This is a genomic window from Erwinia psidii (assembly GCF_003846135.1).
In the GTDB taxonomy this organism is placed as follows: Bacteria; Pseudomonadota; Gammaproteobacteria; order Enterobacterales; family Enterobacteriaceae; genus Erwinia; species Erwinia psidii.
This window is the reverse complement of the sequence record NZ_RHHM01000023.1, coordinates 1-45,892: the sequence shown is the minus strand read 5'-3', so window position 1 is coordinate 45,892 and position 45,892 is coordinate 1. Positions and strand designations below refer to the sequence as shown.

Sequence of the window (45,892 nt, the reverse complement as noted above, 5' to 3'; positions counted from 1 at the left end):
ATGTTACGGTTAGCATTAATACAGACCTTTCCTGTCTGCGGCGCCAGCCGGGACAGAACGTGCTGCCAGAGCGGTTTTTCCCGCCAGACGATTAACCCCTTATCTTTACCGCCCATACGGTTACCGCGTCCTCCGGCAAGAATAACGCCCGTTACTGTGGTGATTGGATAAGGAAAATGGGAAGTCATTATTCCTACACCCTCTTTTCTTGTGGTTTTAAGCCTGATAACGTAGCGAGTCAAAAATTACTACAGGGATCCCGGCATGAATTGTCATCGACTCAATGAATTACTGTCATTATTACAGCCTGTCTGGCAGCAAGACCCCGATCTGAATTTAACACAACTTTTGCAGAAACTTGCCGTTGAAGCTGGCTTTACTCAGTCACTGAATGAATTAACCGATGATGTATTAATTTATCATCTTAAAATGCGCGGTACGGAGAAACACGCAGAAATTCCTGGCCTGAAAAAGGATTATGAAGAGGATTTCAAAACGGCGCTGCTGCGGGCACGAGGTGTGATCAAAGATTAAGTTCATGCTGTGGCCCGCGTGTTTAATGATATTCTTGATCGTTCACTGATTGCGATTGCGAGTATGCCGGATGAAAGAACCTGCCTTCAATTTTCAAAATTTAAATCCTGACACTATTCTTGATGCGATCTGGGGACTCGGAATCAGGGTGGAGTCTGGTCTGACCGCGTTGAACAGCTATGAAAACAGAGTATGGCAGTTCAGCGACGAGGAAAAAAAACGCTATGTGGTAAAGTTCTACCGACCACAGCGCTGGTCAGCGCAGCAAATTCTTGAAGAACATCAATTTAGCGCTGAGCTTCAGGCCTCTGGGATACCTGTTGCTGCTCCTGAGGTTTTACACGGTGAAACGCTACATCAATATGAGGGTTATCTGTTCAGCGTGTTCCCCAGTTTGGGTGGTCGTCAGTATGAAACAGATAATTACAATCATCTGGAATGTGTAGGGCGTCACCTCGGGCGCATTCACCAGATTGGTCGGAAAAACGATTTTGCTGTGCGCCCTGCTATCAGTTTGCAGGAATACATTACTGAACCATTGCAGCTACTTGAAGTCAGTAACTTAATACCTAATCACCTCAAGGTAAATTTATTAAGCAGCGTTCACCTGGTCGGCACAACTTTACAAAATTGCTGGCATACTCAGTGGCAGTCTCTACGCCTGCACGGTGATTGCCATCCCGGCAATATTCTTTGGCGCGACGATCCGCTTTTTGTGGATTTGGATGATGCCCGAAACGGTCCGGCGGTGCAGGACCTGTGGATGCTTATCAATGGCGATATTCGGGAACAGCGTATCCAGTGGGAAATATTACTGGAAGCTTACAGTGAATTCAGTGATTTCGACTTACACGAATTGTCACTGATTGAGCCTTTACGCGCTATGAGGATGGTTTATTATCTGGCTTGGATTGTCCGTCGCTGGGAAGATCCGGCATTTCCGGTTAACTTTCCGTGGATAAAGGATGAGGATTTCTGGCGCAGGCAGATTTCTATCTTTAACGAGCAGGCCCGACTGTTGCAGGAGCCACCCTTGCAAATTATGCCCGCATTTCAGGGTTGATCGCCTTTCCGATCGACCTCTTTTTGTTGTCAGGAGAGAGTTTTTCGATGAAAAAAATTTTTTTTGCTCTAGTTGGTATGGTTCTGGCTTTCAGTGCATCAGCTGCTCAGTTCACCGATGGAAAGGAATATGTCACTTTGCAGAAGCCTGCAACCGGTGAACCTCAGGTGATGGAGTTTTTCTCTTTCTATTGCCCACACTGCTATGAATTTGAACATGTCTGGCATGTGAGTGATGCTGTGAAAAAGAACTTGCCGGCAAATACTAAAGTAACCAAATATCACGTTGAGTTCCTTGGTGGTGATATGGGTAAAACCGTTACTCAGGCATGGGCTGTGGCCATGGCGCTGGGAGTGGAAGATAAAGTTACCGCGCCTATTTTTGAAGGTATCCAGAAAACACAGATCATCACCGATCCTGCCAGCCTGAAAGATGTTTTCGTTAAATCTGCCGGTATTAGCCCTGAACAATATGATGCTGCCTGGAACAGCTTTGTCGTCAAGTCTCTGGTTGCCCAACAGGAAAAAGCGGCTGAAGACGTTAATTTACGTGGCGTTCCCGCAATGTTTATTAACGGCAAATATATGGTGAACAACGGCGGCCTGGACACCAGCTCAATGGATAACTATGTCCAACAATATGCTAACGTGGTTAAATTTCTGGTGACTCAGAAATAATCTCATTCATTGATGACGCCAGCTTCTGGCTGGCGTTGTTGCCTGTTATTGATAATAAGCAACCACTCCCGGCAGGACAATTGTGGGCGGCTCCTGACACCTAACTAATTAATATCCACATAAAATAAGTTCGGTAATATTTGCAGTAACGCTTTGTGGGAAAATATAACCTTATGATTATACTTGTTTTTTAATTTATCTCCGCATGCCTTTTCCACGTGTGAAAATACGTTATAAATTTTACACACAAAGTTATCCACAGTTTATTATTGCGATCCTTGCTGTAAATCTGCGTCATCAAACAACTTAATGTTCGTAGTTATTTCATTTTTCAGCCTTAGCTGTGGCATCCTTAACGCCATTGAGAAAATCAAAGAAGAACGTGACGACTTATGGCCCAAATTGCAGAAAACCCGCTCATTCTGGTAGATGGATCTTCTTATCTTTATCGTGCTTATCATGCTTTCCCTCCGCTGACCAATAGCTCAGGAGAACCCACCGGGGCAATGTATGGCGTGCTGAATATGCTGCGTAGCCTGTTATTACAGTACAAGCCAAGCCATGTGGCAGTGGTTTTTGATACCAAAGGAAAAACGTTTCGTGATGAGCTTTTCGAAGAGTACAAATCTCATCGTCCGCCAATGCCTGATGACCTGCGTGCCCAGATCGAACCTTTGCATAAAATGGTCAGGGCAATGGGGTTGCCTTTACTGGCGGTGTCCGGCGTCGAGGCGGATGACGTCATCGGTACACTGGCACTCGAAGCGGCAAAACGCGGTAAGTCGGTTCTCATCAGTACCGGCGATAAAGACATGGCGCAGTTAGTCACGCCTGATATTACGCTTATTAATACCATGAATAATGCCATTCTTGGCCCGGATGAAGTGGTGGAGAAATATGGTATTCCTCCGGCATTGATTATCGATTTTCTTGCTCTGATGGGGGACGCTTCGGATAACATTCCTGGTGTACCTGGCGTTGGCGAAAAAACGGCTCAGGCGCTGTTGCAGGGGCTGGGGGGGATTAATGATATCTTTGCCAATCTTGATAAAGTTGCCGGGTTGACTTTTCGCGGTGCGAAAACCATGGCAGCGAAGCTGGAGCAGAACAAAGAGGTCGCGTTGCTTTCTTACCAGCTGGCGACCATTAAGACCGATGTTGAGCTGGAACTTAGCAGTGAACAACTGACGGTGAGTGAACCGGCAGTTGAAGAGCTACTGAACCTGTTTCGCCACTATGAGTTCAAACGCTGGATCACCGATCTCGAAGAAGGTAAATGGTTACAGGGTAAAAAGAATAATTTGCAGGCGCAACACGCGCTGGCTGAAGACGTGCGGCCAACTGAGGTTGCCAGTGTGCTATCAGCAGAGGGTTATGTCACCATTCTTGACGAAGAATCCTTTACCGAGTGGCTGGAAAAACTTAAAACCAGCGATCTTTTTTCTTTCGATCTGGAAACAGACTCACTGGATACGCTCAGTGCCAATATCGTCGGTATTTCTTTTGCTGTTGCGCCGGGAGAAGCGGCCTACCTGCCTGTTGCTCACGATTATCTTGATGCCCCCGTTCAGCTGGATCGTGGGCAAGTTCTTGAACGGCTGAAACCGTTGCTTGAAGATGAGACCTTGCAGAAAGTAGGGCAAAATCTGAAGTACGATCGCGGCGTATTGAAAAATTACGATATTGAGTTGCAGGGTATAAAATTCGACACCATGCTGGAATCTTATGCGCTAAACAGCGTTGCCATACGGCATGATATGGACACGCTGGCTTCGCGCTGGCTGAACCACAAAACGGTTACCTTTGAAGAGATTGCCGGTAAGGGTAAGAAGCAGCTGACTTTCAACCAGATAGCTATTGAGCAGGCGGCGCATTACGCAGCAGAAGACGCTGATGTCACGTTACAGTTGCATTTCAAAATGTGGCCAGAGCTGGAAAAAGAAGCAGGCCCAAAGGCCGTTTTCAGTGAAATTGAAATGCCGCTGGTAACGGTCATTTCGCGTATTGAACGTAATGGCGTACTGATCGATCAAAATATCCTGGCGAAGCACTCGCAGGAACTGACAACGCGGCTTGGTGAACTGGAGTTAAAAGCGCATGAACTGGCTGGTGAGCCGTTCAATCTGTCATCAACGAAGCAGCTACAAACTATTCTTTTTGAAAAGCAGGGTATTAAACCGACGAAAAAAACGCCGGGTGGTGCACCTTCAACCAGTGAGGAAGTGCTGGCTGAACTGGCGCTGGATTATCCACTGCCAAAAGTGATCCTGGAACATCGCAGCCTGTCCAAACTAAAGTCTACCTATACAGATAAGCTTCCTCAGATGATCAATCCCCATACCGGACGGGTGCATACGTCTTATCATCAGGCAGTGACCGCAACGGGAAGGCTTTCTTCGAGCGATCCTAATCTGCAAAATATTCCGGTGCGCAATGAAGAAGGGCGGCGTATACGTCAGGCTTTTATTGCTTCACCTGGCCATAAGATTATCGCGGCAGACTATTCGCAGATCGAACTACGCATAATGGCGCATTTGTCACAGGACAGAGGATTGCTCAACGCCTTTTCCGCAGGGCAGGATATTCACCGTGCCACCGCGGCTGAAGTATTTAATATGTCGCTGGATAAAGTGACCACAGAACAGAGGCGCAGTGCCAAAGCCATTAACTTTGGTCTGATCTATGGCATGAGCGCATTTGGATTGTCCCGCCAGTTAAATATTGGTGCGGGTGAAGCGAAGAAATATATGGATTTGTATTTCGAACGTTACCCCGGCGTATTGGAATATATGGAAAGCACCCGTCAGCAGGCGGCGGAAAAAGGATATGTTGCCACCCTCGACGGCCGTCGACTCTACCTGCCGGATATAAAGGCCAGTAATGTTATGCGTCGTAAAGCCGCTGAGCGCGCGGCTATCAATGCCCCGATGCAGGGCACCGCAGCGGATATCATTAAAAAAGCGATGATTGATGTTGATGACTGGCTGAAGTCACAGGCTCATTCTGATGTGAAAATGATTATGCAGGTTCACGATGAACTGGTGTTTGAAGTGAAAACGTCAGAAGTGGAAGCCGCAAGTGCCAGGATCCGCCAACTGATGGAAAACAGCATGAAACTGGATGTCCCGTTGCAGGTTGATGTGGGCGTTGGTGATAACTGGGATCAGGCACATTAATCATATGAACCCAGCCAAACCCCGGCTGATTTTAATAAGATATCGGCCTGGTTTTTATCCATAAGAAAATGCTCTGGTTAACGGATTCAACCCGCCTGTGTTTTTTTGTCAGCGGAATTTCTGCTAACCGGTTATCGCAGAAGCATTTTTTTTGTAATTAAGCTACAAGCAATGCCGATTTTTGTGAGTTATGTTGGAAAAAATGTGGTTTTTTGTGAAATTTAACTACAAAAAAACTTTTGAGTACCGATAAAATCATGTAGAGTTCAGGACGTAGGGTACAGAGGTAAGATGTTCTATCTTTCAGACCTTTTACTTCACGTAATCGGATTTGGCTGAATATTAGCCGCCCCAGTTTTTTATAACTGGGGCGTTTTTTATTGGGTGTTTTTTGCCTCCACTCAGGCAGTTTTATCCTCAGTCTGAGAGGGTAATTCGCTGAACCAGCTGTCCAGTTTCAGGCGCAGCTTATCGATACCTGTCTTTTTAAGAGATGAAAACATCTCAACCTGAACATCACCAGCAAAATCTTTCGCTGCTTCACGCACCATATTCAGTTGGGCTTTGCGCGCACCGGAAGCCAACTTATCGGATTTGGTTAACAGCACCAGTACCTGAATACCGCTAAGCACTGACCACTGGATCATTTGTTGATCCAGCTCTTTCAGCGGATGGCGGATATCCATCAATATCACCAGCCCTTTGAGACACTGGCGTTTTTGCAGATACTCTGCCAGTGAGCGTTGCCATTTCAGCTTCATCTCTTCCGGTACTTCCGCATAGCCATAGCCGGGTAAATCCACCAGCCGGTAGCCTTCAGCTACCTGAAACAGGTTGATTAACTGGGTGCGTCCCGGCGTTTTACTGGTACGTGCCAGGCTTTTCTGATTGGTCAGCGTATTCAGCGCGCTGGATTTTCCCGCATTGGATCTTCCTGCAAAGGCCACTTCGATACCGGTATCGGCAGGGAGATGACGAATGTCAGGGGCGCTGGTAACAAAATGGGTAACGTGATAATTCCAGCCAGACAAAATAAGCACTCCAGAAATAAGGTCAGTTGCGCAAAGTATACCCTTACCGACCGGAAAGGCCCAGCGGGGCAGAGTCAGGAACCATTTGTTATACATGAGTGAGAGCTATTCAATGTGTTTTGCTTTTTCCCTGTTTTTTATATTAAAAAAAAATAATTATTTTTTCAGAGAAACTATGCACAAAAAAAACGGGTACTTCCTTGTAAATTTGACCACGTAGCCTAAAGTATTTCTCAAAGTCTGGAGGGCTTCCTTCAGGAAGAAGTGCTCAGGGAATATCAGGATGATGCAGAGCAGGGATGGAGCGTGTTGGGGAAAGCGCATTCGATGGAAAGGGATATCGTTCAGGAGAAGCGGACACGGCAACGGAAAACCGGGATGTTGTGTGCTAAAGAGGACACTGGTCAACGTTAGTCCTTCTGCGGAAGGTACCAGGAAAGGCGACGGGATAACCTGTCGCCTTTTGGCTTCTGATCGTTCCAGTCAGCTGTGCCTGTACTCTGAAACAAAGCAAATCAGTAGCAAACGTCTTTTACAGCGGTAATGCATTGGTACTCCCATCACATACTGACCTGAAGGTCTGCCTTGCACTGTTGAAAAACAGCCTGCTAATGACAGCGCAACAAAGAAGCCTTCTGCGTTTAATCTGACCAAGGAGATCGCTACGTTTCTGCTGTACCCTCACAGGTTAAAGCGCAGGTATTTTCCAACACGGTAAAATTTACAGCTGAAGAACAATGATTATTGTCACCTCAGTCCCGTGGCGCGGTTGGTTAATTAATATTTCCAGAAGATAAACTAATCAACTCACAATAAATCAGCAGACTGGCGGGAAATTGCGTCACTACCCCTACACTGAGTGCGTTCAGCCTGGAGGGTATCCGCTATTTTACAGGTGATTTTCTGCTCCTGCCTCTTTTGCCATGACGAATCAGTGCTATGATCGGCACCACGCAGCCCGGTTAGCGATCAGGGTTGGTTTGGCGTTTATCAGAGCACGCCATTCGGGCTGAATTCCCCCTTTCGGTGATCAACTATCTGGAATGGCATTCCGGTTGATATCGCATTTTACAGTGAAGATAAAGAGTCTGAGAGCAGAAACAATGAATCAACCTGCACGTGTGCCCCACGGTAAGAAACCGGCAGCAAAACGCAAAACGCGCGATCAAATCAACAGCGAAGCGCGCGATCGTAAACGTGAAAAAAAACAACGCGGCAATGCTTCCGGTAGCCGTGCAAATCCTGTTACATCTGAAAAGACGGGGGGGCAGGTCACAAAAGAGAAAGATCCGCGCATCGGCAGTAAAAAACCGATCGCACTGGGTGGCGATGCTCAGTCAGTGAAAAAAGCGGCAAAGCCCACCCGGAGCCGGTCCGGCGCTGAGAAAGCCCCGCGTCTGACGCCAGAAGAAGAGCTGGCGAAATTGGAAAACGACGAGCGTCTGGATGCGTTACTGGATCGGCTGGAGAGCGGCGAAGCGTTGAAAGCGGAAGATCAGGCCTGGCTCGATCAGACGCTCGATCGCATTGACGTACTGATGGAACAGTTGGGCATTGCCCTCGATGATGATGCCGAGGCTGATGATGAAGAAGCGGAAGAAAATATGTATCGCTTGCTGAAAGGCGGAAACTGACGCTTCTGGCAATGAAATTGATCTGTGGTGCCAGCAGTGCATTACTTTTGTTAAGGGTTCTCTGCTGATGAATTGGCCTGGATCAATTTACCTGATGATTTTGCTCTGCGGCCTGGTATGGATGTTGGTTAAAATACAGCGACTGTCCAGGCTGAAGAACCGTCTTCACAGGACAGGCATTCGTCCTCCACGCAGGCCGCTGCCACACACCCGACGGTCTACATCCAACCCCTCAGGAAGGAGTAAACATCGTGACGCAGATGATTGAATGGGATCAGACACTGATTCAGAAATACAATATCTCTGGTCCCCGTTATACCTCCTATCCCACCGCACTGGAATTTCACGAGGATTACGATGAGACGGCATTTTTGCAGGCCAGTCAGCGTTATCCAGACAGGCCGCTCTCGTTATATATCCATATCCCTTTCTGTCATCGGTTATGCTATTTCTGTGGTTGCAACAAGTTGGTAACACGACAGCAGCATAAAGCGGATGACTACCTGACCGCGCTGACCGTGGAGATTGCATCCCGCAGCAGGTTATTTGGCAACCGCACCGTTACCCAAATGCACTGGGGTGGTGGCACGCCAACCTGGCTGAACAAAATACAAATTACCCAACTGATCAATTTGCTACGTCAGCATTTTAATTTCAGTGAAGAGGCTGAGCTATCGATTGAAATTGATCCCAGAGAGATAGCAACGGATATGCTTGACCACCTGCGCTCGGCTGGTTTCAACCGTCTGAGTATGGGAGTGCAGGATTTTAATAAGGACGTACAGGAAAAGGTCAACCGCGTTCAGGATGAGGCGATGATCGTCAGGCTGATTGCGTATGCCAGACGGCTGGGTTTTATCTCGGTAAATCTTGACCTGATCTATGGCCTGCCCATGCAAACGCCGGAAAGCTTTGCTTTTACGTTGGAAAAGGTGGCCGCGCTGGTTCCCGACAGGCTCAGTATATTTAATTATGCACATATGCCCGGTCTGTTCGCCGCCCAACGCAAAATCAGGGAAGCCGACCTGCCCGATGCCGGACAGAAACTGGCGATTCTGCAACAGTCTGTCACCTTCCTGGCGGAGAAGGGGTATCAGTTCATTGGCATGGATCACTTTGCCCGTCCCGATGACGAACTGGCGATAGCCCAGCGGCAAGGGCGGCTGCATCGAAATTTTCAGGGCTATACTACCCAGGGTGGCAATGATCTGCTGGGTATGGGGGTTTCCGCCATTAGCATGATTGGTGACAGCTATGCGCAAAATCAGAAAGTGTTGAAAAGCTGGTATGCGGCGCTGGAGCGTCAGAAAACCGCGTTATGGCGTGGACTCCGCCTGACTTCCGATGATTGTCTGCGCCGGGATGTGATTAAAACGCTGATGTGCAACTTCTCGCTGAATTTTGCCGACTTTCAAACGGGTACACAGCGTTTTACGGACTATTTCTCTGAGGATTTAGCACTACTCGCCCCGTTTATTGCCGACGGGCTGGTGGAGTGTAACGAGCAAGGCCTGAGGGTTACCATGAAGGGGCGGATGCTGGTCAGAAATATCTGTATGTGCTTTGATATTTACCTGCGTCAGAAAGCGCGTATGCAGCAGTTCTCACGGGTGATTTGATCCGCAGCCAAACTAATGCATTATCCCTGCCTCAGTATTGCATAGCAGATTGCCAGCACCTTCGGGAAGCCGTCTGCTGAACCCTGTCTTACGATGGCACTGACGGTCACCGATCCCAGCCCGACCTCATATCCCGGATTTGCCTTCGCTAAATCTAATCACCCGGTTACCGGCAGACAATGCTATTGATACGTTGAGCGCACCTCATGGCTCCGCCATCGCCGGACTGGCAAACCTGCTTGATGACAAAGGCTGGTAAAACGCCTTTCCCTGGCAAAATCCAGCCGGGAATTTATTGATCTTATTTCCCAGGGCAAAGCGTGACAGTCTGGATGGCCGTCGCCTCACCAACGTATAAAGTTGGTGAGGCGACGAACACCGCGCCGTCAGATGATTTTTACGCTTTTACCGGTTTATTCCATCCCCAGCTCTTTTAGTTTGCGGGTCAGCGTATTACGTCCCCATCCCAGTAAGCGTGCTGCTTCCTGTTTATGCCCCTGAGTATGACGCAATGCGGTGGTCAACAGGGTGCGCTCCATTTCCGGCTGGGCTTCTGAAAGCAGATTTTGATGACCGGAACGAAGCGCCCGATCGGCCCACTGTGCCAGCAGCGTTGCCCAACTGTCGGGTAACGCGTGTACCTGCGTTTCCTGTGTCGCGGTCTCAAACAGCTCTCCCGGCAGATCCTGGATTAACACTTCCTGTCCTGCGGCCATTACCGTCAGCCAGCGGCAGGTATTCTCCAGCTGGCGTACGTTGCCTGACCAGTGCAGACGCGTCAGTGCCGTTTCCGTCTCCGGGTGCAGGATTTTTGCTTCAACACCCAGTTCACGCGCCGCAATCTGGAGGAAATAGCGAGCCAGACGCGGAATATCTTCCCGGCGTTCACGGAGCGGGGGCAGATGCACACGGATCACATTCAGACGATGGAACAGGTCTTCACGGAACTTACCTTCCTGCACGCGAAGCTCCAGATTCTGGTGGGTTGCCGCGATAATACGCACATCCACTTTGACTGGCGCATATCCTCCAACCCGGTAGAACTGGCCATCCGCCAGCACACGCAGTAAACGGGTTTGTACATCCAGCGGCATATCCCCTATTTCATCAAGGAAGAGTGTGCCGCCATCGGCCTGTTCGAAACGCCCCTGTCGGATTTGATTTGCGCCGGTAAATGCCCCTTTTTCATGGCCAAACAGTTCAGATTCAATCAGATCCTTTGGTATGGCCGCCATGTTCAGGGCAATAAATGGCGCTTTGGCACGCGGACTGTGGCGATGCAGGGCATGAGCAACCAGCTCTTTACCGGTTCCCGATTCACCATTAATCAGTACGCTGATTGACGAGCGGGAGAGGCGACCAATAATGCGGAACACGTCCTGCATCGCCGGTGCTTCACCGATGATATCGGTGGTTGGTCCACTGACCGGTTGGTTACGTGGCTGCTGCTGTTCCTGATAATGGCTGATCGCACGTTCAACCAGCGCCACGGCCTCATCAATATCAAAAGGCTTGGGCAGATAATCAAAAGCGCCCTGCTGATAGGCACTTACCGCCGCGTCCAGATCGGAGTGAGCGGTCATTATGATGACCGGAAGCATAGGATGGCGTTGTTTAATTTGTTTAAGTAGCGCCAGTCCATCCATACCGGGCATACGAATATCTGAAAGTAAAACGTCTGGGGTTTTGGTCGTGAGGGCGTCAAGCACCTCATTACCGCTGTCAAAGGTGGCACAGCTCAAACCGGCTCCAGTGAGCGCGCGTTCAAGCACCCAGCGGATGGAGCTATCGTCATCGACGATCCAAACTATCCCTCGTTGCATAGAAACCTCACTGGCGAATAGGCAGATAAACCGAAAATTCAGTGTGACCAGGCCAACTGCTGAACTCTATTTTTCCCGCATGCTGGTCGATCAGGCTACGGGCGATGGAGAGGCCTAAGCCTGTTCCGCCTTCGCGGCCGCTGACCATTGGATAAAACAGCGTATCCTGTAACTGTGCCGGAATACCGGGGCCATCATCTTCGACATCAATCCGCGCCACCAGACGATAACGAACTCCGTGTAGCGTAAGCTGAAATGCTGTGCGGGTACGAAGTGTAATAACGCCGCCTGCGTCACCCAATGCCTGTAGCGCATTGCGAACAACGTTAAGCAGAACCTGTTCGATTTGATCAGGATCGTGTGGCAGCTCCGGCAGGCTGGGATCGTAGTCCCGCACCAGCGTCACATTATCGGGAAGCTCCATCGACACCAGATTGACGACGCGTTCAGCCACCTGATGGATACTTTGTGTTACATGCATACCCGGCTGTTGTGGGCCAAGCAGGCGGTCAACCAGATTACGCAGGCGATCGGCCTGTTCGATGATGACCCTGGTGTACTCAGTTAAAGATGGATCAGGAAGCGCTTTTGCCAGAAGCTGGGCTGCCCCCCGCAATCCCCCCAGCGGGTTTTTAATTTCGTGTGCCAGACCCCGAACCAAATCCCGTGCGGCTACCTGCTGGGCGTGTTGAATCTGTTCCTGACTGAGACGGCGCTGATTATCCATCGGAGCCATTTCAAGCAGGATTAAACCATCGGACAGACGCTGCGCGGTCAATGACATAATATGCGCACGGCTGTCGACTACCAGAGTGACTTCGCTGTCGGTAAAGCCCTGACCGGCATTCAGACTTTCACGCATGACGTCAATATTTAACGAAAAATATCCCATCAGTTCCGGTAGCGGCGTACCAAAAAGCTTACGCGAGCTTTGTGCTAGTAGCTGCTGTGCCGCAGGATTGGCGTAATGCACCACCAGTTCACTGTCGACCAGCAATATGCTGTTAATCAGAGCGTTGAGAATCTGCCCAGCATCGGGCAGCATGCCTGTTGCCATACAGCATTCCCCTGCACTTTTTTAGTGCATTATAGTCTTTAACCCAGAAATCGTTGTACTGAACGATGAATCCGTGGTGAAAAAAGCCCATCCGAAGATGGGCTGAAATTTCCACGGCAATCGGTGCTGGCGACTTTCATGTCACAGCGATGATGGCTCCCTTTTCACGCTAATCAATGAACGGGAGCGCTTCGGTTGCTGTCTTGCTACGACAGAGAGTTCGCCGGGCTTAAAACGTTAATTAAACGCTGTAGTACAGTTCGAACTCAACGGGATGCGGAGTCATACGAACGCGATCCAGTTCGGTTTTACGCAGTTCGATATAGGCATCAATGGTGTCGTCAGTGAACACGCCGCCACGGGTCAGGAACTCGCGATCTTCGTTCAGTGCGTTCAGTGCTTCTTCCAGTGAACCGGCCACTTTTGGAATCTCAGCTTCTTCTTCCGGCGGCAGGTCATACAGGTTTTTGTCCATCGCGTCGCCAGGATGGATTTTGTTAATGATGCCGTCCAGGCCAGCCATCAGTAGGGCAGAGAAGCACAGGTAAGGGTTCGCCGCTGGATCCGGGAAACGCGCTTCGATACGACGTGCTTTCGGGCTGGCAACCACTGGGATACGGATGGAAGCAGAACGGTTACGTGCAGAATAAGCCAGCATAACAGGTGCTTCATAACCTGGGACCAGACGCTTGTAAGAGTTGGTGGTTGGGTTTGACAGTGCATTGATCGCTTTAGCGTGTTTGATAACACCGCCAATATAAAACAGCGCTGTTTCAGACAGGCCGCCGTACTTGTCACCAGAGAACAGATTGTTACCGTCTTTAGACAGGGACATGTGGCAGTGCATACCGGAACCATTATCACCAAAAATGGGTTTTGGCATAAAGGTTGCGGTTTTGCCATAAGCGTGGGCAATGTTGTGCACAACGTACTTGTAGATCTGAATTTCGTCGGCTTTTTTGGTCATGGTGTTGAAGCGGGTAGCCACTTCGTTCTGACCTGCGGTAGCCACTTCGTGGTGGTGAGCTTCAACCACCAGACCCATCTGCTCCATGGTCAGACACATAGCAGAGCGAATGTCCTGTGAGGAGTCGACCGGAGGAACCGGGAAGTAACCGCCTTTCAGACCAGGACGGTGACCTTTGTTGCCGCCTTCATATTCTTTACCGGTGTTCCAGGCCGCTTCGATATCGTCAATAGCAACATGGGAACCGGAAGTGGTGGCGCCAAAGCGCACGTCATCAAACAGGAAAAACTCAGGTTCTGGTCCAAAAAGCACGGTGTCTGCGATACCGGAAGAGCGCAGGAAGTCTTCTGCACGCTTGGCAATTGAACGCGGGTCACGGTCATAGCCCTGCATGGTGCCCGGCTCAAGAATATCACAACGGATAATCAGCGTAGGATCTTCAAAGAAAGGATCGAGAACGGCGGTGCTGGCGTCAGGCATCAGGACCATGTCGGATTCGTTAATCCCTTTCCAGCCACCAATCGAGGAGCCGTCAAACATTTTGCCTTCTTCGAAGAAGTCAGCGTTAACCTGATGAGCAGGGATGGTAACGTGCTGCTCCTTTCCCTTGGTATCGGTAAAACGCAGATCAACAAATTTAACTTCATGCTCGTTCATCATCGACAGAACGTGTTCAGCGGACATACTTAACTCTCCTGGATTATGTCATTGTCGTTGTGGCCAGAGGTCTTTACGACGGCAAATATTTTGCCTTTACAGGCGCGGTCATTCGATAATAAAGCGCTCTGACAGATTACCAACCTTGAGTGTAAACTGGCATCTTTTGCTTACAGGGATTAAAGCGAAATTTATGCCAACTTTTTAAATATGCTGAAAAAGCGCTATGATGCGCCCTCCCGTGAACCGGGGTCTGCACCAAGATGGATTTATCGCACCATGGTGGTGCTGTTTAGTGTAGTACAGGCACCTAAATGGTGCATTTCTCTGGCCCGGTGCAATTGTTGCACTGTAAATGGCTAAAAAAGCAAGCTGACAGTAATCTTTAATTGATATTTGTGATCCTGTTCAGTCCTTCGATTAATCCGTGTACAATAGCGCGCTATTTCTAATGCCTGAGGCAAAGCTGTGATCGAAAATTTGCGTAACATCGCCATTATTGCCCACGTTGACCACGGTAAAACTACCCTGGTTGATAAATTGCTACAGCAGTCCGGGACCTTCGACGCCCGCGCTGAAGCAACCGAACGCGTAATGGACTCCAACGATTTGGAGAAAGAGCGTGGGATTACCATCCTCGCAAAAAACACCGCCATTAAATGGAACGACTACCGCATCAATATCGTGGATACCCCGGGACACGCCGACTTCGGTGGTGAGGTTGAGCGTGTGATGTCAATGGTTGACTCGGTGCTGCTGGTTGTGGATGCAATGGATGGCCCAATGCCGCAAACCCGTTTCGTGACCAAAAAAGCGTTTGCTAATGGTCTGAAGCCGATCGTGGTGATTAATAAAGTCGACCGCCCTGGCGCGCGCCCTGACTGGGTGGTGGATCAGGTGTTTGATCTGTTCGTGAACCTTGACGCGACTGACGAACAGCTCGACTTCCCGGTGATTTATGCCTCGGCGCTGAACGGTATCGCTGGTCTTGACCATACCGATATGGCGGAAGACATGACGCCACTGTATGAAGCTATTGTGAAACACGTTTCGCCGCCGCAGGTTGAAATGGCTGCGCCGTTCCAGATGCAGATCTCTCAGCTGGACTACAACAACTATGTTGGTGTTATCGGCATTGGCCGCATCAAACGCGGTAAAGTGAAGCCAAACCAGCAGGTTACTGTCATCGACAGCGAAGGTAAAACCCGCAACGGTAAAGTGGGTAAAGTGCTGACTCACCTGGGGCTGGAACGCATTGATGCTACGGAAGCGGAAGCGGGCGATATCATCGCTATCACTGGTCTGGGTGAACTGAATATCTCTGACACCATTTGTGATCCTCAGAATGTTCAGGCGCTGCCAGCACTGAGCGTTGATGAACCGACCGTTACTATGTTCTTTAACGTCAATACATCACCTTTCTGCGGTAAAGAAGGTAAGTTTGTCACCTCTCGTCAGATCCTGGACCGCCTGAATAAAGAGCTGGTGCACAACGTGGCGCTGCGTGTGGAAGAAACTGCCGATGCTGATGCGTTCCGCGTATCCGGTCGTGGTGAGCTGCACCTGTCGGTGTTGATTGAGAACATGCGTCGTGAAGGCTTCGAACTGGCGGTATCCCGTCCGAAAGTTATCTTCCGTGAGTTCGAAGGCCGCAAGCAGGAACCATTCGAAAACGTCACTCTGGATATTGAAGAACAGCATCAGGGTGCTGTGATGCAGGCGATGGGTGAACGTAAAGCTGACATGAAAAACATGGACCCGGATGGTAAAGGTCGTGTCCGTCTGGATTATGTTATCCCAAGCCGTGGTCTGATTGGTTTTCGTAACGAATTTATGACCATGACCTCTGGCACCGGTCTGCTGTACTCCACCTTCAGCCATTATGATGATATCCGTCCGGGTGAAGTGGGGCAGCGTCAGAATGGCGTACTGATCTCTAACGGTCAGGGTAAAGCGGTAGCGTTTGCGCTGTTTGGTTTACAGGACCGTGGCAAGCTGTTCCTGGGGCATGGTGCAGAAGTTTATGAAGGCCAGATTATCGGTATTCACAGTCGTTCTAACGACCTCACCGTGAACTGTCTGACCGGTAAAAAACTGACTAACATGCGTGCATCAGGTACCGACGAAGCCACCACGCTGGTTCCGGCGATCAAGATGACGCTTGAGCAGGCGATTGAGTTTATTGATGATGACGAACTGGTAGAAGTAACGCCGATTTCCGTCCGTATTCGTAAGCGTCACCTGACTGAAAACGATCGTAAACGCGCCATGCGCGGAAGCAAAGAAGCTTAACCTGCCTTTTAGCCGTCAACACAGGGTCAGTATCTTCTGGCCCTGTATTTTTCTCTCTCTGAATCTTCCTTCCAGTTTTTAAATTTCCGACCTGTTCAGGCTTTCGTTTTACCGCTAGAGTGAATAGCCTGGCGGAACAAAAGGAGATGGTCATGCTGTATATCTTTGATTTAGGTAACGTCATTGTTGATATTGACTTCAACCGGGTCCTGGGTGTGTGGAGCGATCTGGGACGAGTGCCATTAGCCACGCTACAAAGCAACTTCACCCTGGGTGAAAACGTGCACCGACACGAGCGCGGGGAAGTCAGCGATGAGCACTTTGCGAAACAGGTTTGTGAGGAACTGGGACTTGCCCTGAGCTTCGAACAGTTCACCGCCGGCTGGCAGGCGATTTTTGTCGGCGTGCGGCCCGACGTGTTGCAGGTGATGCAAGCGTTGCGCCAAAGGGGCGATCGCGTCGTTATTCTCTCTAATACCAACCGTCTGCACTGTCGTTTCTGGCCTGAGGAATATCCTGAAGTACAGCGTGCTGCGGATAAAATTTATCTTTCGCAGGATATGGGGATGCGCAAACCTGAAGCCCGTATTTATCAGCGGGTGCTGAATGAAGAGGGTTTCAGCGCCGACCAGACGATTTTCTTTGATGAGAACCTTGAAAACATTGAAGGTGCCCGTGCGCTTGGAATCAAAAGTGTTCATGTTACGGATGCCAGCGTCATCCCCGCTTTTTTTGCTGAAAAGCAGTGATGCTGTGCCGTCATAACGCTTACCGGTCTCGTCTGAGGATGTTCTGGTCATGGCTTAAACTGCTCTGGCAGAGAATCAATGAAGATGCCATGACCACGCTGGCGGGTAATCTGGCTTATGTGTCACTCCTTTCACTGGTCCCGCTGGTGGCGGTGGTATTTGCGCTGTTTGCCGCTTTTCCGGCATTTTCCTCGGTCAGCAGCCAGCTTAAGACCTTCATTTTCAGTAATTTTGTTCCCGCATCGGGTACGGCAATCCAGAGTTATCTTGAGCAGTTTGTGGCCAACATCAACAAGATGACCGCCGTGGGAGCCTGTGGGCTGGTGGTAACCTCGCTGTTGTTGATGTATTCCATTGATACCGCACTCAATACCATCTGGCGTAGCCAGCGCAAACGCCCATTAGTCTATTCCTTTGCCGTTTACTGGATGATCCTGACGCTGGGGCCGCTGCTGGCCGGGGCCAGTCTGGCTATCAGCTCCTATCTGCTATCGCTTCGTTGGGCCTCGGTAACTGGCGTCAGCTGGCTGATTGACTATGGACTGAGAATTTTTCCGCTACTGCTCTCATGGCTCGCTTTCTGGCTGCTCTACAGTATCGTTCCCACCCGTCAGGTTGCGTGGCGTGATGCGTTCATTGGGGCGATGATTGCCGGATTGTTGTTTGAGCTGGGGAAAAAAGCCTTTGCGCTCTATGTTACGATGTTTCCGTCATACCAGCTGATTTATGGCGTGCTGGCGGTTATTCCCATACTGTTCCTTTGGATCTACTGGACCTGGTGTATTGTTTTGCTGGGTGCAGAGATAACCGCGACGCTGCATGACCACCGTATGATGAAACAGCAGGAACAGGAAAAAGAAGGCAACAGGATATGATCGCGTTAATACAACGGGCGTTAAGCGCCAGCGTCACGGTAGCCGGAGAAACTATCGGTGAAATCGGCCCTGGATTGCTAATCTTACTCGGTGTTGAAAAAGGGGATGACCAGCAAAAAGCACGGCGGTTATGTGAGCGCGTGTTGGGCTATCGTATCTTCAGTGATGACCAGGGGAAAATGAATCTGAATGTCCGGCAGGCGGGAGGTAGCCTGTTGGTTGTGTCGCAGTTTACGTTGGCGGCTGACACGCAAAAGGGCCTGCGTCCGGGGTTTTCGCGTGGGGCTGAACCGGCTGAAGCTGAGCGGCTTTACGCGTATTTTGTCGACTGTTGCCGTGAAAAGGGTATTACCACTGATACCGGCCGTTTTGCCGCCGACATGAAAGTTGCACTGGTTAACGATGGTCCCGTGACATTCTGGCTACAGGTATAAGCTCCCTTCAGGGGAAGTAAACCAGATTTATAGAGAGAATTATTTATGTATCACCTTCGGGTTCCTGAAACAGCGGAAGAGCTGGATATGTACTATCAGTTTCGCTGGGAAATGCTGCGTAAGCCCCTGCATCAACCATTGGGTTCGGAGCGTGATGCCTGGGATGCGCTGGCACATCATCAGATGGTGGTTGATGAACGTGGAGAACTGGTCGCCATTGGCCGATTGTATATTAATGCAGATAATGAAGCGGCAATCCGTTTTCTGGCGGTTCATCCTTCTGTTCAGGGTAAGGGGTTGGGAACGCTGGTGGCGATGACGCTGGAGTCTGTGGCGCGCCAGGAAGGTGTAAAACGTGTTGTTTGCAGTGCGCGTGAGGGCGCTGAGGCCTTTTTTGCCAAGCTTGGTTATCTCAATGAGGGTGAAGTCACCGTACCGCAAACCACCCCGGTACGTCATTTTTTGATGGTTAAGCCCGTTATTACCCTGGATGACATTTTGCATCGTGCCGACTGGTGTGGTCAGTTGCAGCAGGCATGGTACGAGCATATCCCTCTCAGTGAGAAAATGGGGGTGCGCATTCAGCAATATACCGGGCAGAAGTTTATCACCACCATGCCGGAAACCGGCAATCAGAATCCGCATCACACGTTGTTTGCTGGCAGCCTTTTCTCGCTGGCCACCCTGACCGGCTGGGGGCTAATCTGGCTGCTGTTACGGGAGCAACATCTGGGCGGTACCATCATCCTGGCGGATGCGCACATTCGCTATCATCGTCCTGTTGTCGGTAAGCCGGGCGCGGTAGCTGATTTAGGTTCACTGAGTGGGGATCTCGATCGCCTGGCCAGGGGCAGAAAAGCGCGTGTGCAACTGAACGTGGAACTGTTGGGTAATGACGTGTGCGGAGCCGTGTTTGAGGGGGTGTATATTGTATTGCCGCCCGATCCCGAAGGTACATTAGAGCAGGGCGGCTCGCCGATGTGATAATGCGCTGAATCAGCGCCCCTTTTTCTTGCGCCCCGGTTGGGTAAAGCGCTTGCGGGCAGCCGGATTACCGGCGGGTTTTTCACCTGACTTAGGCCCGCTGACGGCGGGTTTCTTTGCTGTAGCAGACCTGGGTTTGGTTTTTTTCACCGTGGGTTCTTCCGATGAAGAACCTTCCAGAAGCCGAAACAGTTCAACCAGCTCATCACCGGTCAGGTCACGCCATTCGCCGAGGGGGAGTCCCTTCAGGTTGACGTTCATGATTCTGGTGCGCTCAAGCTTTGTAACTTCATAACCGAAGTGCTTACACATGCGGCGTATCTGCCGATTCAATCCCTGAACCAGGGTAATGCGAAAGACAAACGGCGCTTCTTTTTTCACCTTACACTTTTTAGTGACTGTTCCAAGCATCGGTACGCCAGCACCCATACCATGAATAAACTCATCGGTTATCAGTTTGTTGACGGTGACCAGATACTCTTTTTCATGGTTATTCCCGGCGCGGAGGATCTTATTGACCAAATCCCCGTGGTTGGTCAGGAAAATCAGCCCCTGAGAATCTTTATCCAGCCGTCCGACAGGGAAAACGCGTTTACTGTGGTTAACAAAATCACTGATGTTGTCACGTTCACCTTCTTCCATCGTGGTGATGATACCTACAGGCTTGTTCAGGGCGATAAGCACCAGATCTTCTTCGTTTCTTGGCTCAATCAGCTGACCGTTAACTTTCACCACATCACCGGCAGAAACCTGAGCACCCACCGAGGCGCGTTTACCGTTGATAAAAACGTTGCCCTGTTCGATGTAACGATCGGCATCACGGCGGGAGCATATCCCGCTTTCACTGATATATTTATTGAGGCGCGTTGAGGAGTTGGTCAGCATGATTATTCCGCAAATAAGCGGATGATACCTTTAAATGATTATTGCGCGCCAGCCACCAGGCCATCGTTCATGGTTTGCTGCAGCGTTTTGTCACCAGCGGTGATGGCTAATGTGCCGTTAGTCGCTGATTTTAATGGCACGCCAGCCGCAAGACTGCTCTGAATTTTCAACTGAAGATGACCATCGCCGGTGAGTGGTACTGTCGGCCATCCCCAGTCATGCAGCAAATTGACCGGCACGTTACGGCCATTCAATGTCAGTGACAGTCGGCGTTCGGGTTGCTGAGACAGTGTTGCCAGGCTTTCCAGCATACCGTCGTGAGTAAATGCGCTCATCTCTGTTACGTTAATGCTGTTGTTACCGGCGTTAAGAGACATGGAAGGGTGGCGCACATCGACACGGTTAAACGTGGCCTCTGCGGCATTAAAACTGAGATCGCCTGACCAGACACCCCACTGATGATTGCGTGCTATCAGCAGATGATTGCCATTGCCCTCCAGCGAGGTGAGCTGGAAAGGGAAATCAGGATTAATATCAATAATCAGATTACGGTTTGCCACAAACTTTGTCACTTCCACACTGTCCAGCCATTCGGGTAACGTGGCCATCCAGCGTTCGCGCCAGTTCAGTGGCAGCGTATATTCAAGACCGGCTACCGCCAGCTCATCAAGCGTCAGCTTCTTACTATCCCGTGCCCAACGACCTGAAGTACGGATCAACCCGTTCACCCAGCGTGAACTGAACTGTTTCAGCGCAATACCTTCAGGAGAAAATGTCAGATTGGCAATCGGGTCGTTTAGTTCCAGACTGCCGTTCACAAACGTGCTGGCATTCATTGAGAGTGAACCCGCTTTGCTTTCCCAGCTACCCCTGTTAAGGGTGATGTTTTTTAATGCCAAATCAAGATCGGTCACCGCCCAGTCCTTTCCTTCCAGCCGTGCGTCGGTCACGTCGATACGGTCAAAATGGACCGAGGGCAATGAAGCGAGTGGAGCAAGTAAATCAGAAATTGACAGCCTGCTCTGGAGGCGGATGTTGTTAAGTCGCAGAGCAGAAACCAGCCAGTTACCCTGAGCATCACATTGTGCGCTGGTGGTGACTGAGCCCATGGCCACGTCGGCACCAAGGTTATTTATCACCAGCTGATTGTGATTGCGTGTCCCCTGCAACAGCACGTTGGTCGCTGCAATACCGTTAACCTCCAGTGCCCCTGCGCTGATCTGGAAGCGGGTATCGTTACCGATAAAATCCCCCACTTCGGGGTACCACGGCAAAATACCGCCGTCCACCTGTTTAGCGACCAGCGGGAATTTACTGCCCGGACGGTTGAGGATCATTTGATTCAGTTGTAGTCGGTCGGCTGAAAGAGGGAGGGGTTGACCGTTGCTATTGAGGTTAAGCGTGCCATTTTCCAGCTGGATAATGGCAAAATGCAGTGGACTGGAGAACTGTGCGCGACTGAGAACTACATCGACCTTTTTGGCAACCACAATAGCGGGCTGGGTTTTAAATCCGAAGGAAACGTTATTAAGGGTAAAATGAGTTGGATTGGAAAAATGATGTTCCAGTTTCGAAAAAGCGATCTGATACTCAGTATGTTCACTGACAGCACGGCTGATCCAGCTGCTCCCCCATCGGGTTTGCATCAGCAGATATGTTGCAACCACTGCCATCAGTAACAGCAGCACTATTGTCAGCAAAATTTTTCCTGTAAATTTCATTGCATCCGTTCCTCAGATCGTTCGGTAAGATATTGTTATGCCTGATTTATCATCGAAGCTCAACCGGGAGATGACGGCGGCAGGCCCGCCGTCTTTGCAGCCGCTGAGATTATTTTTCCTGCGGAAACAGAAGATTCAGAACGATCGCAGTGATGCCGCCCGCAGCGATACCGGACGAGAGCAGCGTTTTCAGCCACTCAGGGGCAAATTGCAGGATGAGCGGTTGCTGAGATACGCCTAAACCTACGGCCAGTGACAGTGCAATAATCATGATTGCACGGCGATTTAATGGTTCACGTGACACAATTCGCACACCGGAGGCGGCAATAGTACCGAACATCACGATAGTGGCACCGCCCAGCACCGGCTCAGGAATATGCTGAACAAAGCCACTGACCGCCGGAAACAGGCCCAGAACAATCAGCATCAGCGCCACCACAAAACCGACATAACGGCTGGCAACGCCTGTTAGCTGGATCACGCCATTATTCTGACCAAAGCATGAGTTGGGGAAGGTGTTGAACAGGGCGGAAACGCAGGAATTCAGGCCATTTGCCAGCACCCCGCCCTTCAGGCGCTTCATGTAAAGCGGACCGCTAACCGGTTGTTCAGAGACGTCTGACGTCGCGGTGATATCGCCAATGGTTTCCAGTGAGGTGACCATAAAGACCAGCATCAGCGGCACCAGCAGATTCCAGTCGATACCCAGTCCATAATAGAACGGCACTGGCACTGTAAGCAGCGCCTGATGAGACGGCGTGGTGTTTTCCGGTAGCATACCCATCACCCAGGCCAGCAGATAACCCACTGCCATTGCGATCACCAGTGAAGCCACGCGGATATATGGATTTTTCTGACGGTTGAGCAGAACGATAACCAGTAGCACCGTGCCCGCCAGCAGTAGATTTTTTGGTGCACCAAAGGTGTGATCGTTCATCGCCGCGAAACCGCCGCCAATCGACGTCAGACCAACCTGAATCAGAGACAGACCAATAATCATTACCACAATGCCTGACACTAACGGCGTAATAATACGACGGGCCAGATGCAGTACGCGGGACAGCAGCATCTCGGTACAGGAGGCTAACATCAGCGTACCAAAAAGCGCTGCCATCATGGTTTTTACATCGGCACCGCCATGTTTCAGTGCCATCCCGCCCATGATCAGTGGCGTAACAAAGTTGAAGCTGGTGCCCTGAATCGACAACAGCCCGGAACCAACCGGACCCCAGGTTTTTATCTGTAGAATCGACGCAACCCCAGAAGCAAACAACGACATGCTGATGATGTGCTGGGTATCCTGGGCGGGCAGGCCCAGCGCCTGGCAAATCAACAACGCCGGGGTAATAACGGCCACAAACATCGCCAACAGGTGCTGACATGCGGCAAACACGGTTTGTGGTAAAGGTGGCCTGTCTTCCAGTCGGTAAATCAACTCACTTTTTTCTGCTGACGGGGTGTTAGCGGACATTGTCACGGTTCTCTGGTGAATAAAAAAGCGATTCTAATCGTGCACGAAGCAAAAGCAAACGATTGCTGTACCTGAGCCTCGTTTAATCTGGCCAGAAAGTGAAAAACCATGACAGGGATAGTAAATAGCAATGGGTCGAAAAAATGGTTTCGCCGTATTGCTACCAAAAGCAACAGGAAATACAAAGAAAGGTAAACGAAATATTTTTTAAAGGTTCAGCATTTGACTCGAAAAGAAATCATACGCAATTCAGAAAAAACGCATTTTATAAAGAATGCCAAGAGCATAATAAGCGGAAATAGAGTTAAACCGCATAATGAAGAATTTCATTTTTTCATTTCTGCTAAGTAAATTAAAAATCCCTTTCGGATATTTTTTCTTCTTAAGTTCATTGATTTCGCTAACAATACCCGATTGAGAGAATGATGAATAATACATTGAAGTGACAATCTGCATATCCAGCGCGAGCATTCGTTTTGAAACCCCTTTTGTGAAGAATTTCAGATTACTGTTCTTGTATTTATTGATAAGTATATTATAGGTTTCCGTTAAGTGTTTTTTCCGTACTACCAGTTCCTGATGGCTAACTCTTTTCTTTGACAGCGAGTCAGACAAATTCTCATAATAATATGAAGAACTGCTAATGACAAGCATATTGTCTGCGTGATTGTGATAGCGAAGGTTAAACAAAAGATCTTCACTCATGGAGATTCCTTCCTGAAAACACAGGTTGAATTTATCGATAATTTCTTTTCTGTAACACTTATTGTGCAAATAGCCAATATTATCGGTTACTTCCAAATCACCGAGAACAGAAGGAATATCCTCAGTATTAAAAAATCCATACTGAGAAACTTTTCCTATTCTGTCGTCTTCAAGATTACCTATAATTAAATCCACTGAATTATCTTTAAAACTGTTCAGGTTTTCTTTGAAGATAAGTAAAAAGTTGTTATCAATCCAGTCATCTGAATCAAGGAAAAGAACGTAATCACCAGAACAGTTTTTTAATCCGGTATTTCTTGCTGAGCTTACTCCACCATTGTTCTGAGGGATGACCTTTATTTGTTTATGACCAGTAAATTCTTCAAGAATGGTGGCGCTGTTATCTGTGCTTCCATCATTAACAATAATCACCTCATAATTACTGTAAGTCTGATTCAGTACACTTATCATGGTGCGATGGATTGTTTTTTGAGCATTATAGACAGGTATAATGATACTAAACATAGTTTTTTCATTCATATTGGATTCACTTTTATTTTCTGGAATGTTTTATATTGTAAAATAGATCCCATATTTTTTTGGGATTGATAAAAACCTTATGTATATCAATTACTGGTTGATCGCGAAAGAAATAGTTGAGAACCGAGAAAGAGAAAAATTCCGTTATGATTACACTGAGCGCTGCACCGTCAATCCCGAAAAAAGGAACAAGGGTGACTGAAGAAATAAAACAAATGATCAGCACGAAGAATGTTTTTTTGACCAGAAATTTGTATCCATTATATTTAATGATAAACCGATCCATAATACTGCTAAAGATGGCAAACATTGCGGCAATACTGAGATATAAAGTTGGTTTGACCGCATTGAGGTAGGCTATGCCATAAAAGTATTCGATGAACTTACCTGCAAGCAAATGAATACTCAGGATGATAATGCCGGATACGCCAAGAACCATCAGATGCAGATTTTGAATCTTGATGATGGTTTTGCCAGGATCTTTCTCCGCAAAGAAAGAAGGATAAAAGGATGCCAGCAATGCATAGGGCACAAATGTCCATGCTGTAGATAATGTGAGGGCCACAGAGAAAATACCAGCTTCTTTCACGCCAAGAAAATAAGAAACGCTGATTTGATTAAATCGGGTATACAGTGAGACCGCAATGATGGAGAAAATTAATGTCCCGCCTGATGAAATCATATATTTTGAATATTTTTTTACATGCCTGGTCTTAAGAATGGATCTCTTCTCGTGTCGTAACATGAACCAGGATGTTTTGATCAGAAATGGTATGGCAGTTACCAACACAATCGGGATGGACAAATACCTGGGGTCCATCTCCAGATATGAAATGATATATCTGCACAGCAGGCTTATCACTAATCCCGTAACGTTTGCAATTACATTCAATTTGGCATTGAGCGTTGCTTCATTATAGACATTAACCAGATCGATAGCTGAAAAAAGACAGGCTATTGCCGCAGCAAAAATAAACACCGCTGCATCTGATGTCATATTTTCTTTCATCACAACCATGCCAGTAACTGAAAGAAAAAAATAGCTGACCAACACCAGGAAGAAAGTTGACAGCATCAGTTTTATTCCTGAATCTTTATTTCTCGATATCCTTTTTAATAAAATAACATCGCTGCCCATAACAGAAATTGACTGTATAAACTGAAACACAAGCATAGAAACTGACATGATGCCAAAAATGGTCGGTCCGACATATTTAGCCACGAAAGAGGTGACAAAAATAAGCCCCAAAACGGCAATTATTTTTTCAGAGATCATCCATAATGAATTTCTTATTTTTTCTTTCACGATTAAACCTCAAAGATTATCTTTTTTCAGTTTCCGCAACTGTGATACCAATACGGGAAAAAAATAAAACAGGGCAAGATAACCGGTGCTGGCCTTAAAAATTAAACCAGTAGAGAAATATTTTCTGAAAATTACTCTGTATAATGAAATATATTCATCGAGAAATGGACGGCTGAATCCTTGAGTGTTCATTGCCCTTGAAATATAAGATGCAGTGATTTTCAGAAAAATATGGTAGTAGAATTTTATATTTTCAGGAGACAGGTATTTTCTTATTTCTATAAAAGAGATTGTAAATGAGAAATGTTTTTCTTTTAAGGTCGTTCTTGTTGCAGAATTTAATGAATATCTATAGTTATAGATAATTTTATCTGAAAAAACGACTTTCCTGTTTTCTGCCAGATTGAGATAATGGATGACAAAAAGTAAGTCTTCGAAGTTCGCTATCTTTTCATCAAATCTTAGGCTGTTTGAATTTATAATATCAGCACGGAAAATTTTATCACAAACGCCATATTTAGGATTAAAGTATAAAATATCATTTATTGCATCAGCGCAGTTAAGTATTTTACTGTTCTCCGATGCGGTCAGATTGGGGATTCTGATGCCGTCGTGTGTATAACCTTCCGACTGACCAACAGCCATACTTATATTATTCTGCATAAGACTACGCCATGTGGCCAGCGCCTCCTCTGGCAGGAAGTCATCAGCATCAACAAAGCTGATGTAATCTCCTTTGGCAACGTTCAGGCCATAGTTACGGGCTGAAGACACACCGCCATTTTCTTTACTCAGTACGTTAACCCTTTCATCGTTTTTGTACTTGTCCAGTATGACCAAAGAATTATCGGTGGAACCGTCATCAACAATAATAATTTCATAGTTATTCTCACTCTGTAACAGAATGCTGTCGATACAGGTTTCAAGGTACTGAGCTGCATTATATACCGGTACAATCAAACTGAATAAAATATCTGATGAATTGCTAATCATGTTGCCTCTTAACGTTGTTCACCCGCAGTAAGTTAAACGGATAAATTTTGAAACCTTTATTCCAACAGGAAATCAATCGGTTGAATTGTACCGCACATCCCGGAAAAGGCACTGGTCGATAGGGGGGCGGTTGAGGTCAGGACGTATCCCATGCCCGTCACCCATTAACCCTGTTTACAGATAACATCAATGTGCCATCTGAAAAACACCATGAATCTGCGAGTTTCACTGAGCAAACTTATCATTGAGGTAAGGATTAGCGCCACCAATTAACAGAAAAAATGATCCTTTAAGTTGATTCCTGGTAGCTGCAGACTGGCGAACGTGAATTCAATTATGTCTGAGATTAGAGCAGTTGTTGACAAATTATTATTAAGATAAATGCCGTGGCTAACCACTCTTAAAATCAAGCTACCGCCCTTGGCTTATAGCTACCAGTGCACTTAAAAATGTCATAAATGTGTTTTCTCAAAATAAAAATGGTCTTAATTATATTTTTTATAATTTTCCGTGGTGCTATTCCTGTTGTACGGCGTTTGCTGTCAGCATCCTGCGACTTGATTCTTTTCAAAATTAGGATTTATTCCATGCTTTTTACACGTTAAAAACAAATCCGTTTCGTCATTTTTTTATGGCAAAAGTTAACCCTGATGACAAAAATTCATCATCAAAGAGGGGGTAAACCGGCCCAGCATGCCGCATATAAGCTGAGAGCAACAGTGAATAAAAACGTTTTAGCCGGTTATTTTTTGTGGCTTTTCGATTATTTTCAAAAATAACGCCTGGCACCAGTGCTCCTGAAAAGGGATGCTAATTTTCTGTTAATACTTTTCTTCTGTGATATTACAGATGGTATTTTTTACGTCAATGGTCCGGCAGGAAAACAGGAATTTCGCCATGTGGAAGATAATTAATTAGCAAGAATAAAACATTAGCTCATTTAATTTAAATAACTGGTGGGAGGTCCACTCTATTATATAGAGAAATGCACCTGGTAAGTCATACATTGCCATATTGCGCTGTTTCGGGTAACCAGCGATCAATTAATGCCTGGGCCTGTTCAGGGTAATGTTGATGAATATGTTGGGCAATGCGCTGTACTTCCGGGATCATTGCACTGTCGCGAAGTAGATCTGCTACTTTAAATTCTGCATTACCGGTTTGCCGGGTACCCAACAGTTCACCAGGACCACGAATTTCCAAATCACATTGCGCTATGACAAAGCCATCATTGCTGTCACGAAGCACCTGGAGACGTTTTTGTGCCCCTTTACTCAGTGGCGTTTTGTAAAGCAACACGCAATGCGAGGCGACAGACCCACGACCCACCCGTCCGCGTAATTGATGAAGTTGCGCCAGTCCCAGCCTTTCCGGGTTTTCGATGATCATCAGGCTGGCATTCGGAACATCCACACCGACTTCGATCACCGTTGTGGCAATCAGCAGATGGATTTCACCCTGCTTAAAGGCCTGCATAATCATTTGTTTTTCCGTGGGCCTCATCCGGCCGTGTACCAGTCCAACCTGAAGTGTTGGCAGCGCCAGCTTTAATTCTTCCCAGGTCGCTTCGGCTGCCTGCGCTTCCAGCTGTTCCGACTCTTCAATCAGTGTACATACCCAGTAAGCCTGGCGGCCTTCTTCGCTACAGGCGCTTTTGACCCGTTCGATAATCTCTGAACGTCGTGTATCGGGGATGGCGACGGTAGTCACCGGGGTTCTGCCAGGTGGAAGCTCATCAATCGTGGAGGTATCCAGGTCGGCATAGGCCGTCATCGCCAGGGTCCGCGGGATGGGGGTGGCTGTCATGATCAGCTGATGTGGATGAAAGCCCTGTTCTTCACCTTTTTCCCGCAGCGCCAGACGTTGATGGACGCCAAAGCGATGTTGCTCATCAATAATCACCAGTGCCAGACCATTAAACCGCACCTGCTCCTGGAAAATGGCATGGGTGCCAACGATCATGGATACCTGCCCGCTGGCAATAGCGTCCTGTTGTGCCTGGCGGGCTTTCCCTTTTTGCTTACCAGCCAGCCAGCCCACTTCAATACCCAGTGGCCCAAACCACTGACGGAAATTACTGGCATGTTGTTCTGCCAGAAGTTCTGTTGGTGCCATTAGTGCCACCTGTTTACCCCAGGCAATCACATTAAGGGCGGTTAAAGCAGCAACCAGGGTTTTCCCCGAACCAACATCGCCCTGTACCAGTCGCAACATGGGATGGTCCTGTGCCAGATCCTGTTCAATCTCACGGATGACCCTTTGCTGAGCGCCAGTCGGACTGAAGGGGAGTGCTGCCAGTAGCTTATCGCTGAGTTCATGACGGGAGGGTAAAGGCAGAGCATGATGACGTTGGGTTCCGGCACGGACGGCCAGCATACTCAGGTTATGTGCCAGCAATTCTTCCATGATCAGACGGCGCTGTGCTGGATGCGTCCCGCTTTGCAGATCGGTCAGCGCTATATCTGGCGGTGGACGATGCAACGTTCGTAGCGCTTCCGGCAGGCCGATCATGCCTTTACTGAGTTCAGGCGGGAGTAGCTCTGTAATGGCACAGGTTTGTAGCAGCTCAAGCGCCCGATCGGTAAGGTTGCGCAGCGTTGCCTGGCGAATACCCTCGGTGGTGGAATAGACCGGCGTTAGCGTTTCCTGCAATTCCACCACACTGTTATCACCCTGCACGCGATATTCAGGATGGATAATCTCGGCACCGCGCTGGCCGCGTTTAATCTCGCCATAGACCGTCACGCGGCGACCCGGAGCCAGGCTGTTTTTCATCCCGGCATTGAAGTTGAAAAAGCGTAGTGTCAGGATCCCCGTACCATCACCGATCTGGCAGGTGAGCATCCGTCGGCGGCCAAAAGTGATATCGCTCTGCAACACTTCGCCCTCTACCGTGGCGAAAATATTTGGCAGCAGATCATTGATAGCATAAAGCTGGGTACGATCTTCATAGCGCAGGGGCAAATGCAGTAGCAGATCCTGTACGGTGACTAATCCCAGCTTCGCTAATTTACCTGCCTGGCTGTGGCCAACACCGGATAACGTGCTGAGAGGGACAGCATCCAGCAGGTGGCCTTTCATTTTCTGCGTACCGATGCTTGCATCAAAGCCCACCACTCCGGCGTAGCAATCACTTCGCCCTGTTCGTTGATTTCCGGCCAGGGCAGACCTTTTTGTTTGGCGACGCGGGCCAGCACCGGATAGCCGCCCTCAAACAGCAGACGCTGCTGCTCGCTGAACTCCAGCGTGCTCCGCTGACGCTGATACATTCCGGCATTCTGCCGCTGACGCTGTGCTTCATACAGGATCAGGGCGGAGGCCACCGAAACATTCAGCGACTGCACCATGCCGGTCATCGGGATAATGATGTCCTGATCTGCGAGTTTCAGTGCTTCCTGTGTGATACCGGTTTTTTCCTGTCCCATCAGAATGCAGGTTGGACGGGTATAGTCGATATCACGGAAGTCGACTGCATTATCAGACAGGTGAGTGGCGAGGATTTGCATACCCTGGCTTTTCAGATGACTCACCGCATCGGCAATGCTGGTGTGGGTTTTTACCTGTACCCAGCTGTTGCTGCCCGCCGCGGTAGAAGCCATAGTGCGCATCCGGCAACCGGGCCAGACGGCATGAACCTGGTGCACACCGACCGCATCAGCAGTACGGATAACAGCGGATACGTTATGAGGTTTATGAACCTCTTCCATACAAACGGTCAGATCGTGCTGGCGGGCGGCCAGCATCTCAAGGATACGGGCATAACGTTGAGCATTCATCGACTAATTTCGGTTACGGTGGACTTTAATCACGTCGGGCATCACGCGGATTTTACGCATTATATTTGCCAGATGAACGCGATCGTGGGCCGTCAGACGGATAAAAGCGCAATAAACACGGCCATCTTTCTCTTCCGTGTTAAGGCTCTGAATATTCGATCCGGCAGTGTTAATCGCTGCGGTCAGGTTTGCCAACGCCCCCTGATGATTAAACATATCTACTTTGATCTCCGCCACGAACTCCTGTTCGGTAACCTTGTCCCATTCCACTGCCATATATTTCTCTGGCTCTTTCTGATAGCCACGAATATTACGGCAGGACTCATGATGTACCACCAGGCCTTTGCCCGGGCTGACATGTGCCACGATAGGATCGCCGGGAATAGGGCGGCAGCATTTGGCCAGTGTGATCAGCACACCGTCGGCACCCTTGATTGGCAACTTGCCCCGTGAAGAGGTACTGACCGTCGCGGTAACGAATTGCTCACTTTGCTGCAGATTTTTGGCAATCACCACGCTCATGGCATTGCCCAGGCCTATTTCTGCCAGCAAATCGTCAAGTGTTGCCAGCTTCATACGTTCCAGTTCGTGTTGAATATTCTCAGGAGAGATCTCGGCCAGCTTCCGACTGCCGCCCAGCGCATGGTTAAGTAAACGGCGCCCAAGACTCACTGAGTCATCGCGTTTCAGGTTTTTCAGCAGCTGACGGATTTTTGATCGTGCTCTGGAGCTGACCACAAAATTCAGCCAGGCGGCATTTGGCCGTGCACCCGGTGCGGTGATAATTTCAACCGTTTGTCCGCTGCTCAACGACTGGGAAAGTGGATAGGGTTGACGATCAACGCGCGCGCCGACGCAGGCATGTCCGATATCGGTATGCACGGCATAGGCAAAATCAACGGGGGTTGCGCCGGTAGGCAGTTCGACGATGCGGCCTTCCGGGGTAAAAACGTAAATCTCATCAGGGAAGAGATCGGATTTGACACTTTCAATAAATTCGAAGGAATTGCCAGCACTTTGCTGCAACTCAAGCAGGCTCTGCAACCAGCGCTGTGCGCGAATTTGCGCTGTGGTGCTGCTTTCTGCCTGCTCTTTGTAAGCCCAGTGAGCTGCGACCCCCATCTCTGCCATTTGATCCATATCTTCCGTACGGATCTGTACTTCAACCGGCACACCGTGTGGTCCAATCATTGAGGTATGAAGAGACTGATAGCCGTTGGCTTTGGGGATGGCGATATAATCTTTTACCCGGCCAGGACGGGGTTTGTAGAGGCTGTGCATTTGCCCCAGTACGCGGTAGCAGGTGTCAACATCGCTGACAATCACCCGAAAAGCATAGATATCCATAATGGAATGGAAACGCTGTTCTTTCAGATGCATTTTGCAGTAAATCGAATAGAGGTGCTTCTCTCTGCCGCTAACACGACAGGGGATCCCTGCCTCCTGCAACCGGCCATCGATCTCAGAGAGAATTTTTTGGATCATCTCTTTGCGATTGCCACGCGCCGCTTTTACCACTTCTTTAATCACACGGTAGCGATTGGGATACAGTGCCTCAAAGCCCAGCTCTTCCAGCTCGGTTTTCAGATGGTGGATACCCAAACGGTGTGCCAGAGGACTGTATATCTCCAGCGTTTCCAGCGCGATGCGGCGCTTTTTATCGGGGCGCAAAGCACCCAGCGTTCGCATATTATGCGTGCGATCTGCCAGCTTGATCAGAATGACGCGGATATCCTGCACCATCGCCATGATCATCTTACGGAAGTTTTCGGCCTGAGCCTCTTTCTTATCGCGGAATTTCAGTTTATCAAGCTTGGACACCCCCTCTACCAGTTCAGCTACGGTCTGACCAAACAGCTGTTCCATATCCTGATAGGTGGCGGGAGTATCTTCTATCACGTCGTGCAGAAGCGCGGCCATAAGTGTTTCATGGTCGAGCTTCATTTCAGCCAGGATGCAGGCGACAGCAACCGGGTGAGTTATATAAGGTTCGCCACTGGAGCGCGTCTGTCCCTCGTGAGCATCACGCGCGACAAGATAAGCCTGCTTGAGACGTTTAATCTGGTCCTCAGGCAGGTATTTTTCAATCAGTTGATTAAGGCTTTCAAACAGATACAAGGGCGAGCCTTCCGGCTGATGATTAACGACGACCTTCAGCAATAGCGGTAACGGCCTGTAGCTCCGCGGCTTCCTGCTCATGCTGTTCCTGGCGATCACGCACATCCAGAATCTGGTTGGTGATAAGCCCTTCTTCAATTTCACGAAGCGCGATGACGGTTGATTTATCGTTTTCTTCCGGTACCAGCGGATCTTTACCGCCAACCTGCATCTGGCGTGCGCGACGGGCGGCGACCAGCACCAGGTCAAAACGGTTACCAATTTTTTCTACTGCGTCCTGTACGGTTACGCGTGCCATAAGTGTGATACTCCACGGGTGACGAAATGACTGCGCATCATACTGAGTTGTCCTCAGTCTGCCAACAGTTTGCTGATTAAAGCATCATGACGGGATTTTTGACGTCCCATTCGCAGACGCTCGGCGCGAATAATATTTTTCAGATCGGACAGAGCCAGATCAAAATCATCGTTTACAATAAGGTAGTCATATTCTGCGTGGTGGCTCATTTCAGCAACAGCCTGCGCCATACGTTTGGCCATCACTTCTTCGCTGTCCTGGCCGCGACCACGCAGCCGGCGATCAAGTTCATCTTTCGACGGTGGCAAGACAAAAATGCTACGTGCCTGGGGCATTTTCTCACGGATCTGCTGTGCGCCCTGCCAGTCAATATCCAGGAAAACATCCACCCCGGTAGAAAGTACCTGCTCAATGGCTTTACGTGATGTGCCGTAATAGTTGCCAAACACCTCAGCGTGCTCCAGAAAGGCTTCTTGTTCAATCATGCGGCAGAATTCGTCATGAGACACAAAATAGTAGTGTTCACCGTGATTTTCACCGGGACGCATGCCTCTCGTCGTGTGGGAGATTGAAACCTGTGTGTCATACAGCGGCTGAGTTTTCAGCAGTGCGTTGATCAGGCTGGATTTACCTGCCCCACTGGGCGCTGAAACAATAAAAAGAGTGCCTTGAGCCATGATTATTCTTGATAAGCCAGTCAGAGTCTGATTTCTGCACAGTATACACGGCTGGCCTCGTTCATACAGCGTTTCGGGCGTCTTGCAGCACTATATTTGCTGAAAAATGGAAAGCATCCCACGACATCTGTGCCGTGTTTCACTACCTGTTAAAAATCTTTTCGAGCCGGTACGAGAGATTTATTGTTGCCCGTCGCCTTCAGTCTCTCTTTTCCCTGTAATACCACCACGGAAAAACAGGGAGTAAGGCGATGCGTAACATAGTCATTTTGTGTGCCTTCTGGTGTGTACTGGTGCAGGCGCAATGCCCGGTCTGGACACCCACTCAGGCGGAGCGTGAGCTCAGCGTTTTAGCAAAGCAACTGAGTGCCTGGGATCGGGCCTATTACCAGCAAGGGAGCGGTGAGGTAACAGATGACCACTACGACGCGATGGAAAAAAAGTTTCATGCCTGGCAGCGCTGTTTCCGTCCACAAAGTGCTGCCCGCCAGCCGGAACTGAGTCAGACTGGTAAAGTTATTCATCCCGTGGCTCATGTCGGGGTAAAAAAGCTGGCTGACAAACAGGCCGTTGCCCGTTGGATGGTCGGAAAAAAAGCACTATGGGTTCAGCCAAAGATCGATGGTGTCGCTGTTACACTGCATTACCGACATGGCCTTTTGGTCAGTATGGTCAGTCGCGGAGACGGATTGCAGGGTGAAGACTGGACGGATAAAGCAAAACAAATTCCATCTGTTCCTCAGCACATTCCCTTCGAAAGCGACGCTGTAATTTTGCAAGGTGAGCTGTTTTTACGCATGCATGACCACCGGCAGTCATCCGCTGGTAGCGTCAATGCCCGCAGCGTCGTGGCAGGGGCGATGCGGCGCAAGGATGCATCCGGTGTATTACATCAGCTGGGCATCTTTATCTGGGCGTGGCCCGATGGGCCTGACGGAATGACAGAACGGCTCAGTCTGTTACGGCAGGCGGGTTTTGGCCTTGTGGCTGACTGGAGCAAACCGGTCAGCAGCGCCGATGAGGTTGCAGGTTGGCGAGATCGCTGGTTTCACCAGGCGCTGCCTTTTGTGACAGATGGCGTGGTTGTTCACCGTTCACCGGTGGCGGGCGTCTACTGGAAACCGGGTGAGAATAACTGGTCGGTGGCCTGGAAATACTCTCCGCCTGAGGTCAGCACCGAAGTTCGCTCTGTTGACTTTCCCGTGGGGCGAACCGGGAAAATCAGTGCAGTCCTGAATCTGGTGTCTGTGCAACTGGATGACAAAAAAATTAACCGGGTTAGCGTTGGTTCACTACAGCGCTGGCTGGCCGCTGACATTTTGCCCGGCGATCAGGTTACCGTCAGCCTGGCTGGTCAGGGGATCCCACGGCTGGATGGCGTGGTATGGAGGGTGACAGAACGCCGGCTTCCGGCAATGCCCGATACAGAGAGATTCAACGCATTAAGTTGCTTCACTTACACACCACAGTGTCGGGAACAATTTCTTTCCAGACTCGTCTGGCTTAGCAGCCCGGCGGCACTGTCAATGCCAGGGATTAGCCGGAGCAGTTGGCAGCAATTAATACAGGCAGGGAAACTGACACATCTTTTTTCCTGGCTGTCACTGCCTGCTGAACACCCCGGCGAGATTGAGGGAATGACCGCAGCCAGAATAAACCAGATTTATCACCAGTTTTCTCTCAGTCAAAGGCAGCCTTTTAAGCGCTGGGTAAAAGCCACCGGCGTCCCCATTCCAGCCAGCGCGTTAAATTCCATGAAGGATGATACCTGGGCCGATCTGCTTGGGCGTAGTCAGGGATCATGGCAGCAGCTGCCAGGAGTGGGTAAAAAGCTGGCAGGGCAAATTGTCGCGTTTTTACAACATCCTTCTGTTCGGGAACTGATCGCCTGGCTTGAACGTCATCAATCTCAGGGGATCAGTGTTCATTATGCGGATAATTGAAAATGGGCAAGCCCAGTTTATAACGCAGTGCCAGAAGACGGGCGATAAAACCGAACAGCAGTGTACCGGTAACAACCAGTTCATGAGAGAGCGAGGTTTTCAGCAACAGAATATAGAGCCAGCCAGAGGTAAAGGCTACTCCTGCATACAGCTCCTTTTGAAAGACCAACGGAATACGGTTACAGAACATATCACGCAGTACGCCACCAAATACGCCGGTTATTACCGCGCAAATTGCCGCAATAATCGGAGCATGGCCCATGTCAAGAGCGACTTTCGCACCAATGATCGAGAACACCACCAGCCCCAGCGCATCCAGCACCAGAAAGACTTTACGCAGATGGGGCATAAGCGAAGCCAGTTGGGTTGTCACCACCGCTGCCACTGCAACGATAATGATATACATCGGCTGCTTGACCCAGCTGAGCGGATAGTGACCCAGCAACATATCTCTCACCGACCCGCCGCCAATGGCGGTGACGGAAGCAATAATAATGACGCCAAACATGTCCATTTTACGTCGACCAGCAGCCAGTGCGCCGGTCACTGCCTCGGCGGTAATACCAATAATGTAGAGCACGCTAAGTAACATTGTCTGCTCCTGAAGATCATCATGGTGATAATTTATCGTACGGCAGTCTCTGGACATCATCATGGCGAAAGAAGAGCAGGACGATGAGCAATTTTGCTGTTAAACGATGAAAATAAGCCGTGTCTTTTAACATCAGACAGCGCGTTACGACATTGCGGCGGTATCACAGGCGGCAGCTTATCCTGTGTTTTGATGGTAGCCATGAGTGTCTGTTTCGTCAGCGATAAAGAACAGATAAGTGAAAGCCTGAGACGGGCATCTGTTTTCATTGACTAAAATCGGATTAGTTTTTCTTCACAAACTCAGATTTCAGTTTCATTGGGCCAAAACCATCGATTTTACAGTCAATGTTATGGTCTCCTTCAACCAGACGTATGCCTTTTACCCTGGTGCCAATTTTCAGGGGAGTGGAGCTGCCCTTGACTTTCAGGTCCTTGATGACGGTCACATTGTCGCCGTCTGCCAACAGATTACCATTGGCATCTTTGACTGTCAGGATGTCTTCATTGGCTGTATCTGCACCTTCAGACCATACCTGCCCACATTCGGGACAATTGAAGAGTTCACCATCCTGCCAGGTGTATTCAGAGTGGCATTTAGGGCATGGAGGAAGCGTTTGCATGGTAAGACTCCAAATTAATCCATAATAAAAGGAGGGCATTCTAGCCTGTTGCCTGCCGGAAACCTACAGAAAACCCTGCTGGTGCGAAGCATAATAATGAATTTTTGGTGAAACAATTGACAGTCAGCAGCGTCGTTCATTATAAGGAACAACATTGGCCTTTATACAGAACGCCGATGTTAAATGCAGGAAGTGTGTCATGGAAAATTCGTTATTGCTGTCCAGTGATTTTCGCCAGTCTGTGTCATTAAGCCTTGCCAGAGTGAGGAAATCTCGCGGGCTTTCGCTTTCCGGTCTGGCAGAAACCAGTGGCATTGGCAAAGCGACACTTTCCGGCATTGAGGCCGGGCGCGGCAATCCCACCATTGAAACCGTATGGCGGCTGGCACATGCGCTGGGGGTTACCTTTGGCGAGCTTATCTCACAGGAACAGGATCAGTCAGTTGAATCCAGTTCGTCCGGTGTCAGCGTTCGCCTGATTAATAAGCAATCTTCTCCCTTCGTTATTGAAACCTATGTGATGGATTTAGCACCTCACACGAAACGCATGGCAGAAGCGCATATGCCTGGAGTGGAAGAGAACGTGGTGGTGCTTAAGGGGCGTGCGCTTACCGGCCCCCAGTCGGAGCCTGTTTTCCTCAGCGCCGGTAAAAGCTGTAGCTTTGCCAGTGATACGCCCCACCTTTATCAAAGTCTGGATGAACAGACTTCGATGATGATCAGTGTGATTTATCCCACCCTGGCTGAAGCTGCACCGGGAGAACACGATATTTATCGTGAATGGCCGGGAACGGAAGATGACTGGTCCGGTTTACAGCAACAGTTTCGTCGTCTCGCGCTGGAAAGCCGTCAGGGCGTGAATGCGGTTCGCCTCTGTTTCACCGGTTGTGAGGATATGGCCGACGCAGCAGAGCAGATCCAGCAAAGACTGCTACCGGAATCGCCGGGTATGCAGGCTTTTTATGTTGATGAGCAGGGACCAAAATTGATTTGTCTCGCTCGTGAGGGAAGCCACGCGCGTCTGGAGGAAGAAACGGCGAAAAATCCCTTATTGCAGCAGGCCGTGGATCTGAGCAATCTTGCCATTTCGCCGTGGAACCAGATTGACGCAGAGAGCCAGTCCAGACTGCAAATGCTGTCACGTTCCGACACCTTCTGTCTTTCCAGTCTTGCAGCAGAGGTGCTGACCCGTAATGGTCAACCCTCTGTACCACGGTGCGCTGCTCCCCGTTATGAAGTCACGCCTGTTGTGGAGCGCGATAATGACACGGTGCTGTTTGAAGATCGAATTGATGTGGATGGCTATGCGGTCTGGGAGATGGTGCATCCAGCCTACGCCAGACAGTCTGTGGCGATTGCTCAACAACTGAGTCGTTACCTTTCTCATCGTGCTTCACGGGTAATTGATATTGGGACCGGTCCGGGATTGCCCTTAAAGATGTTACTGGAGTTGTTGCCAGAACTACAGGTCACCACCGTGGACCCCAGTGAAACGGCTTTTAATCATTTGCAAAAGCTGTTTAAAAACACACCTAATGTGCACCCCGGTAAGGGCAGCATTACCGATCTTCCTGTGCCAGATCATCCGTTTGATGCGGCTATTTCAGTCGGGGCTTCCCATCATCTGGATACGATGGCGTTTCTCAGCTCGACGCGGCGACAGTTGGCCCGTGGGGGTGTTTTTATTGTCTCCGATGAAATGATTAGCCCTTTCTCTACTATCAGTCAACGCAAAACTGGCCTGATGAAACATCACCTGCAGTATATTGCTGACACGCTGATACCTATATCAGCAGAGGCGCTTTCGGTGGATGAGTGTCGTCTGGTGCAGATGCTGCGCAAAGATGTGCCACAGGCTTTATTTGAGGCCCGGACAGGCGATGAAGGGCGGGCTGAATATCGTTGCAAACATCTGCTGGAAACACTGCATAGCTTACATCTTCCGCCGCAGCCTGCTAATTATTTGCAGGTATTTTATCGCTTCCATATTCTTGAGCTGGAAGCGTTAGTTGCCGGACTGGACTACGAAGTTGAACAAAAAACCTCACCGGACTGCTTTTCCGATTTGGCCAGAATAGCCGGGTTTAGCGTGCAGCAGCATCGCCGTTTGTACGCGACCAGTGGACGAACAGACAGCGATGCCGGAACGCATCTGTTTGTATTACAGGCATTATGATTCAGATGAAAAAAACGGTTAACCAGGCGTTACTGGCCTCCTTACCTGTGGTTACTGGCTATCTGCCAATCGCCTTTGCGTTTGGTATGGCGGGTGCGGTTAGTGGTCTGCCGGTGGCAATGGTGGTTGCCATGTCCGCTTTTATTTTTGCCGGAGGCAGCCAGTTTGTATTACTGGCTGCCATGCATGCCGGAACGGCCTGGTATCTGGTGCTGGGACTGTGCGCTATGATGGATGTCCGTCACATGTTATATGGTGCCGTAATGGTACGTCAGCTACCTGCGGGATTGCGCCGACAGCTGCTGGCTGCCTCAACACTGACGGATGAGGTATTTGCCACGGCGTTGGTGCGGATGCCGGAAATAGCGATGGTTTACCGTAGCAGCTGGCTTAGCTGGCTGGGAATATTCAGTTACCTTGCCTGGGTCGTCGGAACGGTATTGGGTGCGGTGACGGGAATCCAGCTCAGTAACGCCTTTCCATTGCTGGCAGACGCTATGCCATTTGCATTGCCTGCGTTGTTTGTGGTGTTGGTACAGGAAAGTTTCAGCCCGCAGTACCGTCTGCCAGTGATTGTTTCCGTAGTCGTTGCTGGTGTGTTGTATTTACATGGATTAACCGCACTGGCACTTATCGCAGGGGCACTCTGTGGTTGTTGTGCGGTTTTTGTAAAAGGAAAACTGAATGACTATGCCATATGATGAAGGATGGATGGCCGTGATTGCCATGGGCGTGGTGACCTGGCTGTTACGCTCGCTGCCTTTTATGCTTAATAAACGGGTTCGGGCTGATGACAACAGGGCCGATCACGGGTCGCCAGTCTTTGCCGCGCTGGGACCTTCGCTGTTAGCCGCTATCATGATTGTTACTTTAATTCCCGGTATGCAGCAGGCAATGTCCATCGGTTATGGCAGGACGCTGTGCTATGTAGCAGGGATTTTAATGACGTTGGGGGCATTACGCGTTACCAAAAATCCGGGTATTGCGGTGATCGTCGGCGTAGGCATATATGGTATGGGTCTGTGGTTCCTGGTCCCGTAGCTGTGGTTGGTACCGTTTTCTGATCAATCTAAATCTGAGGAGCAATAACATGAGCCAAAGCCAACAGAGATATTCTGATGAAACTGGCGCAACTTGTTTCACTGAAGCCAGCAAGATGTTGTGCAATGGGGATTACAGACGCATCCGACTGGACTGGGAAGTGACTACCGATGAGTTTTTTCATCTGGTTTGGGACTGTGGGAATGTTCAGACCAAGATAATTAGGGAGCGGGACAGATTCTATGTTGTGGCAGGTCAGTGTGCAGACGACTAAAAAGTGTGTGCAACAGCGGCATGTCGACATTCTGAACAGGCAGGCAGAGGTTGTATTGCGAAGAAGTAAGTGATGTTATGGGCGGACGAAGAAAAAATGATATTAATTCAGACGCCTGAAATACTTCTCAGCCTGCCAGTCAGCGAGCATTAGCGTAATCATGTATTGATTGTTAATCGTGAGCCTGCCACGTTTCTCAATGCTGGCAGCCCCAACACCAAAACTTGCTAAAGGCTTTAAACAGCGCTGCACTGGCTATCTCAGAACAGTGTTATGAAAAGCCGACTTTCCCGCTGGCACGATGGCTGATTCCACCACCCGACATGATAAAGGTTGATATCCCGTGTAAACAGCATGCACAGCCGCTTTCCTGTCGCCGTGAATGGGGCCTCAGTACAGGTGGCCGTGACTGACAGTAATTATGGTCAGCCTGGAAAAAGCATTTAAGACGCTGTTGCTGCTATTTTTTTAGCACGGCGTTGGTTCTCTGACTGGGATAGCGGGAAGGCCAGATTTCTGAGGGGCTGATTCCTAATGCCACCGCGATGATAATTTCTCCTTTTGGCCAGTGACGGTAAAGTGCGTTTGCCAGAGTGGATGAGGCAAGGCCGGATTCTCTTGATAATCGTGATACAGAACTCCCCTTCTTCTTGAGTGCGGCGGAAATCTCGGATGGATGCCAGTCCTTCCCTTCTGTCACCATAATTCTCCTGTAGTTAATCCTTTAACCGGCAAGCCTCAAAATAGTACGTTTTGTTCTAATATTAAAGCTGTTCGATAGTCGATTTTGTTCTATTTGAGAGGTCTTATATGCCTTCATTTTTTACAAATGACTATCAGAAACTTATCGGCTACCTGGTGGATGTCCGCAGGAAACGTAACATCACTCAGACACAGCTGGCTGAAGCGATGCGGATCGAGCAGACGCTGGTATCAAGGATTGAGCGCTGTGAAAGGAGGCTTGATGCCGTTGAGTTTTATCACATCTGCACCTTACTCGGTGTAACAACGGATGATATTTATCGTCATCTTGCACCAAGGTTTCAGGCTCTCCCCGCCGTAAAGAAGAAGGTGGATGGGCTGTGAACCTCTGGCTAATCGCCATCAGTTTTCTGTGAGGAATTACTTACCTGTCGGCAAGTTCAGTTTTAAGGTGATAAGTTACGTGTTTCCCTCAGCCAGTACCGGAAAATATATCTCGTGATGACAGCTTTTTACCATCGCTGCCATTCAGCACAGGCTAAACTTCCTGGATCGCAGCAGAACAAACCAGATATGGAAGCGGGGACTGACTGTGTTTTTCAGAGTATCATTCTGTCCAAACCACTGTGTTTCTGTACCTTGTCATGTGTCACTGCCGGTAACGGCGCAACGGTTCTGTAGTGATATGCGCAGCCCTGGTATCATGTACGGTGATATCCATGTCGTTCAGATTATCCGGCGTTGGTCGAATTTAGGGAGTTCAGCGGCGGAAATTATTTTTTAAATTCCACTTTTATTGCTTACGGAGGGTATTTATTTCACATCATCATCTTATGTGAGTGAAATTCTTAATAACTTTCTGCCCGGTGCTATATCGATGAGCATCTTTTTGCACAGGTGGCGTTATAACAATTATATGAATCATTATTATTGCGCAGACGGTTTCTCTTTAGCGTCAGCTGATTGTGCATTGATGTACTGAAAAATAAACTTCAACACGACTATATTGCATTCTACATTTCAGAAAAATATTAACCGGACATCATGATGGATTGGTTCAACCAGAAAAAATTTGAGGTTCGTCTTGAATGGGGCCTGCCGGCCGTGGATTACCTGGCTGGCGATGCAGATTGTGCTGTGATAGTTGACGTTATGTCATTTTCTACGTGCGTGAGTCTGGCGGTTGATAATGGCGCCGACATTTACCCTTATCCCTGGAAAGATGACTCCGCGAGCGGATATGGTATGAAAATCGGCGCGCAGACGGCCAGTCCTGACAGAAGATTTAGCGGTCAAGGTTACAGCCTGTCGCCAGCATCAATCCAGAACATCAGTGATGGCGAAAGACTGGTACTTCCGTCACCTAACGGATCGGCCATTTCCTTCAGGGCACGGGACACCGGGATTACCGTTTTCAGCGGTTGTTTCAGAAATATGTCTGCAACGGCTAATGCCTGTGGCGCATTTGAAAGCATCCTGGTGATCCCCTGTGGAGAGCGATGGCCTGATGGCAGCTTTCGTCCTTCAGTTGAAGATTACGTAGCAGCCGGTGGTATTATCGCTGCAATGGGACGTCGTAATTGCTCTCCTGAGGCGCTGGCGTCAGTGGCGGCCTGGCAACTTTACCGACAGCAAAATTTGCGTCAACTTCGTGAGTGTTCCTCAGCACTTGAACTAAAAAAGCGCGGGTTCAACGAGGATGTCGGACTCTGCCTTGAAGTGGACACTGCTTCGTTTGCCTGCCAGCTGTATGGTGATTTTTATACATCAGCACGGTAACAGTTATAACTGTTCTGGCTGGTATCATAATGGGCTTTACAGGATAAATTGCCTTTCAGAATAACTGTAAACAGACCCGTTTTAGTTCCACGTATTTTTTGAGATCCCGGCCAGATGGTGTTGTCATCGGTATTCCTCCGGTGTCAGGTTGTTCAGTGATTCATGTGGACGTTCTCAGTTATATTCTGAAAGCCACCGCTCTGTGATTTCCCGTACTTCGTTCGGCGTCCTGAACAGACAGAAATCGAGTATTTCAGTGCGGTATGTCCGGTTAAAGCGTTCAGTAAATGCATTCTGAGTCGGTTTACCCGGTTTGATAAATTCCAGCCTCACTGCATGCACTTCTGCCCACTCAGCCAGAGTCAGAGAAATAAATTCCGGGCCGTTATCCATGCGAAGCATCGCGGGATATCCCCGGTTTGCGTCGCTCCTGTCGGGCACCCAAACCACCCGTTGGGCCGAAAGGTTCAGGTCTGTTTCGATCGACAACGCTTCACGATTAAAATTATCGACGACATTGAATGTGCGAAAGCGACGACCACAAATCAGCGCGTCATGCATGAAATCAACAGACCAGCTCTGGTTCAGCGCTTCCGGTGTGGTCAGCGGTGATGGATTACGTATCGGCAGACGCTGTTTGCCTTTGCGACGAAAATTCAGTTTCAGCAGACAGTAAATACGGTGGGTCCGTTTATGGTTCCGCTGGTATCCCTGCCGCCGCAGAACCTGAAACAGCTTCGGGAAGCCGTATCGTGGATATCTTTCCGCAGCCGTCTGCAACGCGAAAATAACGGGTACGTCACGCGTGGTATCCGGGCGGTAATGGTAAACCGTTCTGCTCAGGTTCAGACTCCGGCAGGCCTGACGAATACTCAGTGTTATTATCAGATGCGTCACCAGCCCACGCTTAAAGGCTGGCTTCAGAGCTTTTTTTCGATAACGTCTTTCTGTGCCCGATTCTCAAGACTGAGGTCGGCAAACATCTGCCTGAGCCGTTGATTCTGGTCCTCAAGATCCTTAATTTTTTTAATATCAGATGTTTCCATGCCACCGTATGTAGACTTCCAGTTGTAATACGTGGCTTCAGAGATTCCGTCCTCGCGGCAGACATCTTTCACTGTTCGTCCGGCTTCAACTGATTTAATCACCGTGATTTACTGATGCTCAGTAAAACGGGCTTTACGCATAGCGATCTCCTTCGTTGGCAAAATGAGTATGCCGTAAGGTCTCTGAATGTGAATGGCACGATTATGCGGGATACTTACACCATGTAGACCTACAGTTTGCGCTCTGTATAGCTATCCGTGGAACCGTACTCTTTAACGCAGAGTCTTGTGTAATCATCCGGTGGAGGACAATAATCTACCGATTCCCAGAAGACGTAATAACTGGCCGGAGATACCGACAGTAAAACCTCTCTGCCTGTACCCGGCGCTGGGACATTTTCGCAGGCTATATAATCGTGCAGAGGAAAGCATAACTCGATATGGTTTTCTTTCCAGAGCGTCAGCAAATCCTCACTGGTGCAATCTGCCCCATGAGCGCACAGCATCTGTGCTGCTCTGTTACGCTCGCCTTGCACGTCACCGCCTTACTGAAGGAGTGAGGCAGGCGGTAAGGCATTGCCGCTTTTTTCCCCGCCGGAATAGCCTCCCGGCCATTTACTACTTCCGCAGAGCTGGTGCAAGGCTGGGTAGAGCGGATGATTTTATTGCTGTCCCCACGCGAGGGAGAGGGGTTCTATTCACGATGAACTTTCATTAATTCCCCGTTTTCCTTCAATTTATAGCGCCCTTCATATGTGATAAATATCTCTCTTTCATATTTAAATCGTTTTATAGTAAATACTGGTTCTTTATCGATGTAGTTCATTTTTGTTTGCATATCATCGAAACAGAGCCTGTCGTATTTATCTTCTTTATATCCGTCACCAAAATTCCAAAAAGTAACATCATAGCCACCATAGGGGGCGGGTTTGGGAATATCATAGCGGCTTTTGAGTATATCTTTATTCTTCAACCACCAGTCTATTTTTCCTTTGTCCGTAACGGGAAAGTTTTTTACTAAAATAGAACTGTAGTTACTGTCCTTATGAACTGCAATAATTTCTACCGGGCGAGAGGTCAACCAAAAAAATAGCCCATCAGGACAGCGCCAGCGACAAGAAGAATCAGCAGAAGTTTTTTCAGATTAGCTTTCACTACGGCCCCCGGTGATTTCTACAGTGGCTTCCATATTGGTCATGAATGGCTTGAAGCAAAACTGATTGTACCGCTGGAGAATAAACCAGATGCGGAAAAAATGGAACTGGCTGAATTTTGTGTTCAGAATATCATCACTATCCAGACCAAAGTGATCCTGAACTTTATAATGCACCACTGCCCGGAAACAGCCATTATCAATATGCAGTAATTTTATGGTGATATGCGTTGCCCAGGTATCATGAACGGTAATACCCATACCATTGAAATTATCCTGGAATCTGTCGAATTTAGGCAATTTACCACCAGATATGGCTTCATACAGCTTTGCTTTTTCAATAGATGGATAAATATTATTTTCCCAGTCTATATTGTCTTCAAACGCTTTCTGCAATAACACACGTGTACTATTTTCCTGTGAGTTATCCCTGATAATATGCTCTTTCAATGCCCTGTCCAGAGACACATCACGGAAGGGCGTACCGTTAGCACTCTGCATG

General features: G+C 49.0%; 39 protein-coding genes and 2 pseudogenes. 18 read left to right on the top strand and 23 right to left on the bottom strand.

Annotated elements, in window-relative coordinates; all coding sequences use genetic code 11:
- Window positions 1–188, bottom strand: a 188-nt coding sequence (locus EB241_RS20070; protein ID WP_158612433.1) for an NTP transferase domain-containing protein, incomplete at its 3' end; no start/stop codon positions are given.
- Between the two features lie 76 nt (window positions 189–264).
- Between EB241_RS20070 and EB241_RS20065 the strand changes: the two genes are divergently transcribed.
- The 5 genes from EB241_RS20065 to EB241_RS22090 all read left to right on the top strand — a co-directional run bounded on the left by EB241_RS20065 (window position 265) and on the right by EB241_RS22090 (window position 5,789).
- Window positions 265–534 (top strand): YihD family protein, encoded by a 270-nt coding sequence (locus tag EB241_RS20065; protein ID WP_124234839.1) that lies wholly within the window; start codon window positions 265–267, stop codon window positions 532–534.
- A 70-nt stretch (window positions 535–604) separates the two neighbouring features.
- Window positions 605–1,597 carry a serine/threonine protein kinase gene (locus EB241_RS20060; RefSeq protein WP_124234838.1) on the top strand — a complete coding sequence of 331 codons (993 nt, stop codon included), beginning with the start codon at window positions 605–607 and terminating at the stop codon, window positions 1,595–1,597.
- A 47-nt stretch (window positions 1,598–1,644) separates the two neighbouring features.
- A complete protein-coding gene (gene dsbA, locus EB241_RS20055; protein ID WP_124234837.1) occupies window positions 1,645–2,274 on the top strand; it encodes a thiol:disulfide interchange protein DsbA in 630 nt (209 codons plus the stop codon).
- 392 nt (window positions 2,275–2,666) lie between these two features.
- Window positions 2,667–5,450 carry a DNA polymerase I gene (gene polA, locus EB241_RS20050; RefSeq protein ID WP_124234836.1) on the top strand — a complete coding sequence of 928 codons (2,784 nt, stop codon included), beginning with the start codon at window positions 2,667–2,669 and terminating at the stop codon, window positions 5,448–5,450.
- 291 nt (window positions 5,451–5,741) lie between these two features.
- Entirely contained in the window at window positions 5,742–5,789 is a 48-nt protein-coding gene (locus EB241_RS22090; RefSeq protein WP_071892919.1) for a spot 42 RNA, inhibition of DNA synthesis, read from the top strand.
- Window positions 5,790–5,851: 62 nt separating this feature from the next.
- Here EB241_RS22090 and yihA read toward each other — a convergent pair whose 3' ends face one another.
- Window positions 5,852–6,481: a ribosome biogenesis GTP-binding protein YihA/YsxC gene (gene yihA, locus EB241_RS20045; protein ID WP_199737407.1), complete on the bottom strand. Its 630-nt coding sequence runs from the start codon at window positions 6,479–6,481 to the stop codon at window positions 5,852–5,854.
- A gap of 1,103 nt (window positions 6,482–7,584) precedes the next feature.
- On the opposite strand from yihA, the gene yihI reads away from it, so the two are divergent.
- Together yihI and hemN are read left to right on the top strand one after the other, a co-directional pair.
- Window positions 7,585–8,115 carry a Der GTPase-activating protein YihI gene (gene yihI, locus EB241_RS20040; RefSeq protein WP_124234835.1) on the top strand — a complete coding sequence of 177 codons (531 nt, stop codon included), beginning with the start codon at window positions 7,585–7,587 and terminating at the stop codon, window positions 8,113–8,115.
- A 260-nt stretch (window positions 8,116–8,375) separates the two neighbouring features.
- Window positions 8,376–9,734 carry an oxygen-independent coproporphyrinogen III oxidase gene (gene hemN / locus EB241_RS20030; protein ID WP_124234843.1) on the top strand — a complete coding sequence of 453 codons (1,359 nt, stop codon included), beginning with the start codon at window positions 8,376–8,378 and terminating at the stop codon, window positions 9,732–9,734.
- 413 nt (window positions 9,735–10,147) lie between these two features.
- Here hemN and glnG read toward each other — a convergent pair whose 3' ends face one another.
- From glnG to glnA, 3 genes are all read right to left on the bottom strand, one after another.
- Window positions 10,148–11,557 (bottom strand): nitrogen regulation protein NR(I), encoded by a 1,410-nt coding sequence (gene glnG / locus EB241_RS20025; RefSeq protein ID WP_124234833.1) that lies wholly within the window; start codon window positions 11,555–11,557, stop codon window positions 10,148–10,150.
- A gap of 7 nt (window positions 11,558–11,564) precedes the next feature.
- Window positions 11,565–12,614 carry a nitrogen regulation protein NR(II) gene (glnL, locus tag EB241_RS20020; protein WP_124234832.1) on the bottom strand — a complete coding sequence of 350 codons (1,050 nt, stop codon included), beginning with the start codon at window positions 12,612–12,614 and terminating at the stop codon, window positions 11,565–11,567.
- Window positions 12,615–12,855: 241 nt separating this feature from the next.
- On the bottom strand, window positions 12,856–14,265 hold the full coding sequence (glnA, locus tag EB241_RS20015; protein ID WP_124234831.1) for a glutamate--ammonia ligase: 1,410 nt from the start codon (window positions 14,263–14,265) through the stop codon (window positions 12,856–12,858).
- A gap of 441 nt (window positions 14,266–14,706) precedes the next feature.
- On the opposite strand from glnA, the gene typA reads away from it, so the two are divergent.
- From typA to fabY, 5 genes are all read left to right on the top strand, one after another.
- Window positions 14,707–16,530, top strand: coding sequence for a ribosome-dependent GTPase TypA (gene typA / locus EB241_RS20010; protein WP_124234830.1), 1,824 nt, complete (start codon window positions 14,707–14,709; stop codon window positions 16,528–16,530).
- 152 nt (window positions 16,531–16,682) lie between these two features.
- The gene (gene yihX, locus EB241_RS20005) at window positions 16,683–17,279 is read left to right on the top strand and encodes a glucose-1-phosphatase (protein WP_124234829.1); all 597 of its coding nucleotides are present in this window, start codon (window positions 16,683–16,685) and stop codon (window positions 17,277–17,279) included.
- Window positions 17,279–18,154 carry a virulence factor BrkB family protein gene (locus EB241_RS20000; RefSeq protein WP_124234828.1) on the top strand — a complete coding sequence of 292 codons (876 nt, stop codon included), beginning with the start codon at window positions 17,279–17,281 and terminating at the stop codon, window positions 18,152–18,154. The genes yihX and EB241_RS20000 overlap by 1 nt, the downstream gene beginning before the upstream one ends.
- A complete protein-coding gene (gene dtd, locus EB241_RS19995; protein ID WP_124234827.1) occupies window positions 18,151–18,588 on the top strand; it encodes a D-aminoacyl-tRNA deacylase in 438 nt (145 codons plus the stop codon). Before EB241_RS20000 ends, dtd begins: the two co-directional genes overlap by 4 nt.
- Window positions 18,589–18,633: 45 nt before the next feature.
- On the top strand, window positions 18,634–19,572 hold the full coding sequence (fabY, locus tag EB241_RS19990; RefSeq protein WP_124234826.1) for a fatty acid biosynthesis protein FabY: 939 nt from the start codon (window positions 18,634–18,636) through the stop codon (window positions 19,570–19,572).
- 12 nt (window positions 19,573–19,584) lie between these two features.
- Here the strand turns inward: fabY and rluF are convergent, their stop codons facing one another.
- The 12 genes from rluF to gmk all read right to left on the bottom strand — a co-directional run bounded on the left by rluF (window position 19,585) and on the right by gmk (window position 34,062).
- Entirely contained in the window at window positions 19,585–20,457 is an 873-nt protein-coding gene (gene rluF / locus EB241_RS19985) for a 23S rRNA pseudouridine(2604) synthase RluF (RefSeq protein WP_124234825.1), read from the bottom strand.
- A 38-nt stretch (window positions 20,458–20,495) separates the two neighbouring features.
- Complete coding sequence (locus EB241_RS19980; protein ID WP_124234824.1) at window positions 20,496–22,178, bottom strand: AsmA family protein; 1,683 nt, start codon at window positions 22,176–22,178, stop codon at window positions 20,496–20,498.
- A 109-nt stretch (window positions 22,179–22,287) separates the two neighbouring features.
- Window positions 22,288–23,649, bottom strand: coding sequence for a nucleobase:cation symporter-2 family protein (locus EB241_RS19975; RefSeq protein ID WP_124234823.1), 1,362 nt, complete (start codon window positions 23,647–23,649; stop codon window positions 22,288–22,290).
- A gap of 249 nt (window positions 23,650–23,898) precedes the next feature.
- Window positions 23,899–24,894 carry a glycosyltransferase family 2 protein gene (locus tag EB241_RS19970; RefSeq protein WP_124234822.1) on the bottom strand — a complete coding sequence of 332 codons (996 nt, stop codon included), beginning with the start codon at window positions 24,892–24,894 and terminating at the stop codon, window positions 23,899–23,901.
- 13 nt (window positions 24,895–24,907) lie between these two features.
- Window positions 24,908–26,200 carry an oligosaccharide flippase family protein gene (locus EB241_RS19965; protein WP_124234821.1) on the bottom strand — a complete coding sequence of 431 codons (1,293 nt, stop codon included), beginning with the start codon at window positions 26,198–26,200 and terminating at the stop codon, window positions 24,908–24,910.
- Between the two features lie 9 nt (window positions 26,201–26,209).
- Window positions 26,210–27,193: a glycosyltransferase family 2 protein gene (locus EB241_RS19960; RefSeq protein WP_124234820.1), complete on the bottom strand. Its 984-nt coding sequence runs from the start codon at window positions 27,191–27,193 to the stop codon at window positions 26,210–26,212.
- Between the two features lie 621 nt (window positions 27,194–27,814).
- Window positions 27,815–27,982 (bottom strand): hypothetical protein, encoded by a 168-nt coding sequence (locus tag EB241_RS20995; RefSeq protein WP_158612432.1) that lies wholly within the window; start codon window positions 27,980–27,982, stop codon window positions 27,815–27,817.
- A 210-nt stretch (window positions 27,983–28,192) separates the two neighbouring features.
- Window positions 28,193–30,274, bottom strand: a complete 2,082-nt coding sequence (recG, locus tag EB241_RS19955) for an ATP-dependent DNA helicase RecG (RefSeq protein WP_124234842.1) — start codon at window positions 30,272–30,274, stop codon at window positions 28,193–28,195.
- Entirely contained in the window at window positions 30,271–30,969 is a 699-nt protein-coding gene (gene trmH / locus EB241_RS19950) for a tRNA (guanosine(18)-2'-O)-methyltransferase TrmH (RefSeq protein WP_124234819.1), read from the bottom strand. The genes recG and trmH overlap by 4 nt, the downstream gene beginning before the upstream one ends.
- Before the next feature lie 3 nt (window positions 30,970–30,972).
- Complete coding sequence (spoT, locus tag EB241_RS19945) at window positions 30,973–33,087, bottom strand: bifunctional GTP diphosphokinase/guanosine-3',5'-bis pyrophosphate 3'-pyrophosphohydrolase (protein WP_124234841.1); 2,115 nt, start codon at window positions 33,085–33,087, stop codon at window positions 30,973–30,975.
- A 22-nt stretch (window positions 33,088–33,109) separates the two neighbouring features.
- The gene (gene rpoZ, locus EB241_RS19940) at window positions 33,110–33,385 is read right to left on the bottom strand and encodes a DNA-directed RNA polymerase subunit omega (protein WP_004154766.1); all 276 of its coding nucleotides are present in this window, start codon (window positions 33,383–33,385) and stop codon (window positions 33,110–33,112) included.
- Window positions 33,386–33,438: 53 nt separating this feature from the next.
- Window positions 33,439–34,062 carry a guanylate kinase gene (gene gmk / locus EB241_RS19935; protein WP_124234818.1) on the bottom strand — a complete coding sequence of 208 codons (624 nt, stop codon included), beginning with the start codon at window positions 34,060–34,062 and terminating at the stop codon, window positions 33,439–33,441.
- Between the two features lie 251 nt (window positions 34,063–34,313).
- Between gmk and ligB the strand changes: the two genes are divergently transcribed.
- Window positions 34,314–36,005 (top strand): NAD-dependent DNA ligase LigB, encoded by a 1,692-nt coding sequence (gene ligB / locus EB241_RS19930; RefSeq protein WP_124234817.1) that lies wholly within the window; start codon window positions 34,314–34,316, stop codon window positions 36,003–36,005.
- Here the strand turns inward: ligB and EB241_RS19925 are convergent.
- A complete protein-coding gene (locus EB241_RS19925) occupies window positions 35,980–36,597 on the bottom strand; it encodes a trimeric intracellular cation channel family protein (RefSeq protein WP_124234816.1) in 618 nt (205 codons plus the stop codon). The two genes, ligB and EB241_RS19925, sit on opposite strands and share 26 nt — an antisense overlap.
- Before the next feature lie 283 nt (window positions 36,598–36,880).
- On the bottom strand, window positions 36,881–37,219 hold the full coding sequence (locus EB241_RS19920) for a zinc ribbon domain-containing protein YjdM (protein WP_124234815.1): 339 nt from the start codon (window positions 37,217–37,219) through the stop codon (window positions 36,881–36,883).
- 199 nt (window positions 37,220–37,418) lie between these two features.
- Here EB241_RS19920 and EB241_RS19915 point away from each other — a divergent pair, with 199 nt between their 5' ends.
- The 3 genes from EB241_RS19915 to EB241_RS19905 are packed head-to-tail and all read left to right on the top strand — an operon-like array spanning window position 37,419 to window position 40,436.
- Window positions 37,419–39,395, top strand: coding sequence for a helix-turn-helix domain-containing protein (locus EB241_RS19915; protein WP_124234814.1), 1,977 nt, complete (start codon window positions 37,419–37,421; stop codon window positions 39,393–39,395).
- A 5-nt stretch (window positions 39,396–39,400) separates the two neighbouring features.
- Window positions 39,401–40,096 (top strand): AzlC family ABC transporter permease, encoded by a 696-nt coding sequence (locus tag EB241_RS19910; RefSeq protein ID WP_124234813.1) that lies wholly within the window; start codon window positions 39,401–39,403, stop codon window positions 40,094–40,096.
- Window positions 40,080–40,436, top strand: a complete 357-nt coding sequence (locus tag EB241_RS19905) for an AzlD domain-containing protein (RefSeq protein ID WP_124234812.1) — start codon at window positions 40,080–40,082, stop codon at window positions 40,434–40,436. The genes EB241_RS19910 and EB241_RS19905 overlap by 17 nt, the downstream gene beginning before the upstream one ends.
- A 734-nt stretch (window positions 40,437–41,170) precedes the next feature.
- Here the strand turns inward: EB241_RS19905 and EB241_RS19900 are convergent.
- Entirely contained in the window at window positions 41,171–41,413 is a 243-nt protein-coding gene (locus EB241_RS19900) for a helix-turn-helix domain-containing protein (RefSeq protein ID WP_124234811.1), read from the bottom strand.
- 107 nt (window positions 41,414–41,520) lie between these two features.
- Between EB241_RS19900 and EB241_RS19895 the strand changes: the two genes are divergently transcribed.
- Together EB241_RS19895 and EB241_RS19890 are read left to right on the top strand one after the other, a co-directional pair.
- The gene (locus EB241_RS19895) at window positions 41,521–41,796 is read left to right on the top strand and encodes a helix-turn-helix domain-containing protein (RefSeq protein ID WP_124234810.1); all 276 of its coding nucleotides are present in this window, start codon (window positions 41,521–41,523) and stop codon (window positions 41,794–41,796) included.
- A 663-nt stretch (window positions 41,797–42,459) separates the two neighbouring features.
- Window positions 42,460–43,191 carry a 2-phosphosulfolactate phosphatase gene (locus EB241_RS19890; RefSeq protein WP_124234840.1) on the top strand — a complete coding sequence of 244 codons (732 nt, stop codon included), beginning with the start codon at window positions 42,460–42,462 and terminating at the stop codon, window positions 43,189–43,191.
- Between the two features lie 177 nt (window positions 43,192–43,368).
- Here EB241_RS19890 and EB241_RS19885 read toward each other — a convergent pair.
- The 3 genes and pseudogenes from EB241_RS19885 to EB241_RS19875 all read right to left on the bottom strand — a co-directional run.
- A pseudogene (locus EB241_RS19885) lies at window positions 43,369–44,345 on the bottom strand (IS3 family transposase); the annotation flags it as partial.
- A gap of 586 nt (window positions 44,346–44,931) precedes the next feature.
- Window positions 44,932–45,392, bottom strand: a pseudogene (locus EB241_RS19880) (DUF943 family protein).
- The coding region (locus EB241_RS19875; RefSeq protein ID WP_124234809.1) for a YPO3983 family protein at window positions 45,382–45,892 on the bottom strand (511 nt) is incomplete at its 5' end. The gene EB241_RS19875 and the pseudogene EB241_RS19880, both read right to left, overlap by 11 nt.

What these genes read in the sequence shown, in the direction of transcription:
- EB241_RS20065 (WP_124234839.1), top strand. Translation starts at nt 265, where the DNA reads ATGAATTGTCATCGACTCAATGAATTACTGTCATTATTACAGCCTGTC.
- EB241_RS20060 (WP_124234838.1), top strand. Translation starts at nt 605, where the DNA reads ATGAAAGAACCTGCCTTCAATTTTCAAAATTTAAATCCTGACACTATT.
- dsbA (WP_124234837.1), top strand. Translation starts at nt 1,645, where the DNA reads ATGAAAAAAATTTTTTTTGCTCTAGTTGGTATGGTTCTGGCTTTCAGT.
- polA (WP_124234836.1), top strand. Translation starts at nt 2,667, where the DNA reads ATGGCCCAAATTGCAGAAAACCCGCTCATTCTGGTAGATGGATCTTCT.
- yihI (WP_124234835.1), top strand. Translation starts at nt 7,585, where the DNA reads ATGAATCAACCTGCACGTGTGCCCCACGGTAAGAAACCGGCAGCAAAA.
- hemN (WP_124234843.1), top strand. Translation starts at nt 8,376, where the DNA reads ATGATTGAATGGGATCAGACACTGATTCAGAAATACAATATCTCTGGT.
- glnG (WP_124234833.1), bottom strand. Translation starts at nt 11,557, where the DNA reads ATGCAACGAGGGATAGTTTGGATCGTCGATGACGATAGCTCCATCCGC.
- glnL (WP_124234832.1), bottom strand. Translation starts at nt 12,614, where the DNA reads ATGGCAACAGGCATGCTGCCCGATGCTGGGCAGATTCTCAACGCTCTG.
- glnA (WP_124234831.1), bottom strand. Translation starts at nt 14,265, where the DNA reads ATGTCCGCTGAACACGTTCTGTCGATGATGAACGAGCATGAAGTTAAA.
- yihX (WP_124234829.1), top strand. Translation starts at nt 16,683, where the DNA reads ATGCTGTATATCTTTGATTTAGGTAACGTCATTGTTGATATTGACTTC.
- EB241_RS20000 (WP_124234828.1), top strand. Translation starts at nt 17,279, where the DNA reads ATGCTGTGCCGTCATAACGCTTACCGGTCTCGTCTGAGGATGTTCTGG.
- dtd (WP_124234827.1), top strand. Translation starts at nt 18,151, where the DNA reads ATGATCGCGTTAATACAACGGGCGTTAAGCGCCAGCGTCACGGTAGCC.
- fabY (WP_124234826.1), top strand. Translation starts at nt 18,634, where the DNA reads ATGTATCACCTTCGGGTTCCTGAAACAGCGGAAGAGCTGGATATGTAC.
- rluF (WP_124234825.1), bottom strand. Translation starts at nt 20,457, where the DNA reads ATGCTGACCAACTCCTCAACGCGCCTCAATAAATATATCAGTGAAAGC.
- EB241_RS19980 (WP_124234824.1), bottom strand. Translation starts at nt 22,178, where the DNA reads ATGAAATTTACAGGAAAAATTTTGCTGACAATAGTGCTGCTGTTACTG.
- EB241_RS19975 (WP_124234823.1), bottom strand. Translation starts at nt 23,649, where the DNA reads ATGTCCGCTAACACCCCGTCAGCAGAAAAAAGTGAGTTGATTTACCGA.
- EB241_RS19970 (WP_124234822.1), bottom strand. Translation starts at nt 24,894, where the DNA reads ATGAATGAAAAAACTATGTTTAGTATCATTATACCTGTCTATAATGCT.
- EB241_RS19960 (WP_124234820.1), bottom strand. Translation starts at nt 27,193, where the DNA reads ATGATTAGCAATTCATCAGATATTTTATTCAGTTTGATTGTACCGGTA.
- recG (WP_124234842.1), bottom strand. Translation starts at nt 30,274, where the DNA reads ATGAAAGGCCACCTGCTGGATGCTGTCCCTCTCAGCACGTTATCCGGT.
- trmH (WP_124234819.1), bottom strand. Translation starts at nt 30,969, where the DNA reads ATGAATGCTCAACGTTATGCCCGTATCCTTGAGATGCTGGCCGCCCGC.
- rpoZ (WP_004154766.1), bottom strand. Translation starts at nt 33,385, where the DNA reads ATGGCACGCGTAACCGTACAGGACGCAGTAGAAAAAATTGGTAACCGT.
- gmk (WP_124234818.1), bottom strand. Translation starts at nt 34,062, where the DNA reads ATGGCTCAAGGCACTCTTTTTATTGTTTCAGCGCCCAGTGGGGCAGGT.
- ligB (WP_124234817.1), top strand. Translation starts at nt 34,314, where the DNA reads ATGCGTAACATAGTCATTTTGTGTGCCTTCTGGTGTGTACTGGTGCAG.
- EB241_RS19925 (WP_124234816.1), bottom strand. Translation starts at nt 36,597, where the DNA reads ATGTTACTTAGCGTGCTCTACATTATTGGTATTACCGCCGAGGCAGTG.
- EB241_RS19920 (WP_124234815.1), bottom strand. Translation starts at nt 37,219, where the DNA reads ATGCAAACGCTTCCTCCATGCCCTAAATGCCACTCTGAATACACCTGG.
- EB241_RS19915 (WP_124234814.1), top strand. Translation starts at nt 37,419, where the DNA reads ATGGAAAATTCGTTATTGCTGTCCAGTGATTTTCGCCAGTCTGTGTCA.
- EB241_RS19910 (WP_124234813.1), top strand. Translation starts at nt 39,401, where the DNA reads ATGAAAAAAACGGTTAACCAGGCGTTACTGGCCTCCTTACCTGTGGTT.
- EB241_RS19905 (WP_124234812.1), top strand. Translation starts at nt 40,080, where the DNA reads ATGACTATGCCATATGATGAAGGATGGATGGCCGTGATTGCCATGGGC.
- EB241_RS19900 (WP_124234811.1), bottom strand. Translation starts at nt 41,413, where the DNA reads ATGGTGACAGAAGGGAAGGACTGGCATCCATCCGAGATTTCCGCCGCA.
- EB241_RS19895 (WP_124234810.1), top strand. Translation starts at nt 41,521, where the DNA reads ATGCCTTCATTTTTTACAAATGACTATCAGAAACTTATCGGCTACCTG.
- EB241_RS19890 (WP_124234840.1), top strand. Translation starts at nt 42,460, where the DNA reads ATGGATTGGTTCAACCAGAAAAAATTTGAGGTTCGTCTTGAATGGGGC.